Genomic DNA, 57,671 nt, shown 5'->3' on the forward strand with positions numbered 1-57,671 from the left:
GCAGCAGCAAACCCGGAAGCGAATGTTAAATATCTGGTTGATCCGGTGCGCTCCCATCATATGACCGAACTGGCAAAAAAAACAGCCGCTCTTGAAGCGGACGTTGATACCGTATTTGCAGATGAAGATGTACATGGCATTGTGATCGCCAGTTCTACAGACTCTCATGCAGATCTGCTGATGCGCGCCGCCCGCGCCGGTAAAGCAGTATTCTGCGAAAAACCGATCAGCCTCGACTTTGCAACCACCATCAGTACCGTTGAGTCATTGGAACAATCGGACATACGCTGCATGATGGGGTTTCAACGACGTTACGACCCGGACTTTCGCACCCTAAAAGAACGGCTCAGCAATGGCACCGCCGGCCATATCGAACAGATCTTAATGATCTCCCGAGATCCATTTCCACCACCTATCGGTTATATCAAACGTTCAGGCGGTATGTTTCTCGATCAAAGCATTCATGACCTGGATATGGCTCGTTATCTTCTGGGTGAGGAAATCAAAACAGTTTATGCGGTAGGTAATTGTCTGGAGAATGCTGCTATCGGCGATGCCGGGGATATTGATACCGCCATGATCACTTTGACATCAATCTCCGGTCGGTTCGTTCAAATCAGTAACAGTCGTCGCTCAGCATTTGGTCTGGAACAACGGGTCGAAGTACTCTGCAGTAAAGAGGTATTATCTATCGGCAACCGCGGCCATAGCCTGCTGACGATTGCCGACCATCAGGGCCTGACCAGTTCACAACCGGAAAACCATTTTATTGATCGCTTCGCCTGGTCCTATAGAGCTGAAATGCAGGCTTTTATTGAACTGATTGAAACCGGTACCCCAGCCCTGACCAACATCAGGGATGGGCTGGAAGCCCAGCGCCTGGCTGTGGCTGCGCTGGAGTCCATGCATACTGGCAACATTGTAGAGCTTGAGCGTTAGCTTAGAAATCTTTGTTTGGAGTGCTCTCCATCGATAAAGAACATATGGCCGCATACTGACGAATCACCGAATCATAGCCTGATTCCAGTGCCTCCACCGTCAAAGCATGACCAATGGAAACTTCAGCAATATCGGGTATCGTCAAAAACATAGCCAGATTCTGCAAGTCAAGATCATGCCCTGCATTGACCTCTAAATTGGCTTCTCTGGCGGCCAGTACACTTAAGCGAAACTGCTCATACACCTGATCTTCCTGAGGCGTCATAAATGCCTGAGCCCAACTCTCAGTATACAGCTCCACCCGATCTGCACCGATTGCTTTGGCTTTGGCCATATTCTCCGGGACCGGGTCCATAAACAACGATACTCGCACATCAAACCGCTTAAGCTTTTCAATAACCGGCTTCAATGTTTCGGTACCGGCATCCAGATCATAACCGTGATCAGAGGTAATCTGCCCAGGCTGATCAGGCACCAGAGTGCATTGATCCGGCCCGACATCAAGAACCATATCCATGAATTCATCAATTGGATTGCCTTCAATATTCAGTTCGGCTTCCTGAAACTCTTCCAGCAATGCCCGTAAATCATAAGCATCCTGATAGCGGGCATGGCGCTGATCAGGTCGAGGATGAATCGTCAGTCCACGAGCTCCATTTTGTAAGGCCCGGCGGCCAAATTTAAGAATACTTGGATAATCTCTTCCACGAGAATTCCGCAATAACGCGATTTTGTTTAGGTTGACGCTGAGCGCTGTCGGCATGGCTACGTCCTGAAAGTAAAACGACGTTGGGAGAATCGAAGGAAGGGTATTGTAATGCAAACGAAATGTCGACACAGCTAAAACCATTTTTCAGCAGTGCCGTGCCGATTTCCAGGTATTCCACCAGTTAACGGAATACCTGAAAGCCCATATTAACAGCCAGGTTTAACGAGAGTTAACAGCGTCCCGTTCATCCATGACATCCGCAAACATACTGACGGCCTCTACAGCATCCTTGGCTCCATCCCGGATCTGCAGGATCACTGACCCTGCCTGGGTAGCCAGGTCAACACCATGCTGAGCCTGATCCTGGCAGAGGTTCATGCTTTTGATGGCGGTATCCGTTCCACTCTGCATTTTTTCAATCATGGAAGAGATTTCCTGGGTTGACTGGCTGGTCCTACCTGCCAATTGTCTTACCTCATCAGCCACCACAGCAAATCCCCGCCCCTGATCTCCCGCCCGGGCAGCTTCTATGGCGGCATTCAGCGCCAATAGATTAGTTTGATCTGCAATTCCGCGAATAGTATTGACAATAGCCGTAATCTCACCGGATTGACGACCCAGCTCAGCAACCACTTCAGCAGATTGGCTGATAGAGTTGGCGATACTTTTCATTTCCTGGGCCGCGCTTTGTATCACCTCGGTACCGTGTTCAGCCACCCTCTCAGTTTCAGACGCTATATGGTAAGCCCTCGATGCATTCTGTGCCTCCATCTCTGATTGAGCGATATTCTCAGTAATGTCTGTCGCCAGCTTAACCACCTTTACAATCTTGCCATGTTCATCAAACACCGGGTTATAGCTCGCTTCCAACCAGACAACACGACCATGTTTTCCGATTCGTTTGAAACGGTTCCGTACGTACTCTCCTCGACTTAAACGCGACCAAAAGTGCCGATATTCATCCGAGGATACATAATCGTTTTCACAGAACAGGCTGTGATGCTGACCAACAATCTCTTCCGACCGGTACCCCATAGTTTCCAGAAAATTCTTGTTGGCCGACAATATTTCACCTTGTGGCGAAAACTCGATAATAGCGTTAGATCGATCAAATGCATCCAACTTAGCCTTGAGTCCGCTATCGGCCATATGGGACAAAGCAGTCACATCAGTATTGATCTCAAATAGTTTCACCACCCTGTTGTCAGCGTCTTTAGATGGAATAATAACGCTGGAAACCCACAGTTTCCGACCACCTTTGGTCTCTAGTTGGCGATGAGATGACTTTGTATTTCCCTGACATGCTTGGTGCCAATAGGACCGGTATTCGTCTTGCGACGAAAAACCAGCACAATAAAGCTGCTGATGTGTCATGCCAGACAACTCGGCCAATGAATATCCAGAGAGAGTCTGAAACATCGTATTGGCAGTAATAACTTTTCCACTAACATCAAATTCAATAACTGGGCTGGATTGTTCAACCAAATCCTTAAATCTTTGCTGATCACCAAGCAATTGTTTTGTATCGGAAGAGCTCTGGAAAAATTTAAACATTGTCGAATCTCATTGAAACAAATAAACCATACTGAAAGCTCTTAAAAACCGTGATAGCTGAGCCCTATACACTTACCAAAATACGATAGCTACGATTACTTTCCAGGCACACAAAAAAAAGCTCAATGACAGAACTATTTTTTTATACAGCTAAAAACGGAATGAAGAATTTTTCATGAATTCCCATATTTGATAGGCTAGTTAAGAACAGAAATAAAGCAAACAAAATAAGTCTTTAGCATGTTAAATGCCCTAACAGACAAATATCAGAATCGCTACAACCTATTGATTTAAAAAGCTAATAACAGCATCTTGTTTCTTTGATGCGTCCATGCATCAATTTGTAAATTCGACAGATTTTATGACAGCACGACGCAATGATTATCCGAATAACCGTTAAGGCTGAGTGGCTTTCAAATCCTGTAGACGGTTTTCCAATGCGGCCATACTTGCTGGCACATCAACTTTCACACCAAGGTCTTTAAAAGTTGACCCAAAAGCATGCAGGGTTCGAAACAGGTTATGGACCCTACACTGTTCTCCCATTTGTCCAATCCGAACAATATGAGGGCCAAAGGAACTGGCAATTTCCACCCGATAATTGTGGGAGATGTGTTGACAAACCTCGGCTGGCTGCAATGTTTTCGGTAAAGCAATGCCCAGTACTGAATTCAACCGGGCTGGAGGCTGTACATACAAGTTAAGACCCAAAGCTTCGATTCCAGCCTGCAGAGCCAGCGAGCAATGCTGATGACGGATATATCGCTGCTCCAGCGTTTCTTCGCACACAAGCCGCATAGCTTCATGCAATGCCAACAGCCCTGACACTGGAGCGGTATAGTGATATGACGCCTGATGCCAGAACTTAGTGGCGAGGCTGGCATCCAGAGTCCAATGCCGCATTGGTTCAGTACGGGCGTTTACCCGCTTCCAGGCGGCATCGGAAAACGCCACCAGGGAAACACCGGGAATGGACGACAACCCTTTCTGCCCACCAGTAATAACGGCATCCACCCCCCACTCATCCATTTTCAAAGGCATGGTGCTGAGGGTACAGACAGCATCAACAATCACCAGACAATCATGCTCTCTGGCAACTGCCGCAATTTCATCTAAGGCGTGGTTGTGCGTGGTATTGGAAGTCTCCCCCTGAACGATCGTCAATACCTCCGGTTTAAATCGAGCCAATATCTCAGCCACCTGTTTCGGATCTGTACTGATACCATCGGCAATTTTCAGCTGTTCGACTTCTGCACCCGCACGCATTGCCATTTCCGCCAAACGGTTGCTGAAGAAACCATTACAGATGCTCAAAACCCGGGTTCCCGGCCAAACCAGATTGGCAACCGCCATCTCCATGGCTGCCGACCCTGGGCCGGCAACACCGACGATCCATTCCGACTGAGTCTGGAAAATGTAACGAGCCATGCGCTTAACCTGATCGATCACCCTGGCCATGACTTCGCCAAGATGGTTAATCACAATACCATTCGCTGCCGCCACAGCCTCAGGAATCGGTACAGGTCCGGCCCCCATCATTAATAAAGGTTCATCCGGCAATATCTGATAAAGCTGATCAATCTTAGGCACATCGATAGGCATAGCAGTTCAAACTCATCTGGCAGTTAAAGAACCATTCAATGCTATCATGAGCCCCAAAACAGCGCATGAAATATCTTTTGGGCCTCTACTCGAGGGATATTCTCCCAAGACCAACCTCATAACGACAATTTCACATTTTTATGGCAGCATATCGATTCACAGCATTTTCTTGCTTATTCCAATATGCGAAACTTTTAATTGGCTGCGAATTGGTACATAAAAGAAAAACCTTTGCCTGATTCTTCAGGTATATTTGCCATCCGGTCGCAAACATCTCTCCTACGCTTTATATTGACAGATAAAGGATCGATAATGATAAAAATAGCCTTCTGCCTGATGGTGCTCCTTACTATCTCAACTGTAACTACGGCAGAAACCGTAGTAACAGTCCGAGCACCCGAGTCTCCTACCGATAAACGTTATGACTATGATAATGCCGTGATCAAGCTGGCATTGGACAAGACCGTTTCAAAATATGGCCCGTATCGGATTGTATTATCTCCCGTCCTTACTTATGCCCAGGCACTTGATGTGCTGGCCAATAACACCTTGAACAATTTTGTTATGAAAAACAGCTACAGCCAGGATGTTGCCAGTCAGTCCGGATTCGTAGAATTTCCGGTAGATCTGGGAATAGTGGGCTATCGGGTCTGTTTTACCTCTGTCGACAACAAACCCAAACTTGCTCAAGTTAAGACGATCGATGACCTTAAAGCATTTACCAATGGTCAGGGCACGGGCTGGGCAGACGTAGACATCCTTCGACAGAACGGGTTTAACGTTCGCGAAGTGGCTCATTATGAAAGCTTATTCCTGCTGACAGCACATGGCTCTATCGATCTGTTCTGTCGGGGTACTAATGAGTTGTTACCCGAATATGAAGAGTTCAAAAAATTTCCTGACCTGACCTACGACGAAACTTTCTCACTGGCATATCCATTACCCCGCTTTTTGTTTACTTCAAAACAGAATCAGGAGCTGGTCAAACGTCTGGATGAGGGCATTAAGATGGCTTATGCAGATGGCAGCCTGCAAAAACTGTGGCTGGCAAATTATCAAGACAGTATCAATTTTGTACGTCTGGATAAGCGAAAAATTTTCTATATTGACAACCCTCTTTTACAAGGGCTGTCAGATAGTTACAAACAGTACATGTATAAACCGTAACAGGTACTCAGATATCAGACAGCATCAAGGCTGGTACATATATTTTTGATAATCGACTGGCAGATCCTTAATTAAAGGATTTTGGATATGAAAAATTTTTCTTTTATCCAGACGTACAAAGTCGATGCTGTCCTGATAACTCTCCAACCATAATTTCTGGAGAGACCCATCTGCATAAGCCATCTTAATACCGTCATCCAGACGTTTGACCAAATCCTGATTCTCCTTGGACGTAAAAAAGAATCTAGGCAGTGGATACTGAATGGCAAATGTTTCATCGTAGGTCAAATCAGGAAACTTTTTATATTCCTGATATTCTTTCAACAACTCGTTGGTACCACGACAAAACAGATCAACAGAGCCGTGTGCCGTCAGCAAATACAACCCCTCACGATGCGATACTTCGCGAACACTGAAACCATTCTCCCGCAGGATTTTGACATCTGCCCAGCCGGTACCCTGGCCATGGGTAAACCCTTTCAAATCATCAACAGTCTTAACCTGAGCAAGATTTTCTTTGGTTTCCCGGGACGTGAAACACACCCGGTAACCCACAATCCCCAAATCCACTGGAAACGCCACAAACGCGGTCTGTTTGGCCAGAGAGTCGGTATAACTTGTCTTCATGACAAAATTTGTCAATGAATTATGGATAATTGCCTGTTTGGATTGAGCAGAGGTCATTCTGGGAGCCTCAGTCAGGCGATATGGTCCATAAGTGGAAACAGTTTTATCCAGTGCCAGCTTGATGAGTTTATTGCCATATGCCATACCATTGTCATTCACAACTTCAGGAGTTCTGATCGTAACAACAGTCTCTTCTGCGGCCATGGCCAGAAATGGAAATCCTGCCAAAACTGCCACACAGAAAATTACTTTTATCATTTTTGCAAACCTTCCTACTATATGATTAAGCGACCACTACAGTGGACCGGCCAAAGACGCTTGCCCATTTTTGACGTGTTTTGATTTTTTTGCTTTGGTAAGTGTCCAAAGTTTCGCACATTGGTTATTGAATGAGAATGCTGTCTGTTATTTTACTCAAGGAAAATAATGATCCATCTCACAGTACGGAAGCACTTATGCCTGACACCGGGTTTGTCAATAGAACATTGATGCATCCGGACGGTCCTGACATATTGACGAACCCGCGATTTTACCAGACAGAGTTAGGTAACAATGTGACCAATACCAGACAATCTGATGCGATCGCTCTGTTATTTCCACACCCAACGTAGGGGCTCACCAAAGTCATCATAGATCCAGTGTTTGCGTGGTTTATCTTTGCTTTTTTGAGGAGGGGGAGGAGATTTACGTTTACGGGCATCGATTTTCTTCAACAGCTCACCCACAGGATGACGCTCTTCCCGGGTGCCATTGAACTGCAGAGGGATACTCCAGGGATTCAGAACATTGTCACCGGATTTGCCATTCTCAATGTTCTTGACTTCACCGCCTTGAGACAAAAACTTCTCCACTTCCTGTTCAAGGTGCTCCCGAAGCTCTTTTTTGGTTGGGCGTTTATTAGCAAGCATGATCATGTCTAGCTGTGTAAACAAACCCAGTATTTTAGCACCTTAGAGCGGATATTTTCATCAGGCAGCGATAAATTCCTTCACCAGCTGCCAGAACCCGGTAATTTTTTCAATCTCTCCACAGAACACCGGTTTAACATTAAAACCTCCGGATGGTCGTCAACCATTAAGGTCTGACATAATATGAACAACACCTTTTGAATCAATAACAGACCAGGACACCCCGTGAGCACAGAAACCAAACGTGGCTTTACCACCCAGATATTGCACGGTGATCGTCAGAGCACCATTGAACATGGTTCAAACTGTAAACCCATCCATACTGCAATCGCCTACGGCTACAAAGATGCAAGAGAGATTGCAGAAGTATTCCAGGGCACCAAGCCCGGATACTCCTACGGTCGCCAGAATAATCCCACGACCACGGCACTGGAAAACAAAATCACCACCATGGAACAAGGTACCGGCAGCATTGCCTTCTCCACCGGTATGGCGGCAATCAGCGCAGTCATGATGACTTTGCTGCGCCAGGGAGACCATCTGATTGCCAGCCGCTTTATATTTGGCAATACCAACAGCTTTCTGAATACCCTGATGAACTTTGGCATTGAAGTCAGCTTCGTGGATGCTACCGACAGCACTCAAATCGCAGCTGCCGTACAACCCAACACCAAAATGGTGTTTGTGGAAACGATTGCCAATCCATGTACTCAGATTGCCGACCTGAAGAACATTGGCCAACTGTGCCAGGAAAAACAACTGGTGTTCGTCGTGGATAACACCATGACCTCCCCATACCTGTTCAAACCAATTAAAGTGGGGGCATCACTCTCAATCAACTCCCTATCCAAGTGCATTGCCGGTCATGGTGATGTACTTGGCGGCGCCGTCACAGAGCTGGGTCAGTTTGACTGGAGCCGCTACGACAACATCATCGACACCTATAAAAAAGGCGATAGCCGCAACTGGGCACTTACCCAGATCAAGAAAAAAGGTCTGCGCGATACCGGCGCCACCCTGGATTCCATGGCTGCTCACCACATTGCCATCGGCGCCGAAACCCTGTCCCTGCGGATGAGCAAAATCTCTGACAACGCTCTGAAGCTGGCACAATTTCTGAGTCAGCAGGATAAAATCGTCAAAGTCTTCTATCCAGGGCTGCCAGAGCATCCAGAACACGAAAGGGCCGCAGAACTGTTTATGGCCTATGGTGGCCTGATCAGCATCAACCTGGACCCGGCCATCGACTGCTTCGAGTTTCTTAACCAACTGCAGGTGCCGATTATTTCTTCCCACCTGGGCGACAACCGCACGCTCATCATCCCAGTGGCCCATACCATCTTTTATGAAATGGGACCGGAACGCCGGGCAAGCATGGGGATTGACGACAATACCATCCGGATTTCCGTTGGCATCGAAGACATTGAAGACCTCATAAACGACTTTGACCGGACACTAAATGGATAAACCCGGTCACTGTAACGACCTGCCACGCCCTAGTGTCGTGTCTCAAATAAAACGCATATTTAAATGGGCCGCCGAATTCACTTCGCAACTCTATGTTAAGTTCAGCAAACGGCGTCCCAGTCTTCGAGAAGCCCTCAAGACGCCCACCGCTTCATTCCAGCGCTTGACAAGGGAATGACCATCGCCTGCGAGCTGCACCTCGTTGTGAACATCTTGAGGTGCTTGTTTAATATAGGTTTTATTCAACACACTACACTAGGGCCTGCTCCACTGATGCAGCTTCTGCAAGGTAATGCGAAAGGGATTCGGCAGGTCCTCCGGCTCAATACTGTCAAACAGATTTTTGACCGCCAGCCCCAGCTCTGTATCACCACTGATCACAAGCTCACGTTGAAAAAACAACGTATCAGGATCAACCGTCCGCGACATTAATTTCAAAAAAGCACGGATTGGCCCTTTGATCCGGCTTTCACTCTGCGTCTGCCCAGGCCGCATCAGAAAATGCTGGTGTTCATCGACCGTAAACGACCAGCACATAGCGGCATCTGTTAGCTCAATCGTGACCCAGCGCCCCTGTAGAAAATCGAATTCATCTTCCGCCAGTTGCTGCCGGAAACACTGAGTGACAACGCTGGAAACCAGCCGGCTTTGTAACGATACTGGTGCCAAAGCGAAGGTTTTCAGCCATATCAACGACATTCGACTGGCAACATTCAGTACCTGAGTTGATTCAAACACATGACCTCCACGGTCAATCCCTAACAATAGAACAATTCTAGAGACTCGATAGTTAAGCGAATTGATATCCATCAATCCGCCACGTGCACGCTTATCTAGAATGGTGAGTTTTAATTAGAGTTGTTTGAATCTTATGGAGCTAGTCTGTCCAGCAGGAAACCTCCCTTCCCTGAAGGCGGCGATTCAGCAGGGAGCTGATGCTGTTTATATCGGGTTTAAAAACCAGACCAATGCCCGTCATTTTGCTGGCCTCAATTTCAACGACCGCAAAGCGCGGAATGCCATTGCCGAGGTCAGAAACCGTGGCAAAAAATTATTTGTAGCGATTAATACCTACGCAAACAATGACTCCCTCGCCGACTGGCACAAAGCCGTTGACGAAGCTCATGCGATTGGTGCCAATGCCGTCATCCTCGCAGATATAGGACTGATGGAATACTGTGCCCGCAAATACCCGGACCTGGCCATACACCTGTCTGTTCAGGGTTCTGCAACGTCCCTGCCAGCGCTGCAGTTTTATCAGTCGCATTTCAACGTCAAACGCGCCGTACTACCAAGAGTGCTGTCAATCAAACAAGTTCGCTACCTGGCAGAACAAAGCACCATAGATCTTGAGGTATTCGGCTTTGGCAGCCTCTGTATCATGGCCGAGGGGCGCTGCCATCTGTCTTCCTATTTATGTGGCGAATCCCCCAACAAAAACGGCGCCTGCTCTCCGGCCCGGTTCGTGGAATGGCGGGAGCACCCTGCATACCTCGAAACACGTCTCAATGATGTTGTCATCGATCGTTTCAAAGCAGATGAAAAAACCGGATACCCGACATTATGCAAAGGCCGTTTTCAGGTTGAAGATCAGCTTTATCACACCCTTGAATGGCCCACCAGCCTCAACACTCTGGCTATTCTGCCGGAGCTGCAACAGGCTGGCGTCAAAGCCATCAAAATTGAAGGCCGGCAACGCAGTCCGGCGTATATAGAAAATGTCGCTCGAATATGGCGGGCGGCTCTGGATCAACTGACCAAAGATCAGCCTTATCAGGTAAAAGATGAGTGGATGTCGACTCTGGCAACATATGCGGAAGGCGAACAGACAACCCTGGGAGCCTACGACCGCCCCTGGCAATAGGAGTTGGAAATGAAAATAACAATTGGTGCCAACCAATTCTATTGGAACAGAAATGATACCTTTGACTTTTACCACCAGTTACTCAGCGCCCCTGTGGACCGGGTCTACCTCGGTGAAACCATTTGTCCAAAACGCAAAGAACTGCGTTATGACGACTGGCTTGACATCGCCAGACAACTCAGCGAAAAAGGCAAAGAAATCGTTCTATCGAGCCTGACACTACTGGAATCCGAATCCGACTTTCGTCAGGTAAGACAAATATGTGCCAACGAGCAGTATCTTGTGGAAGCCAACGACATCGCGGCTGTACAAATCGCATCAGAACTCAATAAGAATTTTATACTCGGTCCAGCCATCAACATATACAGCAGTGCCACGCTGGATTTTCTGGTCCGCCAGGGTGCAGTGACTTGGGTTCCCCCAGTGGAAATTGGCTACCAACAGATAGACACCATTTATTCTCAGGCACTGACATCGGTAGATCTGGAGATTTTCGCCTATGGTTACCTGCCACTGGCCTACTCCGCACGTTGCTACTCAGCCCGTCATCACCAATTTCAAAAAGACCAATGCCAAAAAATCTGCATGGAATATCCTGACGGCATACAGATTTTCTCCCAGGATGGCGAACCCGTTTTTAACCTGAACGGCATCAGTACCCAGTCCGGAAAAATCGCCCAACTGATTACCGAGATACCACGTATGGAACTCATGAACGTTGACTACGTTCGTTTGAGCCCGGTCAAAAACGGCTTTTTTGAGACGATAAAACGCTACCACAAAGCACTTACCGGACAACCAGATCCTATGATTCCCATCGCCCGCACCGGCTGTAATGGTTACTGGTTTGAAGAAGCTGGCAAGGAATGGGTTTAACCTTCGACATCTCTGCTAAAGCCATAAACTCAGCTCAAGACTCATGAACACAACCCTTAGGTTTTCTTCATGAGTCGGCTGTTATCTGGATACACCCTTCCATTCAAGAATTTCCGTTAATGACTTTATAGCAAAAAGGCTTACTTGTAGTTAGGTTCATCGTTGGCTTTGCCAAGTGAAAAAGCCACTTGTCGGCCAGTACCTGTTCTGTGGTCTGCCGCCGCAGGGTTTTGCATAAAGGCTTCTTTTTTAGACATTGCAAAATTCCGGCCTTCAAGATACACGCGTTCTGCACCACGGTCGTCCACGAAATTGCCTTGGTAACTGAGTTTTTTGCCTGGCGGGCAAATGCATTGGATGCTTATTGGGCGAAAATCAAATTCGTTGGAGGAGGATAATTTCTGCACGACGAGTGCACGTTTCATGAGCGGGGTGTGTTTGTCACATTTGGTCTTTTTGATCTTTAAAAGCTTCCGCCGTTGACGAAATTGGTCGTTAGGTATCACTGCATTCATTTGGTTTTCGTGTGAACATAGGTTATTGGCTTCGTTAGCTTTTCTATCAGCGAATAAAATGATGTTTAATTAAGTGGCCTCTGAAAAATGGCCTATTTTCGCGCAGGACGTTGTCAGGGTCAGCATTACGGAAATTTCTGTCAAATGAAAACGAGTCATGGTATTTAATATGGTTATGGCTTTCCTGTCTGTTGGCGGGTTCAGTCATTCCAATGCTGTTAAGCATTAAAACTCCCGGCTAACTCGAAATGGTGAAAAGACATACCTGTTGGCAGTTGCTTTGATACTGAATTTATCAAGAGAGAAGATGCACTACCGGACTTTAAAGCGCCCTTAACAGAACATTGAAACAGGTATAAATACCCATGTCACGGTCATTCTACATCCAGGTGAATTATTTATCTCTTTTGCGGTAGTCATCTTTATTCAACCAACAATACAGATTCATAGTAATCTGTCTCAGCATGTTTGGGATTGGGTCGACAATACTTCCAGCCATTTCGCTGATAAAAATTTAGCGCTCTCTGGTTGCTACGGCTGACGGATAATATAGCTCTGTTGCAGCTCGCCTTTAACAACACAGAAAATATATGGTCCTGTAACTGTTGCGCAAGCCCCAGCCCGCGATACTCCGGCTTCAGGTAAATCAGATGTATGTAGCCGGTTCTTGGTTCAGATGAAAACGTGCGAAACTCCAATTGACCGGCAATGTTTTTGCCGTTCCAAACATGTACGTAAGACCATTCCTGCAGCAACAATCTTTCGGCTATTCGTTCCCGATAGCCAGTCAGAAAATCATCAAATCCCTCATAATGACCGAAGCTGCAAAGGTAGGCATCTTTACGGGCCGCCACACAACTATCGAAATCGCGTTCTAAGTTGATCACTTTGAATTCCAGATCCATTGCCGCCTCTTATACCAACCGATGTAATGTCCGAAAATATGAAGCCTTTCCTAAAACCCGAAATGGCTTTCATCACGTATTAACAATATCACCGCAATAGCGCGTCACCCAATCTATCTGCTCCTGAGTGTCTGGTACGGATACGCCTCTTTTTTGCGATATATATTCGAATGCGCCTAATGGTTCAAAACCACATTGCAACAAAACTCCTGCGGCAACGATACCTGTTCGGCCAATGCCGGCACGGCAATGAATCACCGTATTCACCCCTCCGGCCATCTCGTGATACAAGCGCTTTGTAAATGCTGTAAACCGTGCTACAGAATGCGGCAGTCCTCTGTCGGGAATGGGGAAGGAGATGAATTCCATACCGTTTTTTTCGGCCAGCTCACGTTCACGGCTTAAACCCACATCGATGGCTTCCTGTTCTTCGAGAAGAGATACAATCTTATGGATGCCGAAGCGGGCAATAGCTGTAAACTCATCTTCGATCCATTCACCGGATACCGGTTTTGCCATCACAAACAAACAGCCACTGCCGATTTCTTCAACTTTATATATATCGGGAGTCATATTAGGAAGTTCTATTTTCTATCAGCATTATAAAATTGCGAATACTGTAGTAACCGTGCTTTTTAATCCATGGCAATGATTTCAATGCCAATAACCCTGCATCCCATATTTCATTATTGTTTAACGCTTCAAAGGTTTGCTCGCCAGATACATTGCAAAAAAAACAACGAAACCATGACGGGTTAGTACTCAACGATTTGTTCTTAATGGCTTGTTCGATGACGGAAAAAAATCCATCTGGAATCGTGGCATCAGTTTCGGTACTGCCACGGGTACCAATATTACCAATAAAAGCTTTATATTCTTTCCCGTCAATATTCCAGAGTTCGATCGATACCTGATCCGGATCGGTTTGACCCCAGAGGGAAGCAAGCAAGACATGGAAAGAATTGACACAGAAATTGTGCAATGCGTCATTGATTGCACTGCGCCCCGAGCCGATGCCTGCGAAACTTTCCGTAACGATTCGTCGGTCCTCAAGCAACACCTCCACTTCCAGACAACCGTTTTGTTCTCTGGGATACCAGATAGCTCTGATCGCAGGTAGTTTGCCCAAAGGAACAATCCACTCATTGCTGATTTGAAACTGTATTTCATGAGCAGACATCAACTCAGATAATTCTTTTTCAAGTGTTATTGGTTCCATGAAGTACCTTGTGGTTTAGAATATCCCTGCACTGCCAAAGTGACATAGTCTTCGACATAAATACTAATTTTATGCGGCATTCCAAGATGGGTAGACTTTATTCTCTTTCATTGAGTACCAACATATATTGAAACCCTGTCAGCGACAGAACGTATACCAGATGTCCGCTACAGCTTTAATACCCCGCAACCCTCAGGCGGTCTTTAAAGGTCACAACCAGAATATCGCGATAGCCCTCCACGGCAGGATCAATCTGTTGGATGGCGGTGACGCCATGAAGAATTTCCCGGTCATTAACGATGGCCATACTCATGGGTTCACACAGGGTAAATTCGTCGAGCAGGTTATGGCGGTGATCGAAAATCTGGCTAATGCCTCCTTCGACACCATGGCGGTTGATCAGTACCATCATGACGAAATCGACTCCATCACTGTGGATACCTTCTGGCGTTGGCAGGCCACGTTGGTGATGATTGGCGTCGATCCGAAACTGGTGAGCTTCGATATGCCAGCTAGCCTCAGGAGCCAGGCGGGAAAAGATCCGGCAGCCTGTGTTCATCAGTGCGACAAATATGCAGCTGCTTTTAACAACATCGGCAATCGGTTCATAGTAGCGCAGTATGCCGCCATTCAAGGGGTTGTAACTCAGGCTCTGGTAATGAGGTTGATGCGGTTCCGGCCGCCAGGTGTCAGTACCCGGGAGGGCACTAAAGGTGGCATGACGGCGACGCCGATAATGACCACCATCGGCCATGTAGGGATCCTCTTTCAGGTCATGCCAACTGTCTGCAAACAGTTGCCAGTCATTCAGTGCAGCCGGGTCATCGGTCAGCAACCATTGCCGCAATTCCTTTGCCGCTATGTGGGCATAATAGTGCTGCTGCAGGATCTCCTGAAGATCATCGATCAGACCTGGATCGTCAACCGTATCGTCTCGCACCGGTTCAGTCATTGGGCTCGTCCATCATTGAGGAAGGCAGAGTGTATCAATTTCTTTTCGGTTGTTGAAAAACATCCTGCATGGGTTCATAAAATCCTGCCCACCGCTTCCTGGCAACTGTGCGCCAGCGGGATGATCACGTTACAATCTATTGACTGGCATGACAGCCAGTACTGTGATCCCGGAGACATTGAATGTCCAGACTGTTAATAACCGGTGCCCGTGCACCGGCGGCATTGGAGATAGCCCGAAACCTTCACCAGCACGGCCATGTTGTGTTTGCTGCGGATTCGTTACGTTTTCCGCTGGCGGCCAACAGCCGGGCGGTCAGCGCTTACCATATGATTCCGGCACCCCGCGATGGCATTACTGCTTATACCCAGGCATTGCTGGAGATTATTCAACGTGAACACATTGACTATCTGATTCCCACCTGCGAAGAGATTTTCTACATTGCTTTTATTCGCGAGACGTTAAACCCGTACTGCCATGTTTGCTGTGGTGACTTTGATCTGCTCAGTCGCCTGCATAGCAAACTTGAAGTCCTCGACCTGTGCAATGCATTACCGGTGCAAATCCCCGCAACGCGGGTCATCGAAGATATTAGTATGATGACAGACCGGGCGTTGGCCAATCGAGTGGTCAAAAGCGAGTTCTGTCGTTTTGGCACGGGTGTGTTATTACATCCTACCAACAGGCAGTTGCGGCAACTGCATCATCATCGGCATGGACGTCTGCTGTGGCAACAAAAACTCACCGGTAATGAGTATTGCAGTTATGCCATTGCAGTGAATGGTGAGGTATTTGCCGAGACTATCTATCGCCCACGGCATCGTTTGACTTCAGCAGCTGGCATTTATTTTGAACCGGTTATGCATCCGGGCATTTCAAAGTTTATTGCAGCATTTTGCCGTTATTATAAATTTGAAGGCCAGGTTGGTTTTGATCTCATGGTTATCGAAGATCAGGTGTATCTGCTGGAATGCAATCCGCGCTGCACCAGTGGTGTTCACTTGTTGACGGATGTGGATCTGTTCGCTGCGTTTACGGGTACCCGAAAAACCGAAGCGGTACCACGACCGGCAATGCTAACCCTGCCCATGTTATTGATCGGTTTACCAGTGGCGTTAAAAAAACTGCGTCTGCGGCAGTGGTACAGGGATTTTCGCCGGGCAAGGGATGCGATACAGCAAAAGGGTGACAAACCATTTCTACTGTTCTCCCTGCTAGCTCTGGGCGAGCTGGTCGTCAAAGCTTGGCGGTTGCGGTTGTCGCTTCGTCAGGCGTCAACAATGGATATCGAATGGGACGGAGAAGCAATTCGATGATATCGGTGATTCAGCCACCACATGCTGCTTCTGCCAATCCGGTTGATCGTTATCTATCGGCTTTTACCGGAAGTACGCAGCCGGTGATACAAAACGTTCAAACCCGCTTTGCCGTGTGGACAAACTCGAACGGTCTGGCACTGCCGGTCACCATCAATGATCATGAGTATGACAACAGCTATGTTTGTTCACCCTACACGGCACTGGTACCTTATTGTCTGGAGGAACTGGCGAAGCTGAATAATCCACTGCTCCGGGCCATGATCCGCCAATTGATATTACTGATGGCCGGAAGCCTGAAAAAGCATCAGATCAATAAAGTGGTGCATGTCAATAACTGGTTGTTGTCCACCAATCTTTATATCGATGGCCTGAACTCTGACATGAGTGCGTTGATTAAGCCATTTACCTCTGCGTATAACGATCATGCATTGATCTTCAGATCGTTAAATGAATTCGCCAATGCGCAATTGCTGTCCGGCTTTCGAGAGGCAGGATGCCTGATCGTTCCGACCCGGCAGGTCTATCTTTATGATCCGTCACTGAAAGATTACTGCAGCACCCATAATTACCAGATTGATCAGCGGTTGCTGACCAAAACGCCCTATCAACATGTTACTGGTGCTGCAATCGGTGTAAACGATCATGCCCGCATTGTCGAGCTGTACAACATGCTGTATATACAGAAATATTCCCGCCATAACCCGCAGTTCACCACACGGTTCATCGCACAGATCAGTCAGCATCCTTACTTTGAACTGGAAGGGTTCCGTAATGCCAATGGGATACTGGATGCCGTGGGCGGGCGCTTCAGTATCGGTCATACCACAACCTTGCCAATTGTTGGTTATGACACCACCAAACCTCAAAAGCTGGGGCTATATCGTATGGTACTGATGTCGACCATGCAGCACGCCCATCAACAGGGTTTGTGTTTTAACGCCAGTTCCGGTGCCGCCGGCTTTAAACGCCTGCGTGGTGCCGTACCGATGATTGAGTATTCTGCTGTGTATGTCCGCCACCTGCCCCGGGCCAGACAACGTATCTGGCAACGGCTGGCATTTATTTTGAACCGGTTGTTTGTGCCGGTTATGCAGAGATATGAGTTATGAGCACAACATTATGCGGTTCACCATGGACGGCCGTCATCGCTGCGAAAACACTGAAGCGCAAACCGTTATCCATCTATTTCCAACAGCAACCTGTTGTATTGTTTCGATCCGGCGACCATATTGCTGCCCTGCTTGACCGCTGCCCACATCGTGGGGCGTTATTGTCTGCCGGCAAAGTCTGCGGCACTTCGTTGCAATGTCCGTATCATGGTTGGCAGTTTGATGGTTCTGGCCGTCAAACCGGGTTTCCCGGGATACCCGAAACAGCGAAATGCCCTGCCTTCAACATCAAAGCTTTTGACGCGGTCGAAGATAGCGGTCTGATCTGGCTACGCGAACAGGTACCGGATGCTGACACCGGACGGCGGTTTGTACCAGCGGTTCATCATTCACACACATGCTTCACGGTGGCAGCGTCGATCAACGCTGGGCTGGTCGACATTGCCGAGAATTTTCTGGATGCCCTGCACACGCATTTTATTCATCCAGGCAACATCCGCTCCCAGACTCACCAAAGGCATTTATGTGAGGTCACCGTGACTCAGGTGGAGGATGGTTATCAGGCTTTATATGTGGAAACAAAACAGCAGTCGGGATTGATCAGTCGCTTATTCGGGCAAGGCATTAGCCATAGTATCGGCCGGATACGACACCCTGGCATAGCGGAAATAGAATACCATTCAAACACCGGCATAGAGCTGTCGGTGGTGATTTATCTGCGCCAGGAGACCGGGCAGCGGTGTCAGTTGATTTTCCGTAATTATTTTCGCCGCCGGATTATTCCAGGCTGGTTGCAGCAGGCGGCGCTGGCACCGTTCCAGTATCTTGCCTTAAAACAAGATAAACACATTCTGGAATCGAGTGCCAATAACGTGAGCAACTGCCCGGATTTTCACCCTATCATCAGCCGCTATGATGTCATGCGCCCCTATATTGAAAAAGCTCTCCAAGGGCAGATTGATGACACCCATGAGCAATTGCAACTGATGCTGTGAGGAAAAGCAGATTATGCGTCCGTGTTCCCTTCACCATCTTTAAGGCTGGTTTCCAGCGCTTTTAACTGTTCAGAAATATCCTGTATTTTTTTCTGGGTCTTTAAATCGATATCGATTTTACGATCCATGCTGCGCACCAATGGATACAGACTGTTTTGCCAGGTATTGGCCAGCACCGTAAGGATGTTTTCCAGTCCTGGTATTGGCGGTGCGGTCACATTCAATTGCGGTTCCAGCTTCACTTCCGGCGTCTGTTGGTTGAACTGGCTCAACAGCGACAGCAGATTCTGTTGAAAGCCGGCATTTTGCTGTATTTCCTGCAGACGTGCCTGTTGCTGCTGTTGTTGCGTATCCTGACCAACACTGATGTGCTGATTAAGGTGCTGCATACCTTCCACCAGGTCCACCAGCTGCGCCACCACCCGGCCACCGATATCACCGTCACCGCCCATGGCTTTGTTGCGCTGAAAGTCTTTTTTGATCTGTTGCCAGCGTTGCTGCTGCTGTTCAGTCATGTGATCGCGCAATTCGGCGAGCTTAAGTAGGTTTTCTTCCGCACCGGTGGTCAGCAGCTGCGATTCTCCCAGGTAGTGATCATCGATCATCTGCATCAATTCATCACGATTCATGACCGCAGAGACTTTCTCTGCCATCTTGTTCATGTTCCGGTAGCTGCCCTGCAATTTAAATGAGGGTTCGGTCCGGTAGCGATCATCCTGAGCGGCAGAGGCAATGTATTGCTGATTGATTTTCAGCACCACATCCTGAATGACAAACAGCTTTTGCAAAACAGTTTTCATTTCATTCAGCTCAGCACCACTGTAAGGATATTTGAGATCCGTCGCAGCAATTGCCTCACCACCGGCCATGGCAATGATTTTATATACGTCATCCATTTCCCGGGTTGCCAATGGTGCCAGCACGGAATTGGAGGTCAGGGAGTTTTCGATATAACTCAGGGCAAACTGTTCGTCCATACCACCGAGAATATCACCGAGGTTATAAATGTCTGCCCGGTTGGCGAGCATGTCCGGCACTTTGAACGCCTCGCCGGATTCAGTATAGGGGTTACCGGCCATGACCACACAGAACTTACGACCGCGCATGTCATAGGTTTTGGTCTGGCCTTTCCAAACCCCTTCAATCCGCCGGGTGCCGTCACACAGGGAGATGAATTTTTGCAGAAATTCGGCGTGGGTATGTTGAATATCGTCGAGGTATAACATGACGTTATTGCCCATTTCCAACCCAAGGTTGAGTTTTTCCAGTTCCTGCCGCGCAGTGGCATTGGGTGCCTGGGCCGGATCAAGAGACAGAACGTCGTGTCCCAGCGAAGGACAGTTAATCTTCATGAAGATCAATCCCAGACGGTTGGCCACATACTCCATCAATGTGGTTTTACCGTAACCGGGCGGCGAAATCATCATCAACAGCCCCATGAGGTCGGTACGCTTGTTCTCACCTACAGTGCCCATCTGTTTGGCCAGGTTGTCGCCAATCAATGGTAAGTAGGATTCATTGATCAGACGGTTACGCACAAATGAACTGAGAGGACGGGGTTTAAATTCATTCAACCGCAACTTCCGCCGCTCGGTCTCAATAATGTCCTGCCGTAGCTGAAGGTAACGATGATAACCAGGCACCACTTCCTGCTCATGAGTACGTAGCCGTAACATAAAACCATCGACAGAAAAGCGCAGACACTGCTGTTCCATTGTTGGGTGATCACCGAGCAGGCCAGACACTTCGAGTTCCAGGTCAGTCTGCGTGGATCGTCGTTCTATACGTTCCCCAGCATTCAGCAGCGCCACCGCTTCCGGCACGTAGCGTTGCAGATGTGTCAGCTGCCTGCGTTTCACCATAGCAGTCAGCCAGGCTTCACCAAGCTTCCAGCGTTCATGAATAACGCCGTGCAGTTGTTCCTGGGCGCTTTGGTAGGTTCGCCAGCTCGCTTCATCCAGAGAGCGACGGAACTCTTCTATCAATAACTGAGCATACTGACTGCCGATAAACTCCAGCCGTTCACGCCCCAGCTCGGCCACCAGATAGGCGGCACTTTGCTGTTGTTCGAGACCGGAAAAATCCATTGGATACTGTTCCAGAAATTCCGCCAGATGTTGGGTCACTTCCTGTTCGAGGTTCTGAATCGCATCTTGGTCACCATACAACTGCTGCAACAGCGCTGCTGACTGGGCACGCTGCTGCCAGGTGGCTGCCAATCCGCTGAGTTCATCGATACGGGCCCTGCCGGGTAATACCTTCTGAGTGCCTAACGGCTGGATCAGGTTAGCCCAGTATACTTGCGCCAGTGCTCTGGAACGCGGATTGAAGACCAGCAGATCAGCGCTTTCCAGCGCCGGGATCAATTGTCGCAGGATTTGTGCGGCATCCACATCATGTACGCCTTTCTGATAACCCTCGCGATAACGTGGCGTGGCAAAATCACGCACCAATTTTAGTAACCGGTCTTCATCCAACAGCGCCTGCGCAAGTGTTTCGCGGTCAAACTCAACACCTTCTTCGGCAGCCTGAAGCACCAGCAATGCCAAATATTCCGACCGGTAAACCTGTTTTGATTCGGAGATCAGTGACATGTCCCAGTATGGTTTGAGGGCATCAAGTTCGGGGTCCTCAACCGTTTCAAAATACTGGGTTCCGGCCAGATGAAAACAAAGCCGTCCATCACGGGGCAGCATGGTCAGATCCAGTTCCTGGGTATTGACGCTGAAGCGATGACGTGGCCCCAGTTTGATGACATTACCACCATCTTCATAGATGTCGGTTTTATCCCGTAGTGATCGCAGCGCCTGCTCGCTGATGCTTTTCAGGCGCGCTTCGATGTCGTCGGCGTTGACACTGCTTTCCAGTTCACGCAGCCGTTCAATGGATTCTTTGGCTTTCTGCACCAGGACATCGGCGGCAAAAAAGGTATTCAGTTCTTCGGCATCGGTAAACTTGAGTGCCCGTCGTTCTATACTCGCAAGGATGCGACTGGCACCATCCACGATGGTTTGCGCCCGCCGTTGACGTTCGTCCAGCAACTGCTGTTTATGACTTTCAAACGACTCATAAATTTCTTCACGTTTCTCCATGATGTCCGCGAGAAACTGATCATGGTCACTGAACTGGCTTTCCAGTTCCTCAAGCTGTACCAACAATCGCGACAGCTGTTCATCACAGCGTTCTGGTGTGGTCGCCTGCCCCAAAGCATTGGTAATACTTTGGGAAAATAATTTGAATTGCGCACCAAACTGCGCCACCGCTTCCGCAGAGCCGACATTTTTCCGTTTATTGGCCGCCCGTGCACCAGACTGATTGAGGCGCGCATAAACATCGGAAATGGTATCGATGATACGGGTACGGACATTGGCATCGGCCACTTTAAGAGTGGCCATCAGTTCAGACAACAGATCCAGCCCTGAGGTCATACCGGTAATGGTTTCAATCAACGGTTCAAGCACTACCAGCGTTTCAGCTGTTTCGATATCTGCATTGATCTGGTCAATTTTTTCCAGATACGGTGCAAATGCAGCGTCTCCCTGGAGAAACTCTACGGTACGTTCGCTTAACTCGTTCTGGGCTTTGACCAACTGGTTATCAAGTTCACCGATGCGTTTGGTATCGATATAACGCAGTTCACGGATAGTGGTCAGGTGACCGCGCTGGCGACGCAACTGGTCCAGTGCAGCCACATATTGTTCTGCTGACAACCAGTTATCGGGACGGGCATCGCGCAGGATCTCCTGCTGTTTTGCTTCTGCCTGAGCCATGGTTTTGGCAGACTGACGGCGAATGGATTCGACTTTTTCAAATTCATCGATGACCAGTTCGGCCGTCGTGGAGACTTCTTTCAGCAGGCTGGCGATGTCAGAGACATCCGCCTGTTCGATCCAATAATGATGATCGAAGAACTTCTTGCTGCTGACACTGAGTTCTTCGTATAGCCGGGCCGATATACTCTGATTCCTGATCATTCTGACCAGGCTGTAAAGATCGGAAATTCCCCGTACCAGTTCAGAATTGCCGATGCGGCCATAAAACGTACTGGAAGGTGGCGTCTGACTGGCGAACTCCTCACTGACAAATGGAGTGGTCCAGATCTGCATCGGGTGTACCCGGGTAGGCTCACCATCGGCCGTAAAAATTACCAGCGTACCGTTTTCACTCAGGGCATAACCGTGCCCCAGAATCGGATTCTGAATGGCTTTATCAATAAGATTGTAACCCAGCAGGCAGACTTGCCCGTTGACTGGCTCATAGAAGGCATACAACACATCTTCGCCATTGGGGGAACGAATCTGACGTTTGAATTTGAGCCCCTGAATTTCATCATCGAAGGTCTTGTACTCACCATTTTGCAAATAGTACCCGCCAGGGAAAATGATACCGTGATCTTCTGGCAACTGGATGCATGACTGGCCTATCGCATCGATGCGCAGTACCTTCTCGGTCAGGCTATTGAACACCAGGTAGCGCCACGTTTCTTCCTGATACGGCAGAATCCTGAGCAGTACCAGATCACCGACGACCGCGTAAAAGATCTGGGCATCGTCGATGGATTGGGTGCCCACTTCAACCGATTCACGATAAATACCCAGACCGTCATCGGTATTGTTTTCCACCTTAATGGTCAGATCACCATTGATGGTTTCCACAAATACTTTGTCGACAATGTTGATATGCGGGTGACGGCCTTGAACGGTATCGTCACGGGTGGTTTCGAACCATTCAAAATCAAACGCCGAGGGCAGCTGAATATCGCGTTCACCGCGATTATCGATGTATTTGACCTCGCGGCCATCAGCCGAAACAGCCCAGCGAAAAACCCGAATATCCTCTAACCGTTCACCAATTTGAAAACCAGCCAACAGTTTGCCGTCTTTAACAGTCAGTTCCAGCAGCCGGGCATGTTTGTAGTAACGATAGAGTTCATCGAAATCGTTGACAAAACTGCGGTCAGCCAGAAATGTGCCTTCTGCCGAAACAGCTTCCACATCCTGTTCACTCCCCTGACCCTGCAGCTTGAATAATGCAAAAACGTCATCGACCCGGGTTTCTTTTTTCAAGCCGATGTAAACGTTATAACCAAATAACATCCATTCACCGACCTGCACCATATCCCGTGGAATACAGTTATTTTCTGTCCTGACGCGCACACGAGCAGCTACTGACATTTCCGAGGAGCCAAATTCCTCCAGCCGGTTGTCGTTCAGTTGTCGAGTGAGTTGTTCAAGCTGACGCCCCTGATCCAGCAATCGTTTGCGGATGACTTCATATGCTCCGCCTTCTGCGACTGCTGATTCTGTCAGGTGGGCTTCGGTCTGATCGGATTCTGGTTGTTGAGCCATGGTGTGATTCCAAATTCCTTGTTTTGACTGAAAAGTTGCGAGGGTGGACAAAAGCCCGGCCCCTCAGTTCCAGGCCCGGGGGAAAGATTCGGAGCAAGACTCCAAAAACAGCTCAAAAGAGCCACAGACCTGGAACAATCAAGCGGTTTTCCTGTGAAAACCTGAGAGAGAAAGTTTTAGTTCAACTTCTCATCTTTAGGTTTCTCAGCAAACACTTTGCTTTGCATCAGCTTTTCCATAAGCGTGGCCACGACGGTGCTTTTTGATGCCAGTCCATCAACGGCTTTACCAAGAGACAAGGATTTGGCGAAGTTATCGAAGAAATGTTCTTCACCACCGACGATATCAATGTTGGCTTTTTCAAGGGCTTTGGCCAGAACATCGGCATTGTCACGGGCAATATCCTTGCTCGCGGCAATGCTGGCCATCGCTTCCTGCAGCGCTGTTTCCAGCGACATACGGAATTCTTCATGTTCACGGGCCTGATCACTCATGCTGCCCATGGCACCGAATTTCTCAACCAGACCTTCGGCTTCACCTTTGAATTTCTCACGGATAACTTCGGCTTCGGCCAGACCGATTTCTTTCTGGGCACTGGCTTCTGAGCGACCTTTGGCAGCAATGACTTCAGCTTCCGCCATACCAGTACCTCGCTGAGCACTGGCTTCTGCATCACCCTTGGCCGCAATGATTTCGGCTTCCGCCATACCAGCTTCGCGACAGGCTTTGGCATCAGCATCACCTTTGGCCGCAATAATTTCGGCTTCCGCCATACCGGCATCACGTTCGGCCTTGGCTTTGGCATCACCTTTGGCAGCAATAACTTCAGCATCCACCAGACCCACTTCACGCTGCGCTCTGGCCTCGGCTTCACCTTTGGCTGCCACAACTTTGGCCTCTGCAAGCCCTTCTTTTTCAGCCGCATCGGCTTTGGCTTCGCGCACTTTGGCTTCGGCCAGACCATGAGCAGCTTCTTCGGCCTGAACACCTTCGGCCATTTTCTTCTTGCCATCAGCTTCTTTGGCGGCTTTTTCCAGCTCGGCCTGAGCCATGGTAGTGACTTCCTGGGCCCGGAATTTGGCAGCCTGTTCGTCTGCTTCCGCCGCTTTCACCTGTTTGACTTTCTCTTCTTCGGCTTTGGCTTCTGCTGCCAGCACCTGAACCTGTTTGTGGCGATCCGCTTCGGAAACCTCACGAACCTCTTTAATCCGTTCTTCCTCAACTGCCACAGTTTTGTCTACCGCGATACGCTCGCGAATGACATTGGCAATTTCTTTCTTCTCAACTTCAACCGCTTTTTCGGCTTCGATGCGCTGCAGTTCCACTTCCCGCTCACGGGCAACGACTTCGAGATCACGGGCGCGGGTGACTTTTTCCTCTTCAATGGCAATGGCCCGCAGACGGTTCTGCGTGGCCACTTCTATTTCGCGTTGCTGGTTTTCACGCTGTACGGCCAGATCCTGCTCGACAGAAATATTGGCGGATTCGGCTTTTTTTCGTTCCTCTTCCTGTACCCGTTTGGTTTCTGCTACCTCGCGTGCACGAATGGTGGCAATTTCACGTTCCTGACGAGCTTCGGCATCTGCCTGCTGGCGTGCAAGCTCCAGCATCGCTTCAGTGGTTTCCACATTCTTTTTCTTGATCGCCAGCTCTTCATCGCGCTCCAGTACGTTGGTGCGGATGTTCTGCGCAGCGGTCAGTTCGGTGATTTTCTTGATACCTTCGGAGTCGAGGATATTGCTTGAATCCAACGCCCCTTTGGGGGTCTGTTCCAGGTAATCGATGGCAACGTCTTCAAGTACATAACCACTGAGGTCATCACCGATGACCTGAATGATTTTTTCACGGAATTCAATACGGTTTTCGAACAACTGCACGAAGTCAATCTGTTTACCAACAGTCTTCAAAGCTTCTGAGAATTTGGCGGCAAACAGTTCGTATACGGCATCGCGGTCTGAGGCACGCTGGGCGCCGACTGTCTTGGCTACCCGCAGTACATCTTCTGCGGTTTCATTAACGCGCAAATAAAAGGCAACGGTGATATCGGCCCGCATGTTGTCCTTACAAATCAGACCTTCCTTACCACGACGATCCACTTCCAGGGTAATCAACGAAATTTTCATCAATTCCTTTTTGTGAATGACAGGTAGCACCAGACCACCGGTAAACTTGACCTTAGGTTTGGAACTGAGATCGTTGATGATGAGCGCAGTACCCTGGTCAACCTTATGATAAAAGGCTTTGATCAGCAGGCCGATGCACAACACAACGACAATGGCGATGCCTATCGCTGCCGTGACAAAGCCCAGACCCGATAAATCGGCGAAAAAACCCATGAGAATTACTCCTTGTTTGTGGAAAACGTTACCGTATTAATGATGTGTTGGCTGTTTCAACACGCCGTTAAATTCATGTTCCGAGATCACCCGGAAAATATTCTGAGCTTCAACATATTCCAATAGCACCACCCGATCACCTTTGACAAAGGTCTCATCATTCATAGACCTGACTTTCAGGATCAACCCGGCACCACCATCGTTGAAAAAGGCCTCTCCGAATGTCGCGTCCACACGACTGGTCCGCACCACGGCAATCTGCCCGGTCAGATGTTTAGCCATATCCTGGTAGGGGTCGCTGAATATTTTGCGCAGTGGACGAATAATCAGCGCGGAGGGAATAGAGGCGAGATAAAGGGAGCCCAGGAAAATGACCAGACCCAGCAGGTAATGTACGAAACCCTGACTGGCAACAGGGTTGAGAATGTAATGTACAGCCAGATAACTGATGACCCACCCAAACCATGATAACAATGAGATGACAATGGTTAGCGGAACACCATGAAGACCAAATCTGGACAAGATGCCCGCCAGTGACATATTGACATCAGCACCTTCTGCTGAACCGTTGCCTTCGGGAAGGTCGACATCGATATCAGCAACATCCAGATCAACCAGGCCCAATACCGCAATCAGCCAGAAACACAGGCTCACCCCCAGAAAAAAGGTAAAAATAACGGTCGGGAAAGATCCTATGTTCTGATAAAAAGGATCCATTTTGCTGCTAAGAAAAATAGCGAACACCTTTATCTCCTGATAATAATTGTATCCCTTCGGCCAACTGCATGGTGAATCTGACTACGGGCCATTTCACACTGGCAGGCTATCGATATCGCTGAATTTCCGAGACTTCAGTCACATTTTTATCTGACTGAAAATATACTGCATGCTGACTGCCGCAATTCGGCATCGATATCAACGAAGGACGCAATTAAACTGTATTTCGTTTAAAACTAAAACCCGAAAATCATGAAAATTTTCAGGAGCATTTATTCCAGCTGAAACAAACGTGTATTTTCTTCCTGTTCACCGGCCAGACGGCCCAGCGCTTTAATATGTTCAAAATTGTCACCGGCACGACTGGCAACTTCTTCGGCATTCGCAAAGATATCATTGATATGACTCGCCACATCAGTGGAGATCTGCTGCTGAGATTCGGCAGCCTGATTCATCGATAACACCATATCCTGTACCGCTGACAGTTTTTCACTGATGATTTTGAGAGAGCCGTCGGTGGCACTGGCTTTTTCCACCATCTCGTCAATGCGTCCAACATTCTGGTCCATGTGCGCAACCAACTGATTTGCCAACGTTTGTAACTGACTGACAACGTTGTTAATTTCCACCGTCGATTCCTGGGTTTTAATCGCCAGTGCCCGCACTTCATCGGCCACCACCGCAAACCCTCGCCCCTGTTCACCGGCCCGAGCGGACTCAATGGCGGCATTCAATGCCAGCAGGTTGGTCTGTTCGGCAATTTTGGCAATCATGGTAACCGCTTTTTCGATTTGCCCGGAGTGTTCCTGAAGACCGGTCGACATTTGTTGTGCCGACCCGATATTCCCGCGAAAGCGGTTGATCAGTTCGTTGGTATTGAGAATGCTGTTTATGCTGTCTTCGGTTTCGCTGAATAGTTGTTTGATTTCTGCCAGAGCCAGACCCGAGGATTCACAAACCGCCTGGGTTGCCTGCTCCATTTCGCGGGAGGAGGCAGCAATGTTTTGAGTACTCTGGTGCTGAGCATCCAGGCGCACCTTCAGGCCCTCATCCCGAGCCAGACTGTCTTTAACCAGCTCGCCGATATTTCTGGATTTATCAATCAGAGCCCTTAACAGCTGGCTTAGGTTGGCAACCAGCTCATCGATGCCATGGCCAATATCACCCAGTTCATCCTGTGAAGAGAGTTTCAGCCGATGACTCAGATCGCCCCGGCTGGTCAGGGCCAGGAACCCCAGAATGCTGTCCATAGGCTGACGTATTTTTCTGATCAGCCAGACGGTCAGCAGCACTGAAAATATCACCGACACCAGAACAGTTATGATGACAACATTTTGAGAGTGGCTGTAAAGCTGTTTCGAATCTGTCCGGTTTTGCTGAAGATCAGCGTTTACGACAGTATCCACCTGTGCACTGGCATTAACGACCTGTTTGGCAATCTGCGCCAGCTGAATCATGTTTTCGATGTTGCTCTGTTGCAACTGCAATACCGCCAGCCGTTGAGCCATCAACCCCTGCGGGTCGTTAACCGTTTTAGTCAACATAGCAACATAAGGCGCATATTTTTCATATATGATGGCAGAACCCTGCTCAATAGTCTGATACCGATTCTGGATGAGCATCATCGTCGAGCGGGCACTCTCGATAATTGCCTGCATGTTGGCGGTATCGTTGATCTGGTCCAGTCTGGCCAGGTCATTACGCAGCAGGTTAATCTTATCGGCGATATATTTCTGATTTCCCGGTACGGTTTTTTCTGCCGCAGTCAGCTCCATATAGCTTTTGCGGGCCAGTACTTCGATGACCCGGTCGACCACTTTCATGTCGATGGAAAAATTCAGCCAGACCTTGCTGTATTCTTCGGCTGCCAGTGCATATGTCTGCCGGCTCTGCAACAGAGACTGGCGATCGCGCATCTGTGTTTCAGCAAACCGTACCAGCTCCTGTACGATGACATCGACGGCATCCAGCGCCTCGTTCAAACCCTTCGATGACAAACTGAAATTACGTAGCTCGGTAAGCTGCTGCTGATATTCCTGATAAAGCGTTTGAAACTCGTTCTCATACTGACTTAACTGATCCGGCCGATACTCAGCATAGTGCTCCGAGACAAGACGATTCATACCCGCCATGGCCATAGACAGTTGCTTGTTCTGATCCAGCACCGGAATGATGGTGTCGTTAATATGATCAATATTATTGTTCATCGAACTCAACGCATTGAGTGCCTGCCAGGCCAAAAACAACAACAATGCAATAACAATGGCAAAGCCGGCTGTGGTTCGGTTTACAACGGTGATTCTCATGTATTTACCCGGTTGTTAATTTTTGTTCAGGTCTTTGACAATGTTTTCAGTATAGATCCTGATGACTACTCCTGTTGACCCATTACCGTTTTATCGGCCAAGTAATTGACTTCTGTAAGTCCACACTCGTAGACTTGCCCACAACTCTCGGGGAGCCTTGTCCCATGACATGGCTGAGACGCGCAAGCGGACCCGTTGAACCTGATCCGGTTAATACCAGCGTAGGGAAGAGTCAGTCCATGAAACTCATGCACATCATTTCAGTTTTCATAGGCCGATCCTCAGGTATTAACAAACCAGAGGAGGCAATATGAACAAAGATACCCGTAGTTTTCCTACCACCGTCAGCCGCGATCCGTTACCCGGCAGCCGAAAAATCCACGTGCCCAGCCCTTTTCATCATGGTATTTCAGTTCCCATGCGGGCCATTGATCTGAGCGATCAATCAACCGTCACGGTCTATGACAGCTCCGGTCCTTACACCGACCCGCAACAGACAATTGATATTCATCGTGGTTTACCGCCCGTGAGAACCGAATGGCTCGATCAGCGCGGCGACAATGAGGCTCGCACGGTAACAGCCTGCGACCGCGACACTGAAAAGTTTCCACTTTTTGGTCACTCCCGCATCATCCGACAGGCGCGGGAAGGCCGTAATGTCAGTCAGATGCACTATGCCCGGCTCGGCATTATCACTGCAGAAATGGAGTACGTGGCAGTACGGGAAAACCAGAACCGCGAGCAGTTACGCAGTGAGTTTGATACCGATGAACGCCAGCGGCGTCTGGCCGGACAGTCATTCGGCGCCCAACTACAACCCATCACCCCCGAATTCGTACGCGAAGAAATTGCCGCTGGTCGCGCCATCATTCCGGCCAATATCAATCATCCGGAACTGGAGCCGATGATTATAGGACGGAATTTCCTGGTAAAAGTGAATGCCAACATCGGTAACTCGGCACTGAATTCGAATATTGCCGAAGAAGTGGAAAAGATGGTCTGGGCCACTCACTGGGGAGCGGATACGGTTATGGATCTTTCCACCGGACAGGACATTCATGAAACCCGCGAATACATCATCCGTAATTCTCCGGTACCTATCGGCACGGTGCCACTCTATCAGGCACTGGAAAAGGTCAACGGCGTGGCCGAGGATCTCAATTGGGAAGTGTTTCGCGACACCCTGATCGAACAGGCAGAACAAGGGGTTGATTACTTCACCATTCATGCCGGCATTCGCCTGGCCGACATCCCCAAGACCGTGGACCGGGTCACCGGCATCGTCTCGCGCGGTGGGTCAATCATGGCCAAGTGGTGTATTGCTCACCATCAGGAGAGTTTCCTGTACACCCACTTTGAAGATATCTGCAAGATCATGAAGCGCTACGATGTCAGCTTTTCTCTCGGTGATGGTTTGCGTCCCGGCTCTCTTGCCGATGCCAACGACGACGCTCAGTTCAGTGAACTGATCACTCTCGGTGAGCTGACCAAGATTGCCTGGCAACATGATGTACAGGTGATGATCGAAGGACCGGGTCATGTACCCATGCATCTGATTCAGGAAAACATGGACATGCAACTAAAGCATTGCCATGAGGCACCGTTTTACACCTTGGGGCCGCTGACCACGGATATTGCCCCCGGTTACGATCATTTCACCAGTGGCATCGGTGCGGCGATGATCGGCTGGTTTGGCTGTGCCATGCTGTGTTATGTCACCCCCAAGGAACATCTTGGGCTACCTGACCGGGACGATGTCAAAGAAGGATTGATAACCTACAAAATTGCGGCCCATGCAGCTGATGTGGCCAAGGGTCACCCGGGTGCCCGCTACCGCGACGACATGCTGTCCAAGGCCCGCTTCGAATTTCGCTGGGAGGATCAGTTCAATCTGGGACTTGATCCGCTCAGAGCCCGACAATATCACGATGCAACCCTGCCCAAGCAGTCGGCCAAAACCGCGCACTTCTGCTCCATGTGCGGCCCCAAATTCTGCTCCATGAAAATCACCCAGGACGTCCGTGATTTTGCGCAACAGGGCATGCAGGAAAAATCCCGCGAGTTCCGCGATGGTGGTGCCGAGATCTATCTTAAGGACGTCGCCGGAGAAGCGTCTTCATGAATCACATTGCCATCGTTGGAGCTGGACTGATCGGCCGGGCCATGGCCTGGCAACTGCTACAAACCGGTCAGCGGGTAACCTTGTTTGACCGGGACAGGATCGACGGTGATGAGGCCGCCGCCTACACCGCCGGCGGGATGATCTCGCCGTTATCAGAGATTGAAGTACTGGAACCGGCATTACTGCAACTGGCCAGACAGTCACTGCAATTGTGGCCAGCGCTGGTGGACTCACTGGGTCAAGAGGTGGATTTTCATAATCATGGCTCGTTGATTATCTCTCACCCTCAGGATAGCACTGCCCACCAGCGTTTTCTGAAACAGTTACAGCAGCACACCCACCCGACAGCAGAAGAATATGCCTGGCTGAATGCCAGTCAGCTGCGTCAGCAGGAGCCGGAACTGTTGCCGAATTTTCAGCAGGCAGTGTTGTTACCGGAGGAAAGCTGGGTGGATCCGGCACGTCTGATGCCGGCACTGGCGGAGCGAATTCTGCCACTTTGCGAACACTGGCACAGTGGTTGCGAAGTCACGGCCATCGAGCCTCATACTGTCAGCTGTGGGTTGGACAGCCACCGCTTCGATCTGGTGGTCGACTGTCGTGGCATGGGAGCCCAAAAAGATCTGCCGGGCCTGCGCGGCGTGCGTGGTGAAGTGGCACGCTTTCATGCGCCAGAGGTCAGACTGACGCATCTGATTCGGCTAATGCACCCTCGCTACTGCCTCTACATCGTGCCGCGTGCCGGCCAGCGATATCTGATTGGTGCCACCCAGATCGAAAGTGAAGATCGTGGACCGGTCAGCGTGCGTTCGGCGCTGGAACTGTTGTCAGCGGTATACAGCCTGCACAAAGGGTTTGCCGAAGCCCGCATAGAAGCATTCAAAACCAACCTGCGTCCGGCCATGCCGGATAACCAACCACTTTTGAGCCTGCAATCCGGACTGATGCGTATTAACGGTTTGTTCCGACATGGTTTCATGTTGGCGCCAGCCATCACCGCACAGGCTCTGCAACAGCTTCAACAGCAAGGTTATCTATGAACATTATCGTGAATGGTAAACAAGAGCATGTGACAGAGCATGAAAATCTGCAGCAATTGCTTGAAGCCCGGGGCCTCAACCGTGGCTTTGCAGTCATGTTGAACCGCCAGCTGGTCACCCGTAGCGAGTATCCCAATACCCGGCTTGCGGATCAGGATCAGGTAGACATCATTGTTCCCATGCAGGGAGGCTGATATGTGGCAACTGGCAGATACAACCCTGGACAGTCACTTACTGATCGGTACGGCCCGCTATCCGTCACCAGAGATCATGATCGAAGCCATTCGCGCCAGCGGCGCGCAGGTGGCCACCATTTCCATCAAACGGCAGAATCCGCGCGAACGCAGCGGTGATCAGTTCTGGCAGCTGTTGTCCCAAATGAAGCTGCAGCTACTGCCCAATACCGCCCACTGTTATTCCGCCCGCGAAGCCATCGAGACAGCAATGATCGCCAGAGAGTTGTTCGATACCCACTGGATCAAACTGGAAGTGCTGGGCAGCGAATATCAGCTTAATCCGGACCCGTTTGCGCTGGTGGAGGCCGCCGCAGAACTCATCGCTCAAGGCTTTGAGGTGTTTCCATACTGTACCGACGATCTTGCCCTGGGCGAACGCCTGGTGAATCTTGGCTGTCGGATTCTGATGCCCTGGGCCGCACCGATTGGCACGGGTAAAGGACTGCTGAATCCATACGCGCTGACCATGTTGCGGCAGCGGTTTCCAGACATCACCCTGATCGTCGACGCCGGTATTGGTCTGCCATCCCACGCGGCTAAGGCCATGGAGCTGGGCTATGACGGCATACTGCTCAATACCGCCGTGGCGCAGAGTCACGACCCGGTGATCATGGCCAAGGCCTTTGCCCATGGCATTGAAGCCGGCCGGCTGGCCAGAGCCGCCGGACCAATGGCCGAACAGGACGTTGCCCATCCTTCAACCCCGGCTATAGATCGTCCCTTCTGGCATCAGGAGCCTTAAATGCTACCGCAGATATTATGCCTGGCTGCCACCGACAGCGGCGGTATCGCCGGACTGAACATGGACATCCGCTGTGCCAGTGCCCTGAACGTTCACGCACGCACAGTGGTAACCGCAACCAGCAGTCAAAATCATCATGGACTAACAGCTCTCAATCCAGTCCCGGACGACAGCTTCATCAGCCAGCTGCACAGCCATGACGGGGCACCGATACAGGCAGTTAAAATTGGCGTCCCTGGAAATGCCCGCCAGTTATCTCTGACCGCTGACTGGCTGGCATCGCAGACGCGGCCAGTGATTCTCGATCCCGTGTTTACAGCCACGATTGGCGGGGATTTCTACGATGCTTCCAGCCTGACCGAACTGCGCCAAGCGCTGTTGCCACAGGTCACCCTGATCACTCCCAACATTCCGGAAGCCGAACGCTTATGCAATTGCCGGATTCTGACGCCGGACGACATGATTACGGCAGCGCAGCAGTTGCTGGGGTTTGGCATACAGGCTGTCTTGCTGAAAGGGGGGCACCTGAACGGCCAATTCTGCTGCGATTACTATGTCGATCAGCAACGGGCTTTCTGGCTGCGGACAACACGATCCGACGCAACCAATCAGCGCGCGACCGGTTGTCTGCTGTCGACCTCCATTACCTCGGCCCTGGCCCTCGGGTATTCCCTGGCCGATGCCGTGGTGATCGGCAGGATGGCTATCAGTCAGGGCTTGCGCCAGGGTTATGGTCTGGCACAGCAGGAAGGACCGGTCCGGATCAATCATTTTCCCGATCATCCGCAGGATCTGCCGGAACTGTACGACCACTACTCTGACGCCACTGTCAGTCCATTTCCGGCATGTGATCGCAACCTTGGCCTGTATCCGGTGGTGGATGATGTCGGTTGGATTCAACGACTGCTGCCCTTCGGTCTTCAGACCATTCAGCTACGCATCAAGAATCAACCACTGACCCAGGTGGCCCAGCAGGTCCGTCAGGCTGTGGCCTTGTGCCGAGACAGCCATTGCCGCCTGTTCATCAACGACTACTGGCAGCTGGCCATAGAACATAAAGCCTACGGCGTACATCTGGGCCAGGAGGATCTGACCGATGCCAACCTTGCCCAAATCAAGACAGCTGGGCTGCGTCTTGGCATCAGCAGTCATTGTCACTATGAGGTGGCCCGGGCCAGAAGCCTGAAACCTTCTTACATTGCCAGTGGCCCAATCTATCCGACCACCTCCAAAATCATGCCATGGCAGCCACAGGGTATTGACGGTCTGAGTTACTGGCGCAAACTGATTCCGCAGCCGTTAGTGGCCATTGGTGGCATTTACGGTGACCGAGTCAAAGCGGTCCATCAGGCAGGCGCTGATGGAGTGGCAATGATTTCAGCCATCACAGCAAGTCCATCACCGGAGACAACCGTCAAACAGCTGATGACCCTGTTTTCGCAGCATACATGACATCAGCCGGTTCATGATGCCATCAGTATCGCAATGGCTGTTTACCGCTCTTCTCACTTACGGCAAAGCAGCCTCCTGTACCAATTCTGTATTGACCCATCAACCTACTTACTATAGCTGTCATAGGTGAATTGTTATGGTTTCAATTTTGCTGTCAGATACTGATAACAGGCAGGATAAGTCATTGATATATGATAATGGTCAAATGCCGATATTTTGCTATCTTCATCAGACATTCCTGCAACAACCATAAGCTGTCAATCAATGGATGAATTTTCTAACAAAATAATAAAACCGGTCATTCAACGAAAACGGCGAATACCATAAAAATCATAATAAATGTTTTACTGAATTCGTCATTTTCACGATAACGATCACTGGAGAATATCTATGCATAAGCACACATCACTAATCACCTTTATCATTTCCGGATCACCTGTGGTTGATAAGGTATGGCACCATATCGGTAATGTTTTTCATCATGAAGTCTATAATTCCATGCCTGATTTTTTAATGAGTGGGACAAAAAAACTTCAGCATTGATCGTCGGCTCTGAGGAAGACTTCCACACCGGACAACATGCACTGGAACAACAGCATCATACCTCGCTGATCGTCAATCTGCTCACAACCACAATCAGGATCGTTGGTGAATTGTCAGGCGAACAGGTTGATCCGCTGGTAATGATCTGCCAGCACATTTTAATGTCGTTAGCGATCTGTTCATCTCCCCTTTCATTGGATGCCATTCATGCCACCCCATCGCTATCTACTGCAAACATCATCAGACAACAGCAATTGACTCAAAGTACCTGCGACTTTTTATTCAGAAATCTGGATAAGACTCATACGTTATCGTCTATCTGTAAAATCATGCACACCAATAAAAATACATTGTCACAGGCTTTCAAACAGCAACTGCACATGGGCGTTTCCAGCTGGCTGCGGAAAAAACGTATGGAAAAAGCCAGAGAACTGTTGCTAACCACAGATCTGAACATTCAGGAAATCTCCAATCAGGTCGGGTATTCAGATCAGGCCAATTTCTCAACCACTTTTAAAGCCTTTTACCATCATAGCCCTCTGCAATTACGTAAGCAGGATCAGAGCGCCGATTAACGCTACGACAATGATCGTCATTACTCGCCACTACCGGATCTGATGCGGTATCCGGTAACTGGCATGGTTATCGCTCAATTTTTATAAACCCGATCACCAGTGGCCTTGCTGAAACCGCATGGCTATGTGGGAGGAATGCTGATGGACGGAGCAGTCATGATGCCGATACACCGACAACTTCTGGAGCATTTCGACCAGCGCCGCTGGCAAAAGAGGACAATATGACGTTTGATTACCTGCACATTCTGACCGTCATTAAACACTGTCACGAAACTGACCCGGTACTGCACCAACGCCAGAGCCTGACAGAGTGGTCGAAAATAGCCGCACTGGCCTGCCTGCAGGCACAGGGCCTGGCCATTTCTGCCGCTGTGATCGATCAGCTGAACCACAGATTTAATCTTGTTCTGGAGATAACAGCCCGATTGAACCAGATTGAAAGTAACCAGCCTTACTGCGATGAGCTGATGCAGACATTCCGCCAGTACTATCGCTGGCTGGGCCGGCAAGGCGAAGGATTGTCAGCTCTGGAGATCCAGCAGAACTGGGAAAACTGGCTGCCAGAACCTGATCCGAAAGAGCTCTTCTGTGGACATTCTGCTGCGCTCGGTGATGATAACAACGATTGCATGCATGACAATTCCGATTTCCTCACCCTCAACGGCTGCATTGACGACATCGCCATTTTTGCCAGGCAAAACAGCTATCAGGACCCACTTCCGGATGACGCATTTATCGATCAATGGTTGCATGCCACTAAGAAATTGTGTCTGCTGGCCGAACGTCTAAAAGTGCCGTTACCGCTAAAACTCAAAACCATGCTACAACAGGTTGCTGCACTTTATCCGGTTGTGACTGGGGGAACGACGAATTTGTTTATCGCCGCCCCTGACCCGGATGCAGCTAAACACTGGTTTGACTATCAGCAGGAATATCACGCACGACATAACCAAAAACTGAATCTTGAACGCATCATGGATTGGAGTGAACACTTGTATCGGCATTTACTGCATCGGGTGCCAGTACTACCAATTCCATGGCCGGTTCACGATCATGACTCGATTGACCAAGACTTCCCAGAGGACAATCAGTCTCCCATCATGTTTTTATAATTATCATGGCACACAGCAAATTAAACACCACCCCTCGATTCGACCGCTTTGGCTGGTACTGGCAGCCAGAACAATGGTTGACAGGAATGTCTCCAACAGATGTTCGCAATGCGACAGGAAATGCGGTTGACCTCAATGCGCTGGAAAAATCTCTGCAAGGTAGAGTCGAACAACAAAAACAATTGGTTGACTCGCTCACACAATCCCCACCTGTCGCACCAAAGCCAGATTGAGTGCCTGATGACGGTCAATAATATCCAGGGATACGATTAATCTGTATTGGCTGTGGTCAGTGACGTCTACAGTCGAACTTCCAGGAATGTATTCACGGCGGGGAGCAAACATGGGAACCGGCTAAAGATGGAACCGATAAGTCGTTATCCGTCTTCATCAGAATACGGCTGAAAACAACCACGAACAACGACATGAAAACGATTTGAAATGCATCGTCGCACCATATACTGAATGGCTTATTTTTTCGGATTAAAATATTGATTGAATATTTGCTGTGCCAGTTTAGTACTCTCAAGCGAACTGCCTTTCATTATATCGTTTTGGCTATCATACCCAACAGCCTGTTCGTCCGTTCGAACGCTACCGATAACCTTATTGAACTCTTCACCCATAGCCGGGTTCTGCAACCACTTGGCGTAGGCACTCCCCATTACCACCATATCGATCGTACTCTGATTTTTGACACCATCCACCTCGTTCTGAGCAGAGAATGCGATAGATTGTGCTACGGCCGCGGCGGCGGCCTCCAGGGGACTGACTCCGTCAAAGTGAGTTTTTTCATCAGCGGCATTTGCTTTCTGACCTTCCGCGTCTTTATCTGCTTCGGACATCATCGACTCCTCTCTGCTTAATCCATGAAACAATTACTCTGGTAAATTCCGACCACGACTCATGTATTCTGCTTATCTTTTTTCTGTTGCATGGCCATGTTTACTTGATACAGAAACTGAATCATATCTTTCAGGCCATCGGTATCTATGGTGGACTGCAACGTTGTAGATTCAATTGAAGTAATCGGTGGAGTCAGGTTGATGGACATACTCAACTGATTTTGGTTCTGGTTGTAACATAACGACCATTTTCCGGGCGATGCTCCATTCTGTGGATCAAATGGAGCACTGAGGCAGTTGGAAATATCCTGCGTTTTATTGGTTGTCATGATATCTCTCCATACATGTTTGCGATAAATACTCTATCAAAATAATTTATTTCCGGATTACGATCCCAGGATCTTATTACACGTCTGTACCATTGCAGAATTTGCCAAGGTCTGAGCAGCATATTGATTGGAAGTATTGTTCAGCATGGATAATGTCAGTGCATTGACCAACCCACCCATGGACAGAACCTGCAAGGTCTTGTTGCTTTGCTCCTGGAGTTCATCATTTATCTTCGATGAATTATGAATATAATCTTTTTCTGCCATAACCATTGCTCCGATACGGTTAAGATTTGATTAACACTGCCTGATAATTATGGAGAAACGTCCCGAGGGACGTTTTTCCACATCGTTCACCGGTGTTACTTGTTCTGTGAAAACAATTTAGTCACACCGAGTGTAGTGGCAGCCTGATAGCTGACATTGGCCTGTTGCTGAGCATAAACCGCATTTGCTGCAGCCATTGCAACAGAGTTACCAATAGTCTGGTACAAACTACCCATTGCCATCGCCGGCGCTTCCGCCAGCACTTTGGTATTGGCAATTGTAACCGCATCTACAACTGCGCCATTTACCGCTGTCGGTTGAGTTGCTTCACTCATGGTATCCTCCCGTCAAAACCAATTTTGATCTCACTCAGGGGTTATTTATTTTGCTCAAACAATTTGGTCACACCCAGAGTACTGGATGCCTGGTAACCAACATTTGCTTGTTGTTGCGCATATACGGCGTTAGCAGCCGCCATGGCAACAGAGTTACCGATAGTTTGATACAAGCTACCCATCGCCATCGCCGGCGCTTCCGCCAGTACTTTAGTATTGGCAATAGTCACCGCGTCAACAACGGCTCCGTTGACTTCAGTTGGCTGAGTGGAGTGAGTTGGCTGAGTGGATTGAGTTGCATTAGCCATAGTATTTTCTCCTGAAAATGTTTTTTTTGATCATTGTTAATTTAGTACATTAACTCTTATTGTCACTAAACAGCTTTGTTACTCCTAAAACTCCTGTAGACTGATAAGTCATCCATCCTTGCTGCTGCGCATAAACCGCATTGGCAGCGCCCATCGCTACAGAATTCCCAATAGTCTGATATAGACTACCCATCGCCATCGCCGGAGCGACTGCATTAACCTGTGCATTTGTTGCTGCAACAGAACCAACAACAGCACCGTTGAGTGAACTTGGTTGCGTCATCATGTTTCTCCCGAAATTTAACTGCGGTTACCGGGTATTAACCGTTTTGAGAAAACAGCTTCATAACTCCCAACGTGGTCGCCGCCTGATAAGCAACATTAGCCTGTTGCTGCGCATAAACTGCATTCGCTGCAGCCATTGCCACCGAATTGCCGATGGTTTGGTACAAACTTCCCATCGCCATCGCTGGCGCTTCGGCAACAACTTTGGTATTCGCAATCGTAACTGCATCGACTACCGCGCCATTCACCGAATCGGACATAACAGACCTCCTCTGTTATCAAATAAAGTGTTAACAACAAACCCCGTTTTGAGGGATCCGAATAGTCTTTTTCACATAACATGCCAACACTAAAAATTTTTTCGACCCAGCTAACCTGTTGATAAACCGGGAGTTTTCAGTGTGTCATTTTTGAGAGTGAAGATCCGCTCAAAGATCCTATGGCCTGGTTCATCCATTACCTGAAAATATCAGGTGATATCCGTCCAGCCATTCACCGGGAGTAAATATATTGTGGATGTTGATAAGCGATTGAGAGTTAGTCTGGAGAGCTAAAGAACGGCATTATTTAAGCGATACGGGGTAGTGGAATCTTGCCGGTAATGGTAGTCCGCTTATGTCAGATTTTTCCATAATGAAACCGTAACGTCTGAATATCAGCGCAAGGTTTGGGTTAATCAGTGTTGTCACTAACGCGATGCAACCTTCGGACAAGGCCAATCCCAGAATATTATCGAGTGTTTGATGGATCAGCGATTCAACAAATATCATGGCTTGTGTCGGATCCAATGGCGCGAATAAGCCGTAGGTATCTGGAAGAATGTCAAGATAGCCAATATACAATTTCCGTTGCCAGGTCATAATTACCAGCTCGGAACAGGTTTGTTGTTCGGTTAATTTCAGTATTTCCCAGAACAAAGTGGCATCCCTCTGAGTCACAGATTCTCGGGCACTGCGGAGCCGGGATGCCAGATAATAGCTCAACAGCTCTTGATAGATACGCGGTCGCTGTTCCTGAAGAGCGTGGAAATCGCGTTCTACCTGATGACACAGTTTTACACCCAACTGCTTTTCCAAGTGTTCATCAGGCAATAAGGAATACGGTAATGAAAAAACGCTCATCAATGATTTCGTTATACTCTTACTTGTACATTGACAGAATATTATCGTCTAATTGAACCTGTTGAGTCTGATCCAGCTGATCCTTCATCGGAGGCTCGCAGCCATTAAACAACTTTTGTTGCTGTTCATATATTTTTTGTACATTAACGGCCGAAACGGCTTTTTCCGGCTGACCGATAACATTTGGAAATGCCATTTCTACTGGCTGAAATGGCTCTATAGAAAACAAAGACAGCGACTGCTGTAACAGTTCATCTCCTTGTTTTACCATTTTCTGTGTCTGTTGATTGGAGGCCTCCTCCAACGGGTTTTGTGCTTTCATCGTCATCTCCATTCAGTTGAATGATTGGCAGAAAAAATCATAGACTATCAAACGCATACTTCAGACCGACTACGATGGATGCCTGATAACTGATATTCGCCTGCTGCTGGGCAAACACTTGGTTCATGGCCGCCATTCCAATGTTGTAGGCAATACTTTGATACTGGCTACCCATTGCCATGGCTGGCGACATTCCTACAGTTAATGCATTCACCATCGATATACTTTGCGCAACGGCGGAAGAAATGTTGTTCATTTTAGTCTCCTAACAGAGTAAATCGCTTTTAACCTGATCATATGAAGTCAGGCTGCTTTTTAACCGGTCGGCAACGGCCGGGTAAAAACCACACATGGCATTTATCGTCCATATTGCCAGTGGTTTCAGGGTTTCAGATCTTTGAGAACAGAGGCGCCCGCCTCCCCCACTTTCACCAGGTTTTCAGAAACAAACGTAATCGTTTTGGTTGCACTTTCGATAATTTCTTTATATTCCACCATGGCCGGATTAGCCAGCCAGCTGGCAGATGCAACGCCAATCACAGTCGTTTCTATGGTATTGATATTTTTGAGCAGGTCTGCAGCGCTTTGTACTGCCAGGGCAACAGATTGATTCAAATGAGGCTGAATCAACTCCTGGGCTGAATTGCCATCATCGCTGCTGGCATCCTGACCACTGGCATCACTCATTCGAAGCCTGCCTGTCTGTCATTAACTGATCGACGTTGCGTTGAAAACCGGTCATATACGAATCTACTTGTCGGGGTGAATTAAAACCCGCTGGCAATAATCTGACCGCCTGTAGTCCTTTCATGTAATCGGGATCAGCTGCAAGCACCTCCAGTACCGATGAGGCCCCCGTAGCGGAACTGTCCGCCAGACTCTGTACCAACGCACAGTTTTCATTCCATCGTTTACGAGCCTCATCGGCAGCAGTAGCCACTGCACCTTTCAGTTGTTTGCTCACATCAATAAACTGCTTGAAGGACTCTTGTTGTTGTTGCTCAAACTGATTGGCATCCGTTACGATCTGGTTGATTGAAACACTCATCCAGGACCTCCAGAGTCAATGGTTCCCGGTATATTGGGCCATTTGCTGCTGCAACAGCTCGTGCATTTTGGCAAATTGATCCTGCATTTGAACGAAGTATTCCGAATAATTCCCACTATAATTACTTTGCAGACTTTGCCGAAAAAGCTGGTCGGCATTGAGTAGCCACTGTGGTGGTTCGATGACGGGAGATTCAACTGAAGTATAGTAATTACCGGGTATCTCTGTTTCGGTTTCCGGAATTTCGCTGACGGAATCGCAAGTGTAATCACCGCGTTCATCTTTATGTGCATCAAACATCAGTACCGGTCGAGTCATGGTCTTTTTCCTCCGGATGATTATGCTGATCTGCCAAAGGCATTTTCAGACTGTTTTGCATTGTTTGATTAATCCGTTCTATCACAACGTCCAGATGAACCATATTTGTCGTCTGAAGATCGGTAACATCTTCCAACACAGCATCACGTTCATCTGTTTCATCTCCCTTCGGTACGACAGATGTATCCGGTTGGGATGAAGAATGCTGTTGTTTTCGTTTCTGACTTTGCAACTGCTGTACCATATGACTCAGCTTTTCCTGTTGCTGCAGCATAATCTGTAGTAACAGATCGTCGGCTTCTTCCCGCAACTGATTGATCTGTTGCAGGCCCTGTTGTCGACTGTCAGTCTGGCCTGTCTGAGCGGCGTCCACGATTTGTGGAACGGGCCCGGTATTGTTATCTTCAGACATTCTGCTACCTCACGATGTGTATCTGTGCCATTCTCCGTTCAATAACTTTACGGTGAACCCCCAGCAATCTGGCTGCCTCTGATTTATTACCGTTACTGATTTCAACAGCCTGCTCAATCAGCGCATCGTAAATAGTCTTGAGTTTATTAGTGATCGGCATATCAATGATTTCTTTGGCGACTCTGGCTGCACAGTCCACCGGTTCCGTTATCATGGCTAGCTGTTTAATGGTATCCGCAGTGACATACTGGCTATCTGCCAATACGGTTAGTTTGTCGATCACATTCTTCAACTGACGGATATTTCCCGGCCATTCTGATGATTGCAATAACTGTAGCGCACAAGGTGCCAGGGTAATCCTTCCGGATGAAACAGCGAAACATCGCGCCAGTAATGGAATATCATCCCGACGCTGATGCAGCGATGGAATAACCACTTCAAACAGGTTTAGTCGATACCAAAGATCCTCACGAAATTCTTTTTCTTCAACCAGCTGCACAAGACTTTGATGCGATGCACTAACGATGCGCCCGGTGAATTCAAGCACTTCACTACCACCTATTCGAGAGAATTTTCTACTTTCAAGCACTCGTAGCAGTTTTGCCTGATGCACCAGAGGCAACTCGGCTATTTCATCCAGAAACAAAGTCCCTTCATTAGCCTGATAAAAAAAACCGTGCTGTTTTCGGTCCGCGCCAGTAAACGATCCCTTTTCATGCCCAAAAAACAGTGATTCGAACAAACTCTCCGGAATTGCGCCACAATTCACACAGACAATCTTTCCGAGTCGGCCACTCAGCTGATGAATAGCGTTGGCAAATAACTCTTTGCCGGTACCGGTTTCGCCGTTGAGAAATACAGCCCCATCACTGACGGATATTTTTTTCAGGTAGCCAGCCAGCTTTATCATGATAGGATTCTGACTGATTATTCCGGGCAATATCTCAGGGAAGACCTCTGTAAAATCTGACCTTGAATTCACATCTGATCTCCTCATTCAGTAAATGAACTAACATTTTTATGGTTAGCCCTTATTAATACTTTTGAAATCATCCTTATTTTTTTTGATTCTGTCACAAAATAATTTTTTGTTGAAAATACTGAATTTCATTTTTGCCTGTTACGTCCACCTGAGCAAACGATATTGGATAGATTCAGCCAGGTTGATCACTCTATCCTGAAAAATCAAGATAAAATAGATTTCTGAGAAGTAATAACAATATTGATCGAGACAAGGAAGCACCTCTCTCAAAGTTACAGAAAAATGATATAAATAAGCACCAGACAAAGTACTGCCTTCGACCAACCTGACAAAGTCTTACACAAAAACAAATCGTTTTTATAGGTACTCCAATATTACGACTGATTCAACACTGCTATTTTTGAGAGAACGGTTCGAGCAATATTCCCGAATTCATTTTATCCAGAAGACTAGCGAGATCGCGGTACAAAACTGACTCACTCTTGACCGGCCCACTATAGTAGAACACTTCTTGTTCTGAGGGCGGTAAAGCCCGAAAACGCAACGATCTAAATTCCAGCTTTCGTATTGCTTTACTGGATGACACATTAAAACTGAACACCTTAGCATAGCAACAGTTCATTTTAAGATTTTGCCGGGCCACTCGAATAAGTATTCTCACGGCTTTGGGTCCATACCCACTGCGTTGAAAATCTTTGCCAATCCAGTAATAGAAAAAACCGATCCCCTCATAAACCAGAATGCTGACCGAACCGATAAACCCATACTCATCATGTATGACTGCAAACAACCTTCGTTCCACCTCCTGCTGGCAAACGTGCAACCATCCAATCCAATGCTGTGCAGATTGAAATACCGGAAGATTACACAGCCGGGCTATCTGTGGATCTGCATACTGCCAGCTAAAGTCGCTGACATGATGACAAGCCAGCGGTGTCAGGCTGATTTCATCACAGCGAAGGTCACCCCGAGCCAATGGCAAGGTGTCCAGGCATTGCTGAATATTGTGACGAGCTGCCTGGGCGTCTTGCCGCTGATCACCATCCAGCCGCTTCAGCGCCCGTGTATAAAACCCCATCTGCGCTTCTATCAGGCTGATTTCAACTGCCGATGCCTGCCATAGCCCCAGCCTGTGCAACCGGAGAAGCAGCGGCCAATCGCTGAGGTATCTGGCCAGCGCAACTGTTTTTTCTATCTGTGGTGCGGTTAGCTGATAACTTCCCGGCCATTTACGCATACTCAGCATCAAGGCATATCGTTCATCCGCCGAGACTTCGGGCTGTTGCAACTGGAACAGTTTGTCCAGGATCTGGTCCGGCGTTTGGTGCATTAATGTCTGTTTTTTGGGTGTTACAGTAGATGTGGATGACACAACCGCTCCTGATTTCAATTACCGGCTTCCCGTATTGAGCAATGCCTGTGCCACTGCGTAACGGGCGGATTTTCAGGTGCTTTTGTCATCGACGTCCACATTCGGCCAAAACATAGATGTTATCTGGTGCAATCCAACCACTAACCAGAATGACATATCTCGGTCTGACAAGTAGACGATTCATTTGAGTAGCATGAAAACTTTAAACATCACCAGTCTGTTCTATGCTTGCTGAGTCGGTGCGGTATGTGAAACAAATGTGAGACTATTTTTATTTGCTTCTGCAATGATACAAATGATCAACACCACTCGGTTCAGTCTGACCGACGGATCGATACGGGAGCGAAAAAATGAAAGAACCGTAAATATTTGAATATCTCGCCACGGTACTCAGCGATACTCCAGCCTTTTCATCGATAGAAAGGCTTTGTTTGACATCCAACGTTCTTCGGCCGTCCTATCTGTTTTCATGATAATGATGAGCAAATGATGAGCAAAAAAAAGCCCCGAAACCGGGGCTTTTCTCTACTCTTTAACAGGCAAACCAATCGCTCTTTATAAAGGCGTCAGGCTAAACCAATTCAAGTTCCAACCTCCTTGAAGAGCAGCGATACCAAAGTCCTGAACCCCAGCCTGTAGCTGAACGTTCATTGTCACGGTTGTCCAGGATTGCCAGCCGCCGGTAACAGGAATCTGCACAGTGCCATAGACCTGCCCTCCACCCGAGCGCTCCAATCTCAGAGTCCCCTGGCTGGAAGCAGAGGCTACCCGGAATGACACTCGATAAGTACCCGATTTCGGAACGTTAATATTGAGGTACGACAGCCAGTCACCACTATCAATCCAACCGACGTTCTGGCCGCCATTCTGATCAGTGGTGGCTTCAACATCAGTACCTGATTGATAACTGAAATCTTCGGCTTCGATTTTGATGGTATTTCCTGCCGGACTTCCACCACCCCACTGACGAATAATATCTTTGACCAATTGTCCAGAGGCTGTGAGACTGCCATTACTGTTAAAGACAGATGCGCCCTCAGCTTTATCATTCCACGCCCAGTTAGCATGGCTGATATTGTTGGTTTTTAGGAAATTCATCCAGGCCTGTGTTTCGTTATAGTTTACGCCGCCATCGCCATCAGCATTAATTGTTCCCCATTCGGTGGCGAATAATGCAATGCCATTATTCAGTGCTATTTGTGCTTTATCGCGCAGCCACTGTCCGTGTGATCCAGCGTAAAAATGCAACGTATAAGCAACGTTGGGGCGGTTGATGGGATTATAAGAAGCGATATCAACATCCTGAGACCAGTTAGGAGTGCCCATGATAATCAGGTTATCAGGGTCAATTCCACGAATAGTGTCGATGAGACTTTCGGCGTAAGGCTTCAGTGTGTTGTCCCAGGAGACAGCCTTGGGTTCATTATAAAGCTCATAAATGACGTTGTTATAACCTCCCCATTTTCCGGCAACCGTCTGGAAAAAAGATCGTGCCAGATCCCAGTTTTCATGCGCCCGATGGCTGTGATAATCGACAATGACATACATATCGTTATCAATGGCAGCCTGAATAACAGCATCCAGCCGGGACATATTTCCCCACCAGTCCAGGTCCACACCACCGGTACTTTCTCCTTGTCCTATTGCCGCTCGTACAATCGTGGCACCAAACTCCTGTTTCATGCGTCTCACGTTTTCGGCATTATAAAATTTCTCTCCACCCCAGTCTGTATTACTCCAGAACAAGCTGTTTCCGGCAAGACTACGAGCCGAACCACCGACCAGTACTTTGTTACCCTGTACGGACAAGGGTGCTACTGCCAGGCTATGAGCCGAAAGCAACATAGCAGGAATCAGTAATGTACCTGGTAAAACCTGTTTCATAATTTTCTTTGCTGAGGCAGAACACCAGCTGAGTATCGTCATTATTTTTCTCCTTCGTCTGCAGGTTTGCCGTCCAAATACTAAAAACCCATAGCCGGCATGATAATTTTTACATCTATGTTGACAGATCCGGCTTATTTTTATGCCGAATGAACAACGCTACGTTTTTAAGGTTCCTGACACACCAGATAATCAAATGAATCGTCCTGATCCACTTGAATATCCTTCTTTAACAAATGGTGAAGTTTGTGAAGCTCCAACTGCCTGAGCAGGACCTTACTGGTGACGCCTCCGTGCGTCACGATGAGTCCGGTCTGATTCCTCCCTGAATGAGTCAAGACTCACTGTACTGATAAAGCAGCATCCAGCCCTGGGTGATCAGACGGTGCAGCCGAAAACGTTTGTGAGCTGCCACTGAATCCTTTTACCAGAATACAATCAATGCCAGCGTTACCGATAAGGTTCATTCCGGCTTCACGTGCAAGTGTACTAACGTCGGAACCACGGCAATCACTATTGAAATCACCCACCACAATAGATGGAAATGCGCTATACCGTCTGACTTCTGCTGCGGTTTCATAGGCATTAGCCCTTCTGGATGTGCCACTTTCATGATCCCAATGAACCGTTAACATGACATACTCCAATCCATCTTTAACAAGTTTGACCGATTCTCCGGTACGAGTCGCATGAGGACCATCGGTCATGTCAAAGCGCCGGCTCGCTATCAGGCGATTACCTTTACAAGTATTGATAAATATCTGGTATTGCTGTTGCCAGCAGGAACCTAATGCTGCTCCCAGGGCATTTGCTTTGCTGTAATCGGTCGGCATACCGGGGCCAATCATCCAATCTTCAACACCTTCCTGAATACCAACCACATCGACATCACGAGAGTGGATTAAATTAGCATAAGCATCTGCTGACTTCGGCATGGTGGCCCAACCATATACATTCAATGACATGGCTTTTATCGTCGTGTCGTGATGGCTGTCATCAATGATTGTCGAAGACAATTTAAAATTATCCAGATCAAATATGCCGGAGCCTGATTTGCCGACCAGATATAGGTCATGAACACCGGAGGTTGGTTGGATATTGAAGCTTCGCGACTGGTAGTTGCCCCAGCCACCAGTTGGGGTCATCGTATATTGTGCAATCATCGGACCTGTTGGGCTATCAAGCCGGAGTTGTGCAATCCCATTGCTGTACTCGCCTGCAACCTTCAAGGAAATACTGCGAGCCTGATTGCCAAAGTTGATTGCACGGTATTTTATCCAGTCACCCGCATCAAAGTAGCCGATACCAGCATTGTTTCGTTCTATTCCTTGCATATCATCGTAGGCTTCGGCTTCAATCACCCCATACGCACTTGAACGGATGTCAAAGGAATGAAAGTTAAACTCCCCACTCTCAAAGACTACTCGGAGGGTATGAATACCGGCATTAAGCTTGATACTAACAGGGGTTGTTTCTTTCCAATTCTGCCAGTCACCGGTTCCTGAAAAACTGATCGTATCGGTTTTTAAGGTCGTGGCACCGGATATCTCGTAGCGAAAACGACCTCCATTTCCAGTAGTGGCGATTTTGGCCGAGACATCAAAAGTACCTGCGGATTTGACATTAACCGTATACTGCAGCCACTCACCGGGGCTTATCCAGCCAATGTTGAACCCCCCCGATGAAGAGGTTTGAATATCTACATCGTCTGTACGGTATTCATCGCCGGTATTGCCGCTGGTGGTATCGTGATATGAAGAACCCTCGCCGCCTCTATCATAGTTTTCAGCAGCGACGGTACCTGGAATAGTTAAAGGAAACCCGAGATAGGGTTCAGCAGGAGTATCGTTGATTCCACCCGAAAAAACGTGGGACTGCTGCTGACTATCGTAGGCCAAGCCATTTTCCTGATAAGTAAAAGAATAGCTGACCCTGTCAGCCGACGATAGATTTGGCAGGACATATTCGAAACGCCCATTTCCTTTATTTTCCATCTGAACGTTTTGCTGAATGCCATCATTGATCTGATAATGGATGATACAAAAATTTTCGCTCTGGCATTGGACTAATAATTGATGAGCATTGACCTCCTGATGCTCAGCACGCGTCTGAAAACCAACAAGCAGCAGCATAGTGACCATTAAACCGTGAATATATCGACCAATAGGCATTAAAGCACTCTGATAGGTCTGCGTTTTTCTCATTCGAATATGATCTGCAGTCATAGGGTTCCTTTAACATTTTAATTATATTTGTTAATAATGTTATCGGTTATGCTTGGGCTGTCTATCGGGAAATCGGTATTTCTAGAAGTCCAACACATTTATAAAAATATCTTGGTACTCATACTAACGAAAAAAAATAACAACAAACAACTCTCAAATTTTGCACCCACCCCTGGTGCTACTGGGAAACAAACGAAAAATACCCTTGTTTCAAGCGCTTTATTCGGCGAATAGTCTTTTATGAACTGATAACGCTCTTCCTGACGAATAGAGCACCACCATAAACATGATCGTCAGACGCATTTTTGTCAATACCCGCAAATGTTAAGGGGCCTCTGAAAAATAGGAATAATGTTGATGCAGGCGAGGAAGCACCACTCGTAACACCGCAATTTACGGGCGTAAAGAGAATGTGAGACGGGGGCTGACAACGTCCTGCGCGAAAACAGGCCATTTTTCAGAGGTTCTCTAAAAGCGTTATTGGCACTTATGCCCTACTTCATTCTCGATTCGGGAGTAACCCGCATGACCTCTTCCGCGGTAGTCAGGCCGGCAGCCACTTTTTTGGCTCCACTTAAGCGCAGAGTATGCATTCCCTCTTTGATGGCCTGATTGCGGAACTTCACAAGATCCACATCATTGGAAATAAACTCCCCCAGAGTTTCTGTCAGCAGGAAAATTTCATATAAACCACTGCGCCCCAAATACCCGGTGTTGCGGCATTCCAGACAACCAACCGGTCGATAGATTCTGGTGGGTGGCTGTGCACTCCAGGGATGGGTCAACTGCTGCCAGTCTTCTTTGCTGATAACACTTTCTTCCTTGCAATGCGGGCACAGTGTTCGCACCAGCCGTTGCGCCATCACCCCCAACACTGTCGATTTGATCAGATACCCGGGCACTCCCAGGTCGAGCAGCCGGGTGATCGCTGTGGGGGCGTCATTGGTATGCAGAGTGCTCAATACCAAATGACCGGTCAGCGCTGCCTGGATAGCCATTTGCGCCGTTTCGAGATCACGAATCTCCCCGATCATGATGATGTCAGGGTCCTGACGCAGTAACGCCTTAACGCCCTCAGCAAAGTCGAGTTCAATATTGTGCTGCACCTGCATCTGATTGAATGCCGGCTCCACCATCTCAATAGGATCTTCAATGGTACAGACATTCACTTCGCTGGTGGCCAGCTGCTTTAGAGTGGAATAAAGCGTGGTGGTTTTACCGGAACCCGTAGGGCCGGTGACAAAGATGATACCGTTTGGCTGAGAAGACATCTTATGCCAGCGGGCCAGTTCCTCTTCACGAAAACCCAGTTGCTCAAATGGCCGTAACAGCACCTCGGGGTCGAAAATCCGCATCACCAGCTTTTCGCCAAACGCGGTTGGTAATGTCGACAAGCGCAATTCGATCTCATTCCCTTCCTGACTTTTGGTCTTAAGACGCCCATCCTGAGGCTTGCGTTTTTCGGCAACATTCATACGGCCGAGAATTTTGATCCTGCTGGTTACCGCCATACCGACCTGTATTGGCATGTTATAAGCCAGGTGCAGTACCCCATCGATACGAAAACGTACAAATGCTTGTTCGCGACGTGGTTCGATATGTATATCACTGGCCCGCTGATCGAACGCATATTGCAGGATCCAGTCGACAATATTAATGATCCCCTCATCGTTGGCATCTGGGGATTTCAGATTGCCGAGCTCCAGCAACTGTTCAAAATTGCCGACCCCGGCACCGACACGCTCGCCACTTTTGGTTGCCCCGGAGACAGATTTCGCCAGCGTGAAAAATTCCACACTGTAACGCTGAATGTCATCCACGGATGAAATCACTTTTCGTACGGTCTTGCGGGTAATCTGTTCAACCGTCTCTTCCCAGCCACGAATAAACGGTTCGCATGTAGCAATGACGACTTCGTGTTCATTGACTTCGACCGGCAGCACCCCCTGGCGTTTGGCAAACTCAAATGACATCACCTGAGTCACAGCCCTGGCATCAATCTTCAGAGGGTCAATGTGATAATAGGGAAACCCTGTCTGCTCACTCAGCCACTCCGCCAGCACCGCAGGCGACAGTTTTTTACCAGGCCGCTTCTTCCATTCAAGGTCAAATGCGGCAATCTGAATCATCGGGTGCTGTGCTGAAAAGTCAGCCCCTCGCGGCTGGATCAGTGCATTTTCTGCGGCGTCACGGGAAACCATGCCATCGCTGACCAGTGCATCGATAAGAGAACGGAGTTGTAGTTTTCCTGTTTTCGGGATCAGGGGTCTTTGTCGTATCACCATAGTGAAGAAGCGTTACTGTCATGGATGAATGAAGAAGAAAACATGCTGGACCAAACCACACGGATTGGCCAGTTACCAGAGCAAGAAACGGGGACGTTTCCCCGTTTTTACACAGTTATGCTGATGAGGCTGCGACAAATGGCAGCAGTTTTAATACTACCTCACCTAGAACAACTATCTCTGACGAGGTAACAGACATTGTTTCAGTGCCCCCTTAAATGCCATTTGCGAGTTTCTGCGCCAATACATTCAAGTTACGCATCACCACAGGCTGAGTACGGGCCCAACTGTTGACGGACTGCTTTTCTTCGAAACTCAGTCGCTGCAACCAGTCACCCAAGTGTGAGACAACGTCCATGGCATTGAGTTCAACCAGATTGTCCTCGATATGATCGAGTTCGTTGCGCATATGAGTCAACTCACAGTCCAGCATCCCTTCCAAAGTGCGGCAGAGATGATTTAACCCCTGCACCATGGGTTGACGCTCCAGCCAGTAACTGGCATTTCCTCCACATTCAGACAGGTGTAACGCTGCACACTGATGACGTAAGGGTTCCAGAATAGACTCACTGACGGCAATTCCGGCCCGTTGTCTTATATCGTCGTCGTAGTAATCACGCCATTGCTGATCATGCAGCCAGACACTCAGTGATAACAGGCGTAAACCAAATTCGGGTTGTTGTTCCAACGCCAGCAGCTGCTCGAGTGCATGTCTCGCCTTGGCCTGTTGCAATGCTTCACTGGCAGTGCGCGGCGGGTCGTTGGCCTGACGGCTCAGGGCATAACAGGCAGGCCACCAGTTCAACATCGGATTGAATTTGTCTTCCAGCCAACTCAGTGCTGCCAGCGGTATTTCCAGAGAGGGATTAGGTAGAATGTCCTTGAACAACAGGAAGTGAGTGCGAATATTGCCAAGCGTACTGCGGAAACTGTACAGATGGGTCCAGTTCTGAGTGAAATGAAAGGCTTCCCATTGACGCTGGAGACTTTCCAATTCAAAACCAAGCAGGACTGCAAATGCGGTTTCCACGGTGTCGTCTGCTTTCACCACTGGCACATTGGCACAGGCTCCGGTCACATTGTTGAGCAGCCGATAGCCTCGCTCGGCTTTACTGATGTCACTCGGCACCAGCGGAATATCATCACCAAGCTGGCGGGCCAGTTCAAACAGTGCAGAAACCTCGCCACATTTGAGTTCCAGCTCCACTTCACAGATAGGATCACAGTGGTGACCGGCTTTGACGGCTCCCTGATCCAGCACCACTTCCACTTCAGCACCATCCTCCAGTTGCAGCAACCAGCATTCACGCTCGAAATCGGTGGCAAACTGCTGGCGGATATCTGCAGGATTGACATGCTCCGGGATCAAACCGGATGGAATCAGTGACAGATCCAGGACATCACCCTCAAGCAGCCATTCATGCTCAGTTCGCTGGTGTAGCCCGGCGATATTGCTTCCACCCGCCTTGACTGTCTGGATAAATGTATTGTCCTGACAACGAATGCGTAATGCCACTCCAGCTTGAGTTAAGGCCTGATCAACGGTATCGAAATAACGATTGGATAATGACCATACACTGGATCCGGAACTATAGCGGGAAAAGATCTCATGCCGCCGGAACTGCTGAATGTCGTCTTTCGACAACACCAGTTTCAACTCAATTTCCTGTCCCATGTGAGTACTCCTGTTGTAATTTTTTCGCAACGGGGCAAACCTTTGCTCTTCCAGAATTGGAAAGTCCGAGCACAAAATCCACTTCAGACATTTTTCGGACTATCCTTAACCAAGACTGAATCATACCTAGGCCGGTGGCATCTAAAAAGGCAATCTGTTACAAAATTAATCAGATGACATATTTTTTGTTTTGCCGGTCAACGGCGCTGTGTTGTACAGGCTATCAATATCACTACTTTTTCAGATTAGAGTGTCGATGATCGTGTTACCAAAACTTTCTTTAGTCGTTAAGCTAAGCAGTCTGTTTACCCTGATCACGATACTGGCCCTCATCAGTATGGGTTATTCACTTCTGGTTACCCAAATTACCGAAGGCGATGCCGCCGCCATTAACGTCAGCGGTTCTTTGCGCATGCAATCTCACAGAATGGCGTCAAGACTGCAGCAGCCGCAGTTACGCTCTCAATTACCGGCGCTGGCGATCGAATTTGAAAACAGCCTCTATTCCAAGACCCTGGTGAATGTTGTGCCTGACAACCCAAAACACTCCACCTACCGGCAATATCACCTGGTATTGGATACCTGGACCCATCTAAAACCAATAATACTGGGGCAACATCCACAACAGTTTCTCAACGAAGTGGATCAATTTGTGAATCACATTGATGTACTGGTGCAGGAGTTTCAACGCAATTCCGAGATTAAAATTCAACGCCTGCGCCAGGTTCAGGGCATTGTGATCAGCCTGACCATTATCATCACCATCCTGTTAATCTACGTGCTGCGCCAGAATATCGTGACGCCGCTGAAACAATTGACCGTCGCCGCCGAACAACTCCGCCAGAGAAATTTTTCCACGCAAGTGGGCTATCATTCCAATGATGAGCTGGGTCTGTTGAGCGAAACGTTTGATAACATGGCACAGGATCTGTCTGAACTGTATGACGACCTTGAAACCAAGGTGATGGATAAAACCAAGGAAATTCAACGCACCAACCGCACGCTGGAATTGTTGTATAACGCCAGCCGCACGTTCAGCCGCCATCCGGATCAGGTACTGGTGCTGGTTCCAAGTATTCTGCAGCAGCTGTCTGATGCCACCATGGTACGCAAAATACGTTTTTTCAGTCAGGATGATCTTAACGACGACATACCTTCTGTCCGTTATTACCTCTCGGCTCTGGAGCGTGCCGGCGTCAATGCCAAGGGGCCGATTGATGTCATGGACAACGACCAGAGCCTGTTCCCGGTGCGCTTTAAAGAGCGCCTGCTCGGACTGGTGGCCTGCTCAAATCCGATACGGTTCGAAGACTGGCAGATACGGGTCATTAACACGATGACGGACATTATCGCCAATGCGATTCTACTCGCCGATCACGCCGCCAATGAGGCCCGGGTAGCGCTCGCCAGCGAACGCGCCATTATTGCTCGGGAACTTCACGACTCTATTGCCCAGAACCTTTCCTATCTGAAAATTCAGCTCACCCGGCTGAGGCTACGATTACGGGAACCCTACGATGCTGAAGATGTAGAGACATTACTGCAAGAGTTCAGCGATGCCCTGAACAACAGTTACAAACAGCTCAGGGAACTGATTACCACTTTCCGTCTTAAAACCGAAGCTCAGGAACTGCATCAGGCGTTGCAGACTACCATTGAGGAGTTTAATCAATACAGTTCGACAGATTTTCAACTGCACTATGATCTCAAGAACCAGCTTGCCCCCCATGAAGAAGTTCATGTACTCCATATCATCCGTGAATGCATGTCTAACGTGATCAAACACGCCAGAGCGAGCCTTTGCAGTGTACAGCTACTGAATCATCAGGATCAGGTGGAGGTTACCATTACAGACGATGGCATTGGCCTGAGACAGAATGACCATCAACCTGGACATTATGGCCTGAATATCTTGCAGGAGCGGGCACAACGACTACAGGGTGAGATTCATTTTGCCAAGCCGGCACAAGGTACCTCAGTGATCCTGACGTTTACACCACAGACTGCCACTGAAGTGACTGAATAAGGTGGTGGAAACCGACCCAGAACTTGCCCGACAGCAATCCAGGATAGACATTTTACATGCTAGACTCGGATACTTCCGGCACAACATTCATACGATAAACCATAACAAGCGCCAGAGCAGGAGAGATATCCATGTCTGACCAGTCCGCCATCGAAACCATTGCAGATGTACTCATTGTCGACGACCATCCGATGATGCGCCGGGGTCTGATGCAGTTGCTGGAAATGGAGCCCAGACTGAATCCGATCGGTCAGGCCAGCAGTGGCGAACAGGCAATTAAGATAGTCACTCAGGATGAGCCCGATTTGATCCTGATGGACCTTAACATGCCGGTCATGGATGGCATTGAGACCATCCGGCAAATTCGCAATGCGGAAGTACACTCAAAAATTATCGTTTTCACCGTGTCCAATGATCATGCAGACGTATTTCGGGCCCTGCGTGCCGGTGCTGATGGCTATCTGCTGAAGGACATGGAACCCGAGGATCTGATCAAGAGCATTCTGAACTGTGCCGGCGGCCAACAGATTTTCAGCCCCGAGCTGATGGATGTGATTTCCAAAGCCCTGCGTGACCGCAAAATCATCAATGGCCCCAGCCCGGCCGATCTGACAGACCGTGAGCGGCAAGTGTTGAAACTGATTGCCGATGGCCAATCCAACAAGATGATTGCCCGCGACCTGGATATCGCTGAAGGAACCGTCAAAGTTCACGTCAAACGACTGCTCAACAAACTGGGCATGCGGTCCCGTGTGGAAGCAGCCGTCTGGGTCGTCGAAAACCAGTGGTTGCTCTGATCACCAAACATAACGTCATCTTATCTTTTGTGTGCTGAAAAGCACCCAACAAACCAGATTAGGAGCCACCATGAGTTGCTGTGACACACCCGCAGGACTATTGCCATTTGAAACGGCACTTTCCCGTCTGCTGGCAGAAATACATCCAACAGAAACACAACAGATTGTTGAACTGGGGCAAAGCATTGGCCGGGTACTTGCCGAACCGGTCATCAGCCACGTCAACGTTCCCCCCTACACGAATTCCGCTATGGACGGTTATGCCATTCACCTGACAGAACCGGCACCTGCCAGTTATCGATTGATTGGTCGTTGCCTGGCTGGACATCCATTCGAACAAACCGTCGCACCCGGAGAGTGTGTTCGCATCATGACCGGGGCACAACTGCCGCCCGGAGCCAATTGCGTGATCATGCAGGAAAATGCCACTATCCTCGATGATGACACAGTGGCCTTCAGCGACGGACTGGTGCTCAACCGGAATATCCGCCGCGCCGGTGAGGATATCGCCGCCGATGCGACCGTCTATGACGCTGGCCACCGTATCAACACAGCAGATATCGCCGTACTCGCGGCGCTGGGCATCGCCAGCGTGTCAGTCAAACGGCAACTGAAAGTGGCACTGCTGGCATCCGGCGATGAACTGAAACTCCCGGGCACCACGCTAAATCCGGGAGAACTGTACGAATCCAACCGTCCGGCCATTCATGCCATGCTGACCCGAATGGGCATTGCAGTCCGGGACTTTGGCATTATTGCCGATGATAAGGAGCAACTGAAAAACGCATTCCTAAGCGCCGCAAAAGATTGCGACGCCATCATTACCACTGGCGGCGTGTCTGTCGGCGAAGCCGATTACACCAAAGATATTCTGACCGAGATTGGCGAAGTAAACTTCTGGAAGCTGGCCATCAAACCCGGCAAACCTGTGGCATTCGGTCGTATTGACCAGGCAGTGTTTTTTGGTCTGCCCGGCAATCCGGTTTCGGCGCTGGTAACCTTCCACCAGTTGGCGGTACCGGCTCTAAAAAAAATGCAGGGTCACGAACAGATTCACTACCCGACCCAGACCGCCATTGCTGCATCTGATTTTAAAACATCACCGGGCAGAACCGATTTTCAACGCGGTATCTTGTTCCATGATGATCAGGGGCGACTGGCGGTTCGTAGCACCGGAGCTCAGGGCTCACACATGCTGACCTCATTAACCCGAGCCAATGGCTACGTCATTCTGGCACCGCAAACGGAACCGGTGAAGGTTGGGGATTCAGTCAAAGTACAATGGTTTGACGCGCTGCTGGGATAAACCGACAGGCAGATACAAATAAGCAAGTGCTCCGGTGTACAGACCGGCGAGGGATGCGGGTGACGGCATTACCAGTCACCCGTGAGGTTATCTCGATCCGGCTCAGGCCAGCTTGATACTCAGATCAAAGAGCTTGTCATTGAATGGTCGACGCATGTTTTCCATGGCATCAATGATATCGTGATGCACCAGCTGATCGTTATGAATCCCTACACAACGGCCACCCTCACCCTGTACCAGCAGATCCACGGCATAGCTGCCCATCCGGCTCGC

At 48.8% G+C, this 57,671-nt stretch carries 55 protein-coding genes and 1 riboswitch (2 of these 56 cut by a window edge); of the genes, 19 read left to right on the plus strand and 36 right to left on the minus strand.

From position 1 onward, the window contains the following. Positions 1 to 939 carry the 3' portion of an inositol 2-dehydrogenase gene (gene iolG / locus ACQY6I_RS20245; RefSeq protein WP_428243328.1) on the plus strand. 57 nt of this gene lie to the left of the window's left edge, so 939 of the gene's 996 nt are visible here — the last part of the coding sequence; its start codon lies off the left edge, out of view; its stop codon occupies positions 937 to 939. A gap of 1 nt (position 940) precedes the next feature. Here iolG and ACQY6I_RS20250 read toward each other — a convergent pair whose 3' ends face one another. The 3 genes from ACQY6I_RS20250 to ACQY6I_RS20260 all read right to left on the minus strand — a co-directional run bounded on the left by ACQY6I_RS20250 (position 941) and on the right by ACQY6I_RS20260 (position 4,804). Beyond that, positions 941 to 1,702 carry a pyridoxine 5'-phosphate synthase gene (locus tag ACQY6I_RS20250; protein WP_428243329.1) on the minus strand — a complete coding sequence of 254 codons (762 nt, stop codon included), beginning with the start codon at positions 1,700 to 1,702 and terminating at the stop codon, positions 941 to 943. A gap of 165 nt (positions 1,703 to 1,867) precedes the next feature. Next, complete coding sequence (locus ACQY6I_RS20255) at positions 1,868 to 3,202, minus strand: methyl-accepting chemotaxis protein (protein ID WP_428243330.1); 1,335 nt, start codon at positions 3,200 to 3,202, stop codon at positions 1,868 to 1,870. Positions 3,203 to 3,598: 396 nt separating this feature from the next. Next, the gene (locus tag ACQY6I_RS20260; RefSeq protein WP_428243331.1) at positions 3,599 to 4,804 is read right to left on the minus strand and encodes a pyridoxal-phosphate-dependent aminotransferase family protein; all 1,206 of its coding nucleotides are present in this window, start codon (positions 4,802 to 4,804) and stop codon (positions 3,599 to 3,601) included. A 312-nt stretch (positions 4,805 to 5,116) separates the two neighbouring features. Here ACQY6I_RS20260 and ACQY6I_RS20265 point away from each other — a divergent pair, with 312 nt between their 5' ends. After that, positions 5,117 to 5,971, plus strand: coding sequence for a hypothetical protein (locus ACQY6I_RS20265; RefSeq protein ID WP_428243332.1), 855 nt, complete (start codon positions 5,117 to 5,119; stop codon positions 5,969 to 5,971). A 24-nt stretch (positions 5,972 to 5,995) separates the two neighbouring features. On the opposite strand, the gene ACQY6I_RS20270 is transcribed toward ACQY6I_RS20265, so the two are convergent. Further along, positions 5,996 to 6,856, minus strand: a complete 861-nt coding sequence (locus ACQY6I_RS20270; RefSeq protein ID WP_428243333.1) for a hypothetical protein — start codon at positions 6,854 to 6,856, stop codon at positions 5,996 to 5,998. Positions 6,857 to 7,188: 332 nt separating this feature from the next. Further along, positions 7,189 to 7,506, minus strand: coding sequence for a hypothetical protein (locus tag ACQY6I_RS20275; RefSeq protein ID WP_428243334.1), 318 nt, complete (start codon positions 7,504 to 7,506; stop codon positions 7,189 to 7,191). 225 nt (positions 7,507 to 7,731) lie between these two features. On the opposite strand from ACQY6I_RS20275, the gene ACQY6I_RS20280 reads away from it, so the two are divergent. Then, entirely contained in the window at positions 7,732 to 8,973 is a 1,242-nt protein-coding gene (locus tag ACQY6I_RS20280; RefSeq protein WP_428243335.1) for a cystathionine gamma-synthase family protein, read from the plus strand. A gap of 255 nt (positions 8,974 to 9,228) precedes the next feature. On the opposite strand, the gene ubiT is transcribed toward ACQY6I_RS20280, so the two are convergent. Continuing rightward, positions 9,229 to 9,711: a ubiquinone anaerobic biosynthesis accessory factor UbiT gene (ubiT, locus tag ACQY6I_RS20285; protein WP_428243336.1), complete on the minus strand. Its 483-nt coding sequence runs from the start codon at positions 9,709 to 9,711 to the stop codon at positions 9,229 to 9,231. A gap of 133 nt (positions 9,712 to 9,844) precedes the next feature. On the opposite strand from ubiT, the gene ubiU reads away from it, so the two are divergent. Then, entirely contained in the window at positions 9,845 to 10,837 is a 993-nt protein-coding gene (ubiU, locus tag ACQY6I_RS20290; protein ID WP_428243337.1) for a ubiquinone anaerobic biosynthesis protein UbiU, read from the plus strand. A 9-nt stretch (positions 10,838 to 10,846) separates the two neighbouring features. Beyond that, positions 10,847 to 11,713, plus strand: a complete 867-nt coding sequence (locus ACQY6I_RS20295; protein ID WP_428243338.1) for a U32 family peptidase — start codon at positions 10,847 to 10,849, stop codon at positions 11,711 to 11,713. 140 nt (positions 11,714 to 11,853) lie between these two features. On the opposite strand, the gene ACQY6I_RS20300 is transcribed toward ACQY6I_RS20295, so the two are convergent. The 5 genes from ACQY6I_RS20300 to ACQY6I_RS20320 all read right to left on the minus strand — a co-directional run bounded on the left by ACQY6I_RS20300 (position 11,854) and on the right by ACQY6I_RS20320 (position 15,304). Beyond that, complete coding sequence (locus tag ACQY6I_RS20300) at positions 11,854 to 12,228, minus strand: hypothetical protein (protein ID WP_428243339.1); 375 nt, start codon at positions 12,226 to 12,228, stop codon at positions 11,854 to 11,856. Positions 12,229 to 12,650: 422 nt separating this feature from the next. Further along, positions 12,651 to 13,133 carry an N-acetyltransferase family protein gene (locus ACQY6I_RS20305; RefSeq protein WP_428243340.1) on the minus strand — a complete coding sequence of 161 codons (483 nt, stop codon included), beginning with the start codon at positions 13,131 to 13,133 and terminating at the stop codon, positions 12,651 to 12,653. Positions 13,134 to 13,205: 72 nt separating this feature from the next. Then, positions 13,206 to 13,706 (minus strand): protein-tyrosine phosphatase family protein, encoded by a 501-nt coding sequence (locus ACQY6I_RS20310; RefSeq protein WP_428243341.1) that lies wholly within the window; start codon positions 13,704 to 13,706, stop codon positions 13,206 to 13,208. Position 13,707: 1 nt separating this feature from the next. Then, complete coding sequence (locus ACQY6I_RS20315) at positions 13,708 to 14,352, minus strand: DUF6348 family protein (RefSeq protein WP_428243342.1); 645 nt, start codon at positions 14,350 to 14,352, stop codon at positions 13,708 to 13,710. A gap of 175 nt (positions 14,353 to 14,527) precedes the next feature. Further along, complete coding sequence (locus tag ACQY6I_RS20320) at positions 14,528 to 15,304, minus strand: 2OG-Fe dioxygenase family protein (protein ID WP_428243343.1); 777 nt, start codon at positions 15,302 to 15,304, stop codon at positions 14,528 to 14,530. A 182-nt stretch (positions 15,305 to 15,486) separates the two neighbouring features. Here ACQY6I_RS20320 and ACQY6I_RS20325 point away from each other — a divergent pair, with 182 nt between their 5' ends. The 3 genes from ACQY6I_RS20325 to ACQY6I_RS20335 are packed head-to-tail and all read left to right on the plus strand — an operon-like array spanning position 15,487 to position 18,727. Beyond that, positions 15,487 to 16,620 carry a hypothetical protein gene (locus ACQY6I_RS20325; RefSeq protein ID WP_428243344.1) on the plus strand — a complete coding sequence of 378 codons (1,134 nt, stop codon included), beginning with the start codon at positions 15,487 to 15,489 and terminating at the stop codon, positions 16,618 to 16,620. Next, on the plus strand, positions 16,617 to 17,732 hold the full coding sequence (locus ACQY6I_RS20330) for a hypothetical protein (protein ID WP_428243345.1): 1,116 nt from the start codon (positions 16,617 to 16,619) through the stop codon (positions 17,730 to 17,732). The genes ACQY6I_RS20325 and ACQY6I_RS20330 overlap by 4 nt, the downstream gene beginning before the upstream one ends. Further along, complete coding sequence (locus ACQY6I_RS20335) at positions 17,729 to 18,727, plus strand: Rieske 2Fe-2S domain-containing protein (RefSeq protein ID WP_428243346.1); 999 nt, start codon at positions 17,729 to 17,731, stop codon at positions 18,725 to 18,727. The genes ACQY6I_RS20330 and ACQY6I_RS20335 overlap by 4 nt, the downstream gene beginning before the upstream one ends. Positions 18,728 to 18,738: 11 nt before the next feature. Here ACQY6I_RS20335 and ACQY6I_RS20340 read toward each other — a convergent pair whose 3' ends face one another. The 4 genes from ACQY6I_RS20340 to ACQY6I_RS20355 all read right to left on the minus strand — a co-directional run bounded on the left by ACQY6I_RS20340 (position 18,739) and on the right by ACQY6I_RS20355 (position 29,434). After that, entirely contained in the window at positions 18,739 to 24,075 is a 5,337-nt protein-coding gene (locus tag ACQY6I_RS20340; RefSeq protein ID WP_428243347.1) for a DNA repair ATPase, read from the minus strand. Positions 24,076 to 24,251: 176 nt separating this feature from the next. Then, positions 24,252 to 26,411: a hypothetical protein gene (locus ACQY6I_RS20345; protein WP_428243348.1), complete on the minus strand. Its 2,160-nt coding sequence runs from the start codon at positions 26,409 to 26,411 to the stop codon at positions 24,252 to 24,254. Positions 26,412 to 26,447: 36 nt separating this feature from the next. After that, on the minus strand, positions 26,448 to 27,155 hold the full coding sequence (locus ACQY6I_RS20350; protein ID WP_428243349.1) for a DUF1449 domain-containing protein: 708 nt from the start codon (positions 27,153 to 27,155) through the stop codon (positions 26,448 to 26,450). A 245-nt stretch (positions 27,156 to 27,400) separates the two neighbouring features. After that, positions 27,401 to 29,434 carry a methyl-accepting chemotaxis protein gene (locus tag ACQY6I_RS20355; RefSeq protein ID WP_428243350.1) on the minus strand — a complete coding sequence of 678 codons (2,034 nt, stop codon included), beginning with the start codon at positions 29,432 to 29,434 and terminating at the stop codon, positions 27,401 to 27,403. A 138-nt stretch (positions 29,435 to 29,572) separates the two neighbouring features. After that, positions 29,573 to 29,679: riboswitch (TPP riboswitch) on the plus strand. A gap of 65 nt (positions 29,680 to 29,744) precedes the next feature. Here ACQY6I_RS20355 and thiC point away from each other — a divergent pair. The 8 genes from thiC to ACQY6I_RS20395 all read left to right on the plus strand — a co-directional run bounded on the left by thiC (position 29,745) and on the right by ACQY6I_RS20395 (position 37,489). Then, positions 29,745 to 31,556 carry a phosphomethylpyrimidine synthase ThiC gene (gene thiC, locus ACQY6I_RS20360; protein WP_428243351.1) on the plus strand — a complete coding sequence of 604 codons (1,812 nt, stop codon included), beginning with the start codon at positions 29,745 to 29,747 and terminating at the stop codon, positions 31,554 to 31,556. Next, positions 31,553 to 32,596 (plus strand): glycine oxidase ThiO, encoded by a 1,044-nt coding sequence (thiO, locus tag ACQY6I_RS20365; protein ID WP_428243352.1) that lies wholly within the window; start codon positions 31,553 to 31,555, stop codon positions 32,594 to 32,596. Before thiC ends, thiO begins: the two co-directional genes overlap by 4 nt. Beyond that, positions 32,593 to 32,790 carry a sulfur carrier protein ThiS gene (thiS, locus tag ACQY6I_RS20370; protein WP_428243353.1) on the plus strand — a complete coding sequence of 66 codons (198 nt, stop codon included), beginning with the start codon at positions 32,593 to 32,595 and terminating at the stop codon, positions 32,788 to 32,790. Before thiO ends, thiS begins: the two co-directional genes overlap by 4 nt. 1 nt (position 32,791) lies before the next feature. Then, a complete protein-coding gene (locus tag ACQY6I_RS20375) occupies positions 32,792 to 33,574 on the plus strand; it encodes a thiazole synthase (RefSeq protein ID WP_428243354.1) in 783 nt (260 codons plus the stop codon). After that, positions 33,575 to 35,026 carry a thiamine phosphate synthase gene (gene thiE, locus ACQY6I_RS20380; RefSeq protein WP_428243355.1) on the plus strand — a complete coding sequence of 484 codons (1,452 nt, stop codon included), beginning with the start codon at positions 33,575 to 33,577 and terminating at the stop codon, positions 35,024 to 35,026. A gap of 539 nt (positions 35,027 to 35,565) precedes the next feature. Then, a complete protein-coding gene (locus ACQY6I_RS20385) occupies positions 35,566 to 36,144 on the plus strand; it encodes a helix-turn-helix transcriptional regulator (RefSeq protein WP_428243356.1) in 579 nt (192 codons plus the stop codon). A 221-nt stretch (positions 36,145 to 36,365) separates the two neighbouring features. After that, entirely contained in the window at positions 36,366 to 37,256 is an 891-nt protein-coding gene (locus ACQY6I_RS20390; RefSeq protein WP_428243357.1) for a hypothetical protein, read from the plus strand. Between the two features lie 5 nt (positions 37,257 to 37,261). Further along, positions 37,262 to 37,489, plus strand: coding sequence for a hypothetical protein (locus tag ACQY6I_RS20395; protein WP_428243358.1), 228 nt, complete (start codon positions 37,262 to 37,264; stop codon positions 37,487 to 37,489). Positions 37,490 to 37,726: 237 nt separating this feature from the next. On the opposite strand, the gene ACQY6I_RS20400 is transcribed toward ACQY6I_RS20395, so the two are convergent. The 20 genes from ACQY6I_RS20400 to ACQY6I_RS20495 form a co-directional block, all read right to left on the minus strand. Next, positions 37,727 to 38,101 carry a hypothetical protein gene (locus ACQY6I_RS20400; protein WP_428243359.1) on the minus strand — a complete coding sequence of 125 codons (375 nt, stop codon included), beginning with the start codon at positions 38,099 to 38,101 and terminating at the stop codon, positions 37,727 to 37,729. 59 nt (positions 38,102 to 38,160) lie between these two features. Beyond that, positions 38,161 to 38,430 (minus strand): hypothetical protein, encoded by a 270-nt coding sequence (locus tag ACQY6I_RS20405; RefSeq protein ID WP_428243360.1) that lies wholly within the window; start codon positions 38,428 to 38,430, stop codon positions 38,161 to 38,163. Between the two features lie 57 nt (positions 38,431 to 38,487). Further along, the gene (locus tag ACQY6I_RS20410) at positions 38,488 to 38,697 is read right to left on the minus strand and encodes a hypothetical protein (RefSeq protein WP_428243361.1); all 210 of its coding nucleotides are present in this window, start codon (positions 38,695 to 38,697) and stop codon (positions 38,488 to 38,490) included. Between the two features lie 95 nt (positions 38,698 to 38,792). Next, complete coding sequence (locus ACQY6I_RS20415) at positions 38,793 to 39,032, minus strand: RebB family R body protein (protein WP_044619460.1); 240 nt, start codon at positions 39,030 to 39,032, stop codon at positions 38,793 to 38,795. A gap of 41 nt (positions 39,033 to 39,073) precedes the next feature. After that, positions 39,074 to 39,340, minus strand: a complete 267-nt coding sequence (locus tag ACQY6I_RS20420) for a RebB family R body protein (RefSeq protein ID WP_428243362.1) — start codon at positions 39,338 to 39,340, stop codon at positions 39,074 to 39,076. 49 nt (positions 39,341 to 39,389) lie between these two features. Continuing rightward, complete coding sequence (locus tag ACQY6I_RS20425; protein WP_428243363.1) at positions 39,390 to 39,626, minus strand: RebB family R body protein; 237 nt, start codon at positions 39,624 to 39,626, stop codon at positions 39,390 to 39,392. A gap of 34 nt (positions 39,627 to 39,660) precedes the next feature. After that, positions 39,661 to 39,885 carry a RebB family R body protein gene (locus tag ACQY6I_RS20430; protein WP_428243364.1) on the minus strand — a complete coding sequence of 75 codons (225 nt, stop codon included), beginning with the start codon at positions 39,883 to 39,885 and terminating at the stop codon, positions 39,661 to 39,663. 303 nt (positions 39,886 to 40,188) lie between these two features. After that, positions 40,189 to 40,746, minus strand: a complete 558-nt coding sequence (locus ACQY6I_RS20435; RefSeq protein ID WP_428243365.1) for a hypothetical protein — start codon at positions 40,744 to 40,746, stop codon at positions 40,189 to 40,191. A 19-nt stretch (positions 40,747 to 40,765) separates the two neighbouring features. Beyond that, positions 40,766 to 41,068 carry a hypothetical protein gene (locus tag ACQY6I_RS20440; RefSeq protein ID WP_428243366.1) on the minus strand — a complete coding sequence of 101 codons (303 nt, stop codon included), beginning with the start codon at positions 41,066 to 41,068 and terminating at the stop codon, positions 40,766 to 40,768. A 37-nt stretch (positions 41,069 to 41,105) separates the two neighbouring features. After that, entirely contained in the window at positions 41,106 to 41,324 is a 219-nt protein-coding gene (locus ACQY6I_RS20445) for a RebB family R body protein (RefSeq protein ID WP_428243367.1), read from the minus strand. A 125-nt stretch (positions 41,325 to 41,449) separates the two neighbouring features. Beyond that, positions 41,450 to 41,755: a hypothetical protein gene (locus ACQY6I_RS20450; protein ID WP_428243368.1), complete on the minus strand. Its 306-nt coding sequence runs from the start codon at positions 41,753 to 41,755 to the stop codon at positions 41,450 to 41,452. Further along, complete coding sequence (locus tag ACQY6I_RS20455) at positions 41,748 to 42,116, minus strand: hypothetical protein (RefSeq protein ID WP_428243369.1); 369 nt, start codon at positions 42,114 to 42,116, stop codon at positions 41,748 to 41,750. Before ACQY6I_RS20455 ends, ACQY6I_RS20450 begins: the two co-directional genes overlap by 8 nt. Positions 42,117 to 42,131: 15 nt before the next feature. Continuing rightward, complete coding sequence (locus ACQY6I_RS20460; protein WP_428243370.1) at positions 42,132 to 42,434, minus strand: hypothetical protein; 303 nt, start codon at positions 42,432 to 42,434, stop codon at positions 42,132 to 42,134. Further along, the gene (locus tag ACQY6I_RS20465) at positions 42,409 to 42,846 is read right to left on the minus strand and encodes a hypothetical protein (protein ID WP_428243371.1); all 438 of its coding nucleotides are present in this window, start codon (positions 42,844 to 42,846) and stop codon (positions 42,409 to 42,411) included. Before ACQY6I_RS20465 ends, ACQY6I_RS20460 begins: the two co-directional genes overlap by 26 nt. A 4-nt stretch (positions 42,847 to 42,850) precedes the next feature. Next, positions 42,851 to 43,828, minus strand: coding sequence for a sigma 54-interacting transcriptional regulator (locus tag ACQY6I_RS20470; protein WP_428243372.1), 978 nt, complete (start codon positions 43,826 to 43,828; stop codon positions 42,851 to 42,853). A 394-nt stretch (positions 43,829 to 44,222) separates the two neighbouring features. Beyond that, a complete protein-coding gene (locus ACQY6I_RS20475; RefSeq protein ID WP_428243373.1) occupies positions 44,223 to 45,200 on the minus strand; it encodes a GNAT family N-acetyltransferase in 978 nt (325 codons plus the stop codon). A 555-nt stretch (positions 45,201 to 45,755) separates the two neighbouring features. Then, positions 45,756 to 47,126 (minus strand): cellulase family glycosylhydrolase, encoded by a 1,371-nt coding sequence (locus ACQY6I_RS20480; protein ID WP_428243374.1) that lies wholly within the window; start codon positions 47,124 to 47,126, stop codon positions 45,756 to 45,758. Positions 47,127 to 47,425: 299 nt separating this feature from the next. Then, on the minus strand, positions 47,426 to 49,309 hold the full coding sequence (locus ACQY6I_RS20485) for a carbohydrate-binding protein (RefSeq protein WP_428243375.1): 1,884 nt from the start codon (positions 49,307 to 49,309) through the stop codon (positions 47,426 to 47,428). Between the two features lie 494 nt (positions 49,310 to 49,803). Beyond that, on the minus strand, positions 49,804 to 51,594 hold the full coding sequence (locus tag ACQY6I_RS20490) for a GspE/PulE family protein (RefSeq protein WP_428243376.1): 1,791 nt from the start codon (positions 51,592 to 51,594) through the stop codon (positions 49,804 to 49,806). Between the two features lie 214 nt (positions 51,595 to 51,808). Continuing rightward, complete coding sequence (locus ACQY6I_RS20495; RefSeq protein WP_428243377.1) at positions 51,809 to 53,269, minus strand: CYTH domain-containing protein; 1,461 nt, start codon at positions 53,267 to 53,269, stop codon at positions 51,809 to 51,811. Between the two features lie 256 nt (positions 53,270 to 53,525). Here ACQY6I_RS20495 and ACQY6I_RS20500 point away from each other — a divergent pair, with 256 nt between their 5' ends. From ACQY6I_RS20500 to moeA, 3 genes are all read left to right on the plus strand, one after another. Continuing rightward, positions 53,526 to 55,295, plus strand: coding sequence for a histidine kinase (locus tag ACQY6I_RS20500; RefSeq protein ID WP_428243378.1), 1,770 nt, complete (start codon positions 53,526 to 53,528; stop codon positions 55,293 to 55,295). A 131-nt stretch (positions 55,296 to 55,426) separates the two neighbouring features. Then, entirely contained in the window at positions 55,427 to 56,092 is a 666-nt protein-coding gene (gene narL / locus ACQY6I_RS20505) for a two-component system response regulator NarL (protein WP_428243379.1), read from the plus strand. Between the two features lie 70 nt (positions 56,093 to 56,162). Next, positions 56,163 to 57,398, plus strand: a complete 1,236-nt coding sequence (gene moeA, locus ACQY6I_RS20510; RefSeq protein ID WP_428243380.1) for a molybdopterin molybdotransferase MoeA — start codon at positions 56,163 to 56,165, stop codon at positions 57,396 to 57,398. 102 nt (positions 57,399 to 57,500) lie between these two features. On the opposite strand, the gene pfkA is transcribed toward moeA, so the two are convergent. Then, positions 57,501 to 57,671 carry the final stretch of a 6-phosphofructokinase gene (gene pfkA, locus ACQY6I_RS20515; RefSeq protein WP_428243381.1) on the minus strand. 798 nt of this gene lie beyond the right edge of the window, so 171 of the gene's 969 nt are visible here — the last part of the coding sequence; the start codon falls outside the window, past its right edge; it ends in the stop codon at positions 57,501 to 57,503.

The sequence above is a fragment of the Gynuella sp. genome, assembly GCF_050297175.1.
GTDB lineage: Bacteria > Pseudomonadota > Gammaproteobacteria > Pseudomonadales > Natronospirillaceae > Gynuella.

Bases quoted from the DNA above. Each gene is read 5' to 3' on its own strand.
- thiE (WP_428243355.1), top strand. From the start codon at position 33,575: ATGCTACCGCAGATATTATGCCTGGCTGCCACCGACAGCGGCGGTATC.
- ACQY6I_RS20455 (WP_428243369.1), bottom strand. From the start codon at position 42,116: ATGAGTGTTTCAATCAACCAGATCGTAACGGATGCCAATCAGTTTGAG.
- ACQY6I_RS20265 (WP_428243332.1), top strand. From the start codon at position 5,117: ATGATAAAAATAGCCTTCTGCCTGATGGTGCTCCTTACTATCTCAACT.
- thiC (WP_428243351.1), top strand. From the start codon at position 29,745: ATGAACAAAGATACCCGTAGTTTTCCTACCACCGTCAGCCGCGATCCG.
- ACQY6I_RS20260 (WP_428243331.1), bottom strand. From the start codon at position 4,804: ATGCCTATCGATGTGCCTAAGATTGATCAGCTTTATCAGATATTGCCG.
- ACQY6I_RS20445 (WP_428243367.1), bottom strand. From the start codon at position 41,324: ATGAACAACATTTCTTCCGCCGTTGCGCAAAGTATATCGATGGTGAAT.
- ACQY6I_RS20390 (WP_428243357.1), top strand. From the start codon at position 36,366: ATGACGTTTGATTACCTGCACATTCTGACCGTCATTAAACACTGTCAC.
- ubiU (WP_428243337.1), top strand. From the start codon at position 9,845: ATGGAGCTAGTCTGTCCAGCAGGAAACCTCCCTTCCCTGAAGGCGGCG.
- ACQY6I_RS20465 (WP_428243371.1), bottom strand. From the start codon at position 42,846: ATGTCTGAAGATAACAATACCGGGCCCGTTCCACAAATCGTGGACGCC.
- ACQY6I_RS20340 (WP_428243347.1), bottom strand. From the start codon at position 24,075: ATGGCTCAACAACCAGAATCCGATCAGACCGAAGCCCACCTGACAGAA.
- ACQY6I_RS20355 (WP_428243350.1), bottom strand. From the start codon at position 29,434: ATGAGAATCACCGTTGTAAACCGAACCACAGCCGGCTTTGCCATTGTT.
- ACQY6I_RS20325 (WP_428243344.1), top strand. From the start codon at position 15,487: ATGTCCAGACTGTTAATAACCGGTGCCCGTGCACCGGCGGCATTGGAG.
- thiO (WP_428243352.1), top strand. From the start codon at position 31,553: ATGAATCACATTGCCATCGTTGGAGCTGGACTGATCGGCCGGGCCATG.
- ACQY6I_RS20490 (WP_428243376.1), bottom strand. From the start codon at position 51,594: ATGGTGATACGACAAAGACCCCTGATCCCGAAAACAGGAAAACTACAA.
- ACQY6I_RS20295 (WP_428243338.1), top strand. From the start codon at position 10,847: ATGAAAATAACAATTGGTGCCAACCAATTCTATTGGAACAGAAATGAT.
- ACQY6I_RS20430 (WP_428243364.1), bottom strand. From the start codon at position 39,885: ATGTCCGATTCGGTGAATGGCGCGGTAGTCGATGCAGTTACGATTGCG.
- ACQY6I_RS20440 (WP_428243366.1), bottom strand. From the start codon at position 41,068: ATGAAAGCACAAAACCCGTTGGAGGAGGCCTCCAATCAACAGACACAG.
- ACQY6I_RS20250 (WP_428243329.1), bottom strand. From the start codon at position 1,702: ATGCCGACAGCGCTCAGCGTCAACCTAAACAAAATCGCGTTATTGCGG.
- ACQY6I_RS20410 (WP_428243361.1), bottom strand. From the start codon at position 38,697: ATGGCAGAAAAAGATTATATTCATAATTCATCGAAGATAAATGATGAA.
- ACQY6I_RS20400 (WP_428243359.1), bottom strand. From the start codon at position 38,101: ATGTCCGAAGCAGATAAAGACGCGGAAGGTCAGAAAGCAAATGCCGCT.
- moeA (WP_428243380.1), top strand. From the start codon at position 56,163: ATGAGTTGCTGTGACACACCCGCAGGACTATTGCCATTTGAAACGGCA.
- ACQY6I_RS20345 (WP_428243348.1), bottom strand. From the start codon at position 26,411: ATGGGTTTTTTCGCCGATTTATCGGGTCTGGGCTTTGTCACGGCAGCG.
- ACQY6I_RS20275 (WP_428243334.1), bottom strand. From the start codon at position 7,506: ATGCTTGCTAATAAACGCCCAACCAAAAAAGAGCTTCGGGAGCACCTT.
- narL (WP_428243379.1), top strand. From the start codon at position 55,427: ATGTCTGACCAGTCCGCCATCGAAACCATTGCAGATGTACTCATTGTC.
- ACQY6I_RS20305 (WP_428243340.1), bottom strand. From the start codon at position 13,133: ATGGATCTGGAATTCAAAGTGATCAACTTAGAACGCGATTTCGATAGT.
- ACQY6I_RS20395 (WP_428243358.1), top strand. From the start codon at position 37,262: ATGGCACACAGCAAATTAAACACCACCCCTCGATTCGACCGCTTTGGC.
- thiS (WP_428243353.1), top strand. From the start codon at position 32,593: ATGAACATTATCGTGAATGGTAAACAAGAGCATGTGACAGAGCATGAA.
- ACQY6I_RS20460 (WP_428243370.1), bottom strand. From the start codon at position 42,434: ATGACTCGACCGGTACTGATGTTTGATGCACATAAAGATGAACGCGGT.
- ACQY6I_RS20415 (WP_044619460.1), bottom strand. From the start codon at position 39,032: ATGAGTGAAGCAACTCAACCGACAGCGGTAAATGGCGCAGTTGTAGAT.
- ACQY6I_RS20320 (WP_428243343.1), bottom strand. From the start codon at position 15,304: ATGACTGAACCGGTGCGAGACGATACGGTTGACGATCCAGGTCTGATC.
- ACQY6I_RS20330 (WP_428243345.1), top strand. From the start codon at position 16,617: ATGATATCGGTGATTCAGCCACCACATGCTGCTTCTGCCAATCCGGTT.
- ACQY6I_RS20485 (WP_428243375.1), bottom strand. From the start codon at position 49,309: ATGACTGCAGATCATATTCGAATGAGAAAAACGCAGACCTATCAGAGT.
- ACQY6I_RS20500 (WP_428243378.1), top strand. From the start codon at position 53,526: ATGATCGTGTTACCAAAACTTTCTTTAGTCGTTAAGCTAAGCAGTCTG.
- ACQY6I_RS20315 (WP_428243342.1), bottom strand. From the start codon at position 14,352: ATGGAACCAATAACACTTGAAAAAGAATTATCTGAGTTGATGTCTGCT.
- ACQY6I_RS20435 (WP_428243365.1), bottom strand. From the start codon at position 40,746: ATGAGCGTTTTTTCATTACCGTATTCCTTATTGCCTGATGAACACTTG.
- ACQY6I_RS20420 (WP_428243362.1), bottom strand. From the start codon at position 39,340: ATGGCTAATGCAACTCAATCCACTCAGCCAACTCACTCCACTCAGCCA.
- ACQY6I_RS20310 (WP_428243341.1), bottom strand. From the start codon at position 13,706: ATGACTCCCGATATATATAAAGTTGAAGAAATCGGCAGTGGCTGTTTG.
- ACQY6I_RS20450 (WP_428243368.1), bottom strand. From the start codon at position 41,755: ATGAGTGATGCCAGTGGTCAGGATGCCAGCAGCGATGATGGCAATTCA.
- ACQY6I_RS20495 (WP_428243377.1), bottom strand. From the start codon at position 53,269: ATGGGACAGGAAATTGAGTTGAAACTGGTGTTGTCGAAAGACGACATT.
- ACQY6I_RS20480 (WP_428243374.1), bottom strand. From the start codon at position 47,126: ATGACGATACTCAGCTGGTGTTCTGCCTCAGCAAAGAAAATTATGAAA.
- ACQY6I_RS20375 (WP_428243354.1), top strand. From the start codon at position 32,792: ATGTGGCAACTGGCAGATACAACCCTGGACAGTCACTTACTGATCGGT.
- ACQY6I_RS20335 (WP_428243346.1), top strand. From the start codon at position 17,729: ATGAGCACAACATTATGCGGTTCACCATGGACGGCCGTCATCGCTGCG.
- ACQY6I_RS20425 (WP_428243363.1), bottom strand. From the start codon at position 39,626: ATGATGACGCAACCAAGTTCACTCAACGGTGCTGTTGTTGGTTCTGTT.
- ACQY6I_RS20270 (WP_428243333.1), bottom strand. From the start codon at position 6,856: ATGATAAAAGTAATTTTCTGTGTGGCAGTTTTGGCAGGATTTCCATTT.
- ACQY6I_RS20300 (WP_428243339.1), bottom strand. From the start codon at position 12,228: ATGAATGCAGTGATACCTAACGACCAATTTCGTCAACGGCGGAAGCTT.
- ACQY6I_RS20405 (WP_428243360.1), bottom strand. From the start codon at position 38,430: ATGACAACCAATAAAACGCAGGATATTTCCAACTGCCTCAGTGCTCCA.
- ACQY6I_RS20255 (WP_428243330.1), bottom strand. From the start codon at position 3,202: ATGTTTAAATTTTTCCAGAGCTCTTCCGATACAAAACAATTGCTTGGT.